This is a genomic window from Ectopseudomonas khazarica, from assembly GCF_004521985.1.
Classification (GTDB): Bacteria; Pseudomonadota; Gammaproteobacteria; order Pseudomonadales; family Pseudomonadaceae; genus Aquipseudomonas; species Aquipseudomonas khazarica.
Window position 1 is genome coordinate 57,311 of the sequence record NZ_SBHZ01000016.1, and the last position, 55,430, is coordinate 112,740.

General features: G+C 66.9%; 56 protein-coding genes (2 of these 56 running past the window's edge). 37 read left to right on the forward strand and 19 right to left on the reverse strand.

The annotated features are described in order from the left end of the window. Positions 1-143 carry the final stretch of a lysophospholipid acyltransferase family protein gene (locus EPK82_RS19450; protein WP_134677725.1) on the forward strand. Its footprint begins 631 nt before the window's first position, so 143 of the gene's 774 nt are visible here — the last part of the coding sequence; its start codon lies off the left edge, out of view; it ends in the stop codon at positions 141-143. Positions 144-153: 10 nt separating this feature from the next. On the opposite strand, the gene EPK82_RS19455 is transcribed toward EPK82_RS19450, so the two are convergent. Then, positions 154-1,002, reverse strand: a complete 849-nt coding sequence (locus EPK82_RS19455; protein WP_037046986.1) for a universal stress protein — start codon at positions 1,000-1,002, stop codon at positions 154-156. 157 nt (positions 1,003-1,159) lie between these two features. On the opposite strand from EPK82_RS19455, the gene EPK82_RS19460 reads away from it, so the two are divergent. After that, complete coding sequence (locus EPK82_RS19460; protein WP_134677726.1) at positions 1,160-3,877, forward strand: cation-transporting P-type ATPase; 2,718 nt, start codon at positions 1,160-1,162, stop codon at positions 3,875-3,877. Between the two features lie 61 nt (positions 3,878-3,938). Here the strand turns inward: EPK82_RS19460 and EPK82_RS19465 are convergent, their stop codons facing one another. Then, positions 3,939-4,523, reverse strand: coding sequence for an acyl carrier protein phosphodiesterase (locus tag EPK82_RS19465; protein WP_037046980.1), 585 nt, complete (start codon positions 4,521-4,523; stop codon positions 3,939-3,941). Positions 4,524-4,649: 126 nt separating this feature from the next. Here EPK82_RS19465 and EPK82_RS19470 point away from each other — a divergent pair, with 126 nt between their 5' ends. Next, on the forward strand, positions 4,650-4,952 hold the full coding sequence (locus EPK82_RS19470) for an ArsR/SmtB family transcription factor (protein ID WP_037047412.1): 303 nt from the start codon (positions 4,650-4,652) through the stop codon (positions 4,950-4,952). A gap of 16 nt (positions 4,953-4,968) precedes the next feature. Continuing rightward, the gene (locus EPK82_RS19475; RefSeq protein WP_134677728.1) at positions 4,969-6,018 is read left to right on the forward strand and encodes an alkene reductase; all 1,050 of its coding nucleotides are present in this window, start codon (positions 4,969-4,971) and stop codon (positions 6,016-6,018) included. A gap of 105 nt (positions 6,019-6,123) precedes the next feature. Here the strand turns inward: EPK82_RS19475 and EPK82_RS19480 are convergent, their stop codons facing one another. Further along, positions 6,124-6,972, reverse strand: a complete 849-nt coding sequence (locus tag EPK82_RS19480) for an ATPase (RefSeq protein ID WP_134677729.1) — start codon at positions 6,970-6,972, stop codon at positions 6,124-6,126. A gap of 502 nt (positions 6,973-7,474) precedes the next feature. On the opposite strand from EPK82_RS19480, the gene EPK82_RS19485 reads away from it, so the two are divergent. Continuing rightward, the gene (locus EPK82_RS19485; protein WP_037046969.1) at positions 7,475-7,762 is read left to right on the forward strand and encodes a hypothetical protein; all 288 of its coding nucleotides are present in this window, start codon (positions 7,475-7,477) and stop codon (positions 7,760-7,762) included. Here EPK82_RS19485 and EPK82_RS19490 read toward each other — a convergent pair. Both EPK82_RS19490 and EPK82_RS19495 read right to left on the reverse strand, forming a co-directional pair. Beyond that, positions 7,753-8,751 carry an NAD-dependent epimerase/dehydratase family protein gene (locus tag EPK82_RS19490; protein ID WP_134677730.1) on the reverse strand — a complete coding sequence of 333 codons (999 nt, stop codon included), beginning with the start codon at positions 8,749-8,751 and terminating at the stop codon, positions 7,753-7,755. The genes EPK82_RS19485 and EPK82_RS19490 overlap by 10 nt on opposite strands. Positions 8,752-8,856: 105 nt before the next feature. Beyond that, entirely contained in the window at positions 8,857-9,756 is a 900-nt protein-coding gene (locus EPK82_RS19495) for a LysR family transcriptional regulator ArgP (RefSeq protein ID WP_134677731.1), read from the reverse strand. Between the two features lie 93 nt (positions 9,757-9,849). Here EPK82_RS19495 and EPK82_RS19500 point away from each other — a divergent pair, with 93 nt between their 5' ends. The 11 genes from EPK82_RS19500 to EPK82_RS19550 all read left to right on the forward strand — a co-directional run bounded on the left by EPK82_RS19500 (position 9,850) and on the right by EPK82_RS19550 (position 22,408). Next, complete coding sequence (locus EPK82_RS19500) at positions 9,850-10,263, forward strand: ACT domain-containing protein (RefSeq protein WP_047587431.1); 414 nt, start codon at positions 9,850-9,852, stop codon at positions 10,261-10,263. Further along, positions 10,263-10,865: a LysE/ArgO family amino acid transporter gene (locus EPK82_RS19505; RefSeq protein ID WP_134677732.1), complete on the forward strand. Its 603-nt coding sequence runs from the start codon at positions 10,263-10,265 to the stop codon at positions 10,863-10,865. The genes EPK82_RS19500 and EPK82_RS19505 overlap by 1 nt, the downstream gene beginning before the upstream one ends. Positions 10,866-10,905: 40 nt before the next feature. Next, positions 10,906-11,862, forward strand: a complete 957-nt coding sequence (locus EPK82_RS19510; protein ID WP_134677733.1) for a LysR family transcriptional regulator — start codon at positions 10,906-10,908, stop codon at positions 11,860-11,862. A gap of 89 nt (positions 11,863-11,951) precedes the next feature. Continuing rightward, complete coding sequence (locus EPK82_RS19515; RefSeq protein WP_134677734.1) at positions 11,952-12,137, forward strand: hypothetical protein; 186 nt, start codon at positions 11,952-11,954, stop codon at positions 12,135-12,137. 110 nt (positions 12,138-12,247) lie between these two features. After that, on the forward strand, positions 12,248-12,475 hold the full coding sequence (locus EPK82_RS19520; protein WP_047588005.1) for a DUF2790 domain-containing protein: 228 nt from the start codon (positions 12,248-12,250) through the stop codon (positions 12,473-12,475). A 399-nt stretch (positions 12,476-12,874) separates the two neighbouring features. Next, positions 12,875-16,810: a trifunctional transcriptional regulator/proline dehydrogenase/L-glutamate gamma-semialdehyde dehydrogenase gene (putA, locus tag EPK82_RS19525; protein ID WP_134677735.1), complete on the forward strand. Its 3,936-nt coding sequence runs from the start codon at positions 12,875-12,877 to the stop codon at positions 16,808-16,810. 435 nt (positions 16,811-17,245) lie between these two features. Next, positions 17,246-18,673: an arginine-ornithine antiporter gene (gene arcD / locus EPK82_RS19530; protein ID WP_134677736.1), complete on the forward strand. Its 1,428-nt coding sequence runs from the start codon at positions 17,246-17,248 to the stop codon at positions 18,671-18,673. Positions 18,674-18,689: 16 nt separating this feature from the next. Continuing rightward, positions 18,690-19,940 (forward strand): arginine deiminase, encoded by a 1,251-nt coding sequence (gene arcA, locus EPK82_RS19535; RefSeq protein WP_134677737.1) that lies wholly within the window; start codon positions 18,690-18,692, stop codon positions 19,938-19,940. Positions 19,941-20,003: 63 nt separating this feature from the next. Beyond that, positions 20,004-21,014, forward strand: coding sequence for an ornithine carbamoyltransferase (locus EPK82_RS19540; protein WP_037046943.1), 1,011 nt, complete (start codon positions 20,004-20,006; stop codon positions 21,012-21,014). A gap of 87 nt (positions 21,015-21,101) precedes the next feature. Further along, entirely contained in the window at positions 21,102-22,028 is a 927-nt protein-coding gene (gene arcC, locus EPK82_RS19545; protein WP_134677738.1) for a carbamate kinase, read from the forward strand. A 14-nt stretch (positions 22,029-22,042) separates the two neighbouring features. Continuing rightward, the gene (locus EPK82_RS19550) at positions 22,043-22,408 is read left to right on the forward strand and encodes a DUF5064 family protein (RefSeq protein WP_037046939.1); all 366 of its coding nucleotides are present in this window, start codon (positions 22,043-22,045) and stop codon (positions 22,406-22,408) included. Positions 22,409-22,465: 57 nt separating this feature from the next. Here the strand turns inward: EPK82_RS19550 and lpdA are convergent, their stop codons facing one another. Further along, positions 22,466-23,866 (reverse strand): dihydrolipoyl dehydrogenase, encoded by a 1,401-nt coding sequence (gene lpdA / locus EPK82_RS19555; RefSeq protein ID WP_134677739.1) that lies wholly within the window; start codon positions 23,864-23,866, stop codon positions 22,466-22,468. Positions 23,867-23,881: 15 nt separating this feature from the next. Then, positions 23,882-25,081, reverse strand: a complete 1,200-nt coding sequence (locus EPK82_RS19560; RefSeq protein WP_134677740.1) for an MFS transporter — start codon at positions 25,079-25,081, stop codon at positions 23,882-23,884. A 95-nt stretch (positions 25,082-25,176) separates the two neighbouring features. Here EPK82_RS19560 and EPK82_RS19565 point away from each other — a divergent pair, with 95 nt between their 5' ends. Together EPK82_RS19565 and EPK82_RS19570 are read left to right on the forward strand one after the other, a co-directional pair. After that, the gene (locus tag EPK82_RS19565) at positions 25,177-25,746 is read left to right on the forward strand and encodes a PaaI family thioesterase (protein ID WP_037046936.1); all 570 of its coding nucleotides are present in this window, start codon (positions 25,177-25,179) and stop codon (positions 25,744-25,746) included. 29 nt (positions 25,747-25,775) lie between these two features. Then, the gene (locus EPK82_RS19570; protein ID WP_134677741.1) at positions 25,776-26,348 is read left to right on the forward strand and encodes a TetR/AcrR family transcriptional regulator; all 573 of its coding nucleotides are present in this window, start codon (positions 25,776-25,778) and stop codon (positions 26,346-26,348) included. A 38-nt stretch (positions 26,349-26,386) separates the two neighbouring features. Here EPK82_RS19570 and EPK82_RS19575 read toward each other — a convergent pair whose 3' ends face one another. Continuing rightward, a complete protein-coding gene (locus tag EPK82_RS19575; protein WP_134677742.1) occupies positions 26,387-27,181 on the reverse strand; it encodes an SDR family NAD(P)-dependent oxidoreductase in 795 nt (264 codons plus the stop codon). A gap of 432 nt (positions 27,182-27,613) precedes the next feature. Here EPK82_RS19575 and EPK82_RS19580 point away from each other — a divergent pair, with 432 nt between their 5' ends. From EPK82_RS19580 to EPK82_RS19590, 3 genes are all read left to right on the forward strand, one after another. Beyond that, on the forward strand, positions 27,614-28,420 hold the full coding sequence (locus tag EPK82_RS19580; protein ID WP_047588025.1) for an outer membrane protein OmpK: 807 nt from the start codon (positions 27,614-27,616) through the stop codon (positions 28,418-28,420). A gap of 121 nt (positions 28,421-28,541) precedes the next feature. Continuing rightward, positions 28,542-29,387, forward strand: a complete 846-nt coding sequence (locus EPK82_RS19585) for an EamA family transporter (protein ID WP_134677743.1) — start codon at positions 28,542-28,544, stop codon at positions 29,385-29,387. Between the two features lie 55 nt (positions 29,388-29,442). Next, complete coding sequence (locus tag EPK82_RS19590) at positions 29,443-29,916, forward strand: LEA type 2 family protein (RefSeq protein ID WP_037046928.1); 474 nt, start codon at positions 29,443-29,445, stop codon at positions 29,914-29,916. Positions 29,917-29,937: 21 nt separating this feature from the next. Here the strand turns inward: EPK82_RS19590 and EPK82_RS19595 are convergent, their stop codons facing one another. Beyond that, a complete protein-coding gene (locus tag EPK82_RS19595) occupies positions 29,938-30,732 on the reverse strand; it encodes a gamma-glutamyl-gamma-aminobutyrate hydrolase family protein (protein ID WP_047592383.1) in 795 nt (264 codons plus the stop codon). A 467-nt stretch (positions 30,733-31,199) separates the two neighbouring features. Between EPK82_RS19595 and EPK82_RS19600 the strand changes: the two genes are divergently transcribed. Continuing rightward, positions 31,200-31,541, forward strand: coding sequence for a zinc ribbon domain-containing protein YjdM (locus EPK82_RS19600; RefSeq protein ID WP_037046925.1), 342 nt, complete (start codon positions 31,200-31,202; stop codon positions 31,539-31,541). Between the two features lie 63 nt (positions 31,542-31,604). Beyond that, positions 31,605-32,327, forward strand: a complete 723-nt coding sequence (locus tag EPK82_RS19605) for a substrate-binding periplasmic protein (RefSeq protein WP_037046922.1) — start codon at positions 31,605-31,607, stop codon at positions 32,325-32,327. Between the two features lie 4 nt (positions 32,328-32,331). On the opposite strand, the gene EPK82_RS19610 is transcribed toward EPK82_RS19605, so the two are convergent. The 4 genes from EPK82_RS19610 to EPK82_RS19625 form a co-directional block, all read right to left on the reverse strand. Continuing rightward, positions 32,332-33,081 carry a hypothetical protein gene (locus EPK82_RS19610; RefSeq protein ID WP_244230055.1) on the reverse strand — a complete coding sequence of 250 codons (750 nt, stop codon included), beginning with the start codon at positions 33,079-33,081 and terminating at the stop codon, positions 32,332-32,334. Between the two features lie 142 nt (positions 33,082-33,223). Next, the gene (locus EPK82_RS19615; RefSeq protein WP_037046921.1) at positions 33,224-34,555 is read right to left on the reverse strand and encodes a spinster family MFS transporter; all 1,332 of its coding nucleotides are present in this window, start codon (positions 34,553-34,555) and stop codon (positions 33,224-33,226) included. Between the two features lie 196 nt (positions 34,556-34,751). Beyond that, entirely contained in the window at positions 34,752-35,774 is a 1,023-nt protein-coding gene (gene hemH, locus EPK82_RS19620) for a ferrochelatase (protein ID WP_134677744.1), read from the reverse strand. A 12-nt stretch (positions 35,775-35,786) separates the two neighbouring features. Continuing rightward, positions 35,787-36,689, reverse strand: a complete 903-nt coding sequence (locus tag EPK82_RS19625) for a TIGR01777 family oxidoreductase (protein WP_037047408.1) — start codon at positions 36,687-36,689, stop codon at positions 35,787-35,789. 191 nt (positions 36,690-36,880) lie between these two features. Here EPK82_RS19625 and EPK82_RS19630 point away from each other — a divergent pair, with 191 nt between their 5' ends. The 11 genes from EPK82_RS19630 (at position 36,881) to EPK82_RS19680 (ending at position 46,634) form a co-directional block, all read left to right on the forward strand. Continuing rightward, complete coding sequence (locus tag EPK82_RS19630; protein ID WP_134677745.1) at positions 36,881-37,867, forward strand: NAD(P)/FAD-dependent oxidoreductase; 987 nt, start codon at positions 36,881-36,883, stop codon at positions 37,865-37,867. Further along, entirely contained in the window at positions 37,864-38,094 is a 231-nt protein-coding gene (locus EPK82_RS19635; RefSeq protein WP_047592395.1) for a TIGR02450 family Trp-rich protein, read from the forward strand. The genes EPK82_RS19630 and EPK82_RS19635 overlap by 4 nt, the downstream gene beginning before the upstream one ends. Before the next feature lie 139 nt (positions 38,095-38,233). Further along, positions 38,234-39,184 carry a YbgA family protein gene (locus tag EPK82_RS19640; protein ID WP_134677746.1) on the forward strand — a complete coding sequence of 317 codons (951 nt, stop codon included), beginning with the start codon at positions 38,234-38,236 and terminating at the stop codon, positions 39,182-39,184. A 4-nt stretch (positions 39,185-39,188) separates the two neighbouring features. Further along, entirely contained in the window at positions 39,189-40,145 is a 957-nt protein-coding gene (locus tag EPK82_RS19645; protein ID WP_037046911.1) for a MerR family transcriptional regulator, read from the forward strand. Next, positions 40,133-41,569 carry a deoxyribodipyrimidine photo-lyase gene (gene phrB, locus EPK82_RS19650; RefSeq protein WP_134677747.1) on the forward strand — a complete coding sequence of 479 codons (1,437 nt, stop codon included), beginning with the start codon at positions 40,133-40,135 and terminating at the stop codon, positions 41,567-41,569. Before EPK82_RS19645 ends, phrB begins: the two co-directional genes overlap by 13 nt. Beyond that, positions 41,566-41,988, forward strand: coding sequence for a nuclear transport factor 2 family protein (locus EPK82_RS19655; RefSeq protein ID WP_037046908.1), 423 nt, complete (start codon positions 41,566-41,568; stop codon positions 41,986-41,988). The genes phrB and EPK82_RS19655 overlap by 4 nt, the downstream gene beginning before the upstream one ends. Beyond that, the gene (locus tag EPK82_RS19660; RefSeq protein ID WP_134677748.1) at positions 41,985-42,740 is read left to right on the forward strand and encodes an SDR family NAD(P)-dependent oxidoreductase; all 756 of its coding nucleotides are present in this window, start codon (positions 41,985-41,987) and stop codon (positions 42,738-42,740) included. Before EPK82_RS19655 ends, EPK82_RS19660 begins: the two co-directional genes overlap by 4 nt. Then, a complete protein-coding gene (locus tag EPK82_RS19665; RefSeq protein ID WP_134677749.1) occupies positions 42,737-43,984 on the forward strand; it encodes an NAD(P)/FAD-dependent oxidoreductase in 1,248 nt (415 codons plus the stop codon). Before EPK82_RS19660 ends, EPK82_RS19665 begins: the two co-directional genes overlap by 4 nt. Further along, positions 43,984-44,784 (forward strand): DUF1365 domain-containing protein, encoded by an 801-nt coding sequence (locus tag EPK82_RS19670; protein ID WP_037046901.1) that lies wholly within the window; start codon positions 43,984-43,986, stop codon positions 44,782-44,784. The genes EPK82_RS19665 and EPK82_RS19670 overlap by 1 nt, the downstream gene beginning before the upstream one ends. Further along, complete coding sequence (locus EPK82_RS19675; protein WP_134677750.1) at positions 44,771-46,051, forward strand: SAM-dependent methyltransferase; 1,281 nt, start codon at positions 44,771-44,773, stop codon at positions 46,049-46,051. The genes EPK82_RS19670 and EPK82_RS19675 overlap by 14 nt, the downstream gene beginning before the upstream one ends. Positions 46,052-46,103: 52 nt before the next feature. After that, a complete protein-coding gene (locus tag EPK82_RS19680; protein WP_134677751.1) occupies positions 46,104-46,634 on the forward strand; it encodes a DUF2878 domain-containing protein in 531 nt (176 codons plus the stop codon). Between the two features lie 61 nt (positions 46,635-46,695). Here the strand turns inward: EPK82_RS19680 and EPK82_RS19685 are convergent, their stop codons facing one another. The 6 genes from EPK82_RS19685 to hemA form a co-directional block, all read right to left on the reverse strand. Beyond that, complete coding sequence (locus tag EPK82_RS19685; RefSeq protein ID WP_134677752.1) at positions 46,696-47,211, reverse strand: acyloxyacyl hydrolase; 516 nt, start codon at positions 47,209-47,211, stop codon at positions 46,696-46,698. Between the two features lie 100 nt (positions 47,212-47,311). Then, entirely contained in the window at positions 47,312-48,100 is a 789-nt protein-coding gene (gene murI / locus EPK82_RS19690; RefSeq protein ID WP_134677753.1) for a glutamate racemase, read from the reverse strand. Then, on the reverse strand, positions 48,090-48,842 hold the full coding sequence (locus tag EPK82_RS19695; protein ID WP_134677775.1) for a molybdopterin-synthase adenylyltransferase MoeB: 753 nt from the start codon (positions 48,840-48,842) through the stop codon (positions 48,090-48,092). The genes murI and EPK82_RS19695 overlap by 11 nt, the downstream gene beginning before the upstream one ends. Before the next feature lie 4 nt (positions 48,843-48,846). Then, complete coding sequence (gene prmC, locus EPK82_RS19700; RefSeq protein WP_134677754.1) at positions 48,847-49,680, reverse strand: peptide chain release factor N(5)-glutamine methyltransferase; 834 nt, start codon at positions 49,678-49,680, stop codon at positions 48,847-48,849. A 224-nt stretch (positions 49,681-49,904) separates the two neighbouring features. Further along, positions 49,905-50,987 (reverse strand): peptide chain release factor 1, encoded by a 1,083-nt coding sequence (gene prfA, locus EPK82_RS19705; RefSeq protein WP_134677755.1) that lies wholly within the window; start codon positions 50,985-50,987, stop codon positions 49,905-49,907. Further along, on the reverse strand, positions 50,984-52,264 hold the full coding sequence (gene hemA, locus EPK82_RS19710) for a glutamyl-tRNA reductase (protein WP_037046886.1): 1,281 nt from the start codon (positions 52,262-52,264) through the stop codon (positions 50,984-50,986). Before hemA ends, prfA begins: the two co-directional genes overlap by 4 nt. 391 nt (positions 52,265-52,655) lie before the next feature. On the opposite strand from hemA, the gene EPK82_RS19715 reads away from it, so the two are divergent. The 3 genes from EPK82_RS19715 to ispE all read left to right on the forward strand — a co-directional run. Then, positions 52,656-54,383, forward strand: a complete 1,728-nt coding sequence (locus EPK82_RS19715; protein ID WP_134677756.1) for a tetratricopeptide repeat protein — start codon at positions 52,656-52,658, stop codon at positions 54,381-54,383. Continuing rightward, positions 54,380-54,997 (forward strand): lipoprotein insertase outer membrane protein LolB, encoded by a 618-nt coding sequence (lolB, locus tag EPK82_RS19720; protein ID WP_134677757.1) that lies wholly within the window; start codon positions 54,380-54,382, stop codon positions 54,995-54,997. Before EPK82_RS19715 ends, lolB begins: the two co-directional genes overlap by 4 nt. A 204-nt stretch (positions 54,998-55,201) precedes the next feature. Further along, positions 55,202-55,430, forward strand: the start of a protein-coding gene (gene ispE, locus EPK82_RS19725) for a 4-(cytidine 5'-diphospho)-2-C-methyl-D-erythritol kinase (RefSeq protein ID WP_134677758.1). Its footprint extends 641 nt past the window's final position; 229 of the gene's 870 nt are visible here — the first part of the coding sequence; the start codon lies at positions 55,202-55,204; its stop codon lies off the right edge, out of view.

A 55,430-nucleotide genomic window follows, 5' to 3' on the forward strand; every position in this document is an offset into this window, starting at 1 on the left:
CGGCGGGCGAAGTCGAGATCCGTCTCCTCGAGCCGATCCCCAGTGCCGCGCGCAGCCGCAACGAACTGGCGCGCCACAGCCAGGCGATCATCGCCAGCGCCCTGCAGGCGGACCTGCCACTGGGTCAGGCCGAAGCGGCCTGACCGGACACCCTCAGGCGGCTGGCGGAACGATCAGCGCGTCGCTGTCGATCGTCGCCAGCAGGCGGTTGGCCACGCTGCCCAGGAAGAAACGCGAAACGCCCTCGCGCGCATGCGTGCCGAGCACCAGCAGATCGCCGCCGGACTGGCGCAGGGCGTCGCCGACCACGCCCTCGGGCGAACCGATCTGTACCAGCAGGCGTTCGTGATCGAGGTTCACCCCGACTTCGGCCAGCCGCTCGCTCACCTGCTGACGCTGCACGTCCCGCTGGTCCTCCAGCACCTCGGCGCTGATCCCGACCTCCATCACCGCACCGGCGGCCACCGGCTCGACCGCGCTGGCGACATGCAGCTGCTCAGGCACCAGCAGGCCCAGCTCACGCGCGCGCACCAGGGCCTGTTGCGCGGTCCGCGAGTGGTCCATCGCCAGCACCGCATGGCGGTATGCATGCGTCACCGGGCCGTTGACCCGCAGCACCGGCAGATGGCTGCTGCGCACCACCCGCTCGAGCGTGGTGCCGGAGAAGAAATCACGCAGCGGTGATTTGCGGTGCGCCCCCACCACCAGCAGGTCGGCGCCCATGCCCTGGGCACTCTCGACGATGACCACGTCCGGCTCGCCGGTGCCGACCAGCACCTGCGGGCGGCAACCCGCCTGCTCGGCCAGTCGCTGCGCCTGGCTCTGCAACAGGGTCTCGGCCTGCTGCACCTGGCGCTGGACGATCTCGACCGGCGCGTCGTCATCGATCACATGCAGCAGGCACCACTCGCCACCGCCCTGCTGACGGATCAGTTGCACGGCACGCTGCACCGCATGCGCCGAGCGCTCGGACAGGTCGGTCGCTACCAGAATCTTGATCATCTCGTTTCCTCCATGCGTTTAACACCGAGTTACATTCAAGCCTCTCCTGACCCGCCACTCGTTGATGCAAGTCAGGTCGGGGGCGGTAAAGCCAACTAGGGTATCCCTGACGATTCGCTCGGCCGACGGATACGGCCCACCGCAGGAGACACGCCCCATGGGCAACCGCCCCTCTGAACATAGTGACCGCGCCTGGCACGAATTGACTGCACAGCAGGCCCTCGATGCGCTGCACAGCGCGCCGGGCGGGCTCGACAGCGAGCAGGCCCGGGCGCGCCTGCAGCAGCACGGCGCCAACCGCCTGCCGCCCCCGCAGAAGCGCGGTCCGCTGCTGCGCCTGCTCTACCAGTTCCACAACGTGCTGCTGTACCTGATGCTGGGCGCCGCGCTGATTGCCGCCCTGCTCGGCCACTGGGTCGACACGGCGGTGATCCTGGCGGCGGTGCTGATCAACGTGGTCATCGGCTTCATCCAGGAGGGCAAGGCCGAGAATGCCCTGAACGCCATCCGCGACATGCTCTCGCCGCACGCCATGGTGCGCCGGGACGGCGAGCGCCACGAGATCGATGCCGAGCAGCTGGTTCCCGGCGATGTGGTGCTGCTGGTCTCCGGCGACAAGGTGCCGGCCGACCTGCGCCTGCTCAGCGTGAAGAACCTGCTGGTGGAAGAAGCGGCGCTGACCGGCGAATCGGTACCGGTGGAAAAGTCCGTGGCGCACTGCCGCCAGGACGCCGCCCTGGGTGATCGCCGCTGCATGGCCTACTCCGGCACCCTGGTCAGCAGCGGCCAGGCCAGCGGGCTGGTGGTCGCCACCGGCGCGGACACCGAGCTGGGCCGCATCGGCGCCATGCTGCAGCAGGTACAGGCGCTGTCCACCCCGCTGCTGCGGCAGATCGAGCAGTTCAGCCGCTGGCTGGCGGTGATCATCCTGGTCCTCGCCCTGGCCACCTTCATCCTCGGCACGTTCTGGCACGGGCAGAACCCCGGTGACATGTTCATGATGGTGGTGGCGCTGACCGCCTCGGCGATCCCCGAGGGCCTGCCGGCCATCATGACGGTGATCCTCGCGCTCGGCGTCCAGCGCATGGCCGGGCAGAACGCCATCGTGCGGCGCCTGCCGGCCGTGGAGACCCTGGGCTCGGTGACAGTGATCTGCTCGGACAAGACCGGCACCCTGACCCGCAACGAGATGACCGTACAACGCGTGGTCAGTGCCGAGCGTGTCCTCGACGTCAGCGGCGTCGGCTATGCGCCTGAGGGCGCCTTCCATCTGGACGGCCAGCTGCAGGAACCCGACCACGCCCTGCTGGAAACGGCGCGTGCGGCACAGCTGTGCAACGACGCCCACCTGCAGCAGGACGCGCATGGCCACTGGCGGCTGCACGGCGACCCCACCGAAGGCGCGTTGCTGACCCTGGCGCTCAAAAGCGGCCTCGACATCCAGGCGCTGCAGGCGCAACTGCCACGCAGCGATGCGATTCCGTTCGAGTCCGAGCATCGCTTCATGGCCACCCTGCATCACGACCATGCCGGCCAGGGCCTGGTCTACCTCAAGGGCGCCCCCGAGCGCCTGCTGGACATGTGCGCCAGCCAGCGCCTGGCCGATGGCAGCGATGCCCCGCTGGACGCCGACTACTGGCGACGCCAGGCCACCGATCTGGCCGCCCGTGGCCTGCGCCTGCTGGCCCTGGCCAGCAAACCGGCGGCGGCCAGCCAGCGCACCCTGAACTTCAGCGACGTGGAGACGAGCCTGACCCTGCTGGCGCTGGTCGGCATCATCGACCCGCCGCGAGAGGAAGCCATCGCCGCCGTCGCCGAATGCCAGCAGGCCGGCATCCGGGTGAAGATGATCACCGGCGACCACGCCGAAACCGCGCGCGCCATCGGCGCCCAGCTGGGCATCGGCATCGGCCTGCCGGCGATGACCGGCGCCGAGCTGGAGCTGCTCGACGACCGCCGCCTGCGCGAGGTGCTACCTGGCGTGGAAGTCTTCGCCCGGGCCAGCCCCGAGCACAAGCTGCGCCTGGTACAGGCCATGCAGGACAGCGGTGAGGTGGTGGCGATGACCGGTGACGGCGTCAACGATGCCCCGGCGCTGAAACGCGCCGACGTCGGCGTCGCCATGGGCCACAAGGGTACGGAGGCGGCCAAGGAGGCCGCCGAGGTGGTGCTCGCCGACGACAACTTCGCCACCATCGCCGGCGCCGTGCGCGAAGGCCGGGCGATCTACGACAACCTGAAGAAATTCATCCTCTTCGCCCTGCCGACCAACGGCGGCCAGGCGCTGATCGTGATCTTCGCCATCCTGTTCCAGGCCGTGCTGCCGCTGACCCCGGCCCAGGTGCTGTGGATCAACATGGTCACCTCCTGCACCCTGGGGCTGGCCCTGGCCTTCGAGCCCAGCGAGCGCGGGCTGATGCAGCGCGCCCCGCGCGCCCCCGACGAGCCGCTGCTGTCGGCCTTCTTCGTCTGGCGCGTGCTGATGGTCTCGGTGCTCATCGCCAGCGCCGGCATCGGCCTGTTCCTCTGGGAGCTGGAACTCGGCAACAGCGTGGAAAGTGCCCGCACCATCGCGGTCAACGCCGTGGTGATGTGCGAAATCTTCTACCTGTTCAACAGCCGCAGTCTGCTTGGCCCGGTGCTCAGCCGCGAGGGGCTGCTGGGCAACCCGGCCGTGCCGCTGACCATCGCCCTCTGCCTGGTGCTGCAACTGCTGTTCACCTACGCGCCGCCGCTGCAGGGCGTGTTCGGCTCCGAGAGCATGAGTGCCGACGAATGGCTGCGGGTGCTGCTCGCCGGGGTGACGCTGTTCGTCGTCGCGGAACTGGAGAAATGCCTGGTGCGGCGCTGTGGCCTGCATGCCCGGGCGACCTGAGCAGGCGGATGCGTCGCCAGGCGCTGCGCCTGGCCGCCTGGGAGGCACTTGCGCGGCGACGCTAGCGCACAGCGTTCAGCTCGGCCTCGGCGAAGGCCATCAGCTCGGGGTAGAAGGCACGAAAGTCGTCGCTGAGCGGCACGTACAGCCGCTCGAGCTCGACCAGGCTGCCGTCGAGCAACTGCGGTCGTGAAAGACGCCGCTGCATGCCGGCAATCACCTGCTCGAGCACGGCGAACTCGCGATAGCTGCCGAGCCAGTCCTGCGCCGCCATGCGCGGCGCCATCAGCGCCAGACGTCCCGGCAGCGCCGGCTCGGCGGCCAGTACCCGGTACACCTGCCCGGTGAACTGCTGCAGCGGCTGTTCGGCGTAGTCCTGCCAGTCGCGCGCCAGGCAGTGGTCGAAGAACAGGTCCAGCAGCATGCCCGCCATGCGCCGTCGCTCGAGCGGGAAGCGTGCCCGTGCGCGCGCCTGCAGCGGATGGCTGTCGGTGAACGCATCGATACGCCGATGCAGGCGGATGGCGGCCTCGATATCGGCGGGCCACTGGCCGTTCAGCGGCCCTTTGACGAAGTCGCCATACAGGCTGCCGAGCAGTTGCGCTCGCGTGTCGCCACCCAGGTGCAGATGAGCCAGATAGTTCATGCCACGAGCTTAGCGCCAGACGCCGGACAATCGAAGCCGTCGATGGCGACTATCGGGACAATCGATCTGTATATCGACTCGAAGCGATATAAGGTTCGCCACATGACGATACACACCGACAGCGCCATGGACATCGACCTCGACGCCATCATCAAGGCCCTCGCCCACCCCGTACGCCGCGACATTCTCGACTGGCTGAAGGAACCCGAGCGCCACTTCCCCGAGCAGGAGCACCCGCTGGAAATCGGCGTGTGCGCCGGCAAGATCTTCCTGCGCACGGGGCTGTCGCAATCCACCGTCTCCGCCCATCTGACCACCCTGCAACGCGCCGGTCTGGTGACCAGCCGCAAGGTCGGCCAATGGCACTTCTTCAAACGCAACGACGAGCTGATCCAGGCCTTCGTCGAGCGTCTCGGCCAACAACTCTGAACCCGGAGGTAACACCATGCCCACTCTGTTCGACCCTATCCAGATCGGTGATCTGCAACTGGCCAACCGCATCATCATGGCCCCCCTGACCCGCTGCCGCGCCGACGAAGGCCGCGTCCCCAATGCGCTGATGGCCGAGTACTACGTGCAGCGTGCCTCGGCCGGCCTGATCATCAGCGAAGCCACTGCCGTCACGCCGATGGGCGTCGGCTACCCGAACACCCCCGGCATCTGGTCCGACGAGCAGATCCGTGGCTGGAGCAACATCACCCACGCCGTGCACGCCAACGGCGGCAAGATCGTGCTGCAGCTGTGGCATGTGGGTCGTATCTCCGACCCGATCTACCTCGACGGCGAGCTGCCGGTAGCGCCGAGCGCCATCCAGCCGGCGGGCCACGTCAGCCTGGTGCGTCCGATGAAGAACTTCGTCACCCCGCGTGCCCTGGAAACCGAAGAGATCGCCGATATCGTCGAGGCCTACCGCCAGGGTGCCGAGAACGCCATGGCCGCCGGCTTCGACGGCGTGGAAATCCACGGCGCCAATGGTTATCTGCTCGACCAGTTCCTGCAGAGCAGCACCAACCAGCGTACCGACCGCTATGGCGGCAGCCTGGAAAACCGTGCCCGTCTGCTGCTGGAAGTGACCGACGCCGCCATCTCCGTATGGGGCGCAGGCCGCGTCGGCGTGCACCTGGCGCCGCGTGCCGACGCCCACGACATGGGCGACGCGAACCGCGCCGAGACCTTCGGTTATGTCGCCCGTGAGCTGGGCAAGCGCGGTATCGCCTTCATCTGCGCCCGCGAGAAGGAAGACGACGACAGCCTGACGCCGCAACTGAAGCAGGCATTCGGCGGCGTGTTCATCGCCAACGAGCGCTTCACCAAGGACCAGGCCAACGCCTGGCTGGCCGACGGCAAGGCCGACGCGGTGGCCTTCGGTGTGCCGTTCATCGCCAACCCGGACCTGCCGGCACGCCTGGAGCAGGATGCCGCCCTCAACGAGCCGCACCCGGACACCTTCTACGGCTCCGGCCCGGTCGGCTACATCGACTACCCGCGCCTGTAATCGCCAGCCAGGCCCCTCCCACGGCGTGACACCTGTGGCAGGGGCCTGGCCCGCGACCAAGAAAAACGCCCCGCAATGCGGGGCGTTCGTTCATCCGGCGTAGCCTCAGCGCCGATCGATCTGCTGCTGCAGGTTGACCACCTGGCTTTGCAGCGTATTGATGTTGCGCGTCATCTGCGCGCGGAAGGCATCGAACTCGGCGGTGTTCGGGCCGGCGCTGGCAGCCGGACGATTGTCCAGCTCGCTGCGCAGTACCAGCAGGTCCTGCTCCAGGCTGCGAATGGCCTGGCTCGGGTCGCCCTGCTTCTGCAGCGTCTGGACATCGCCAGCGAGGCTCTTGATACGGCTGTCGAGCTTGTCCAGCGCCGCCTGCGTCGCCTTGGCATCGCCCTGCGCCGCCTTCAGTGCCGTCTGCTCGCTGGCCAGCGCCTGCACCCGCTTGTCGAGCTCGGCACTGGCGCCAACGCCGCTCTTCAGCTCGCTGCCCAGTTGCTCGACGCGCTTGTCCAGCGCGGCCTGTGCGGTCGCGCCCTGCTGTTGTTGCTTGGCCAGTTCGGCCAGGCGGTTTTCCAGTTGCTTGACCTGCAACTTGAGCGCCTCGCTGCCGCTGGTGACGCTGGACTCGGTGGCCACCACCTTGCCGGAAATGTCCTGGATGCGTCCGGCAGCTTCCTCGCTGATGCGCGCGAAGCTTTCCTGGGTCGCCACCAGGCGCTGCTCCATCAGGCCGATCTGCTGCAGGCTCCACCAGCCCAGCCCGGCCAGGGCGAAGCTCAGCGCACCGACCAGCGCCCACAGCGGCCCGGTGCTGGCGCCCTTCACCACCGGCGCCTTGGCGCTGCTGGCGCGGGGGCTGCGCGGTGCGGGTTCGTCATGCAGGTCGGCGTAATCCTCGCGGCGCTCGGGGGTCAGGCTGGGCAGGTTGTCGAGCTCGTCGTTGGCGTCGTTGCGCATGGTCAAACCTATGGGGGAAAGGGGTGAACGAAACTGCCGCGCAGTATACCGATTCGCCACTGGCGCATCAGCGCCGCGCCAGGGAGGTGCGCGGCGCACCGACGAAGGGCGCGACAGGGCCATCGACCCGGCCACGGCCCAGCAGTTCCGCGAAATTTGAACTGGTACGCACTTTGCTTTTCCAGTTGTCGTGGGCACGCCGACCCGGTGTCGCTCACAAGCCAGCAGGCGGCCTGAAAGTTCTGCAAAGCACGAAAAGGAGTCGGTTCCAGGTTCTGGCGAGCCAGAGCGATGCAAGGCGCAGACAGATGAGCTGGCGCCGTTCACCAACAGTGACGGCAGCCTGACGTTCCAGCCTGTTTGCAACGCGGCAACGCCCACGCTCGATCGACCGCGAACGGACTCGAAGCAGTGTCCCAGCCAGAGGACGAGGGCTGGCGCGATCACGGATGGCGACGGACGCCGCAGACCGTGATCCTTCAACCAACCGGGGGAAGTGGCAATGGAACTGAACAAAGAAGTACTGGACTGCATGAAGACACTGCGTCGCCGTCTGCGCGACGAGCTGGCGGTCGACATCCGCCTGAGCCAGAGCGATGTCATCAGCGCCATGCTCGACGGCAGCCTGCAGTCCAACGACGAGGAAACCCGCCGCCTGGGCCAGCGCCTGGCCGAGCTGTCCGATCAGCCACGGCGGGCCACCGTCACCCCGCTGGCCACCGTCGAAGTGCCGGTCGGCGAAGCGACCGGCTCCGTGCGCATCTACCGCGGCCAGCGCATCTACGCCTGATCGCCACACTGCACCTGCCACCAGGTGCAGAACTCATCCAGCGCATCCCACAGGCTCGCCGTCGGCTGGTAGTCGAGGAACTCACGTGCGCGATCGATGTTCAGCGAGAAGTCCCTGGCCATCACCGCCACGCCGAGACGAAACAGGCCCGGCTCGGGCCGTCCCGGCAGCATCCGGCAGATGCCCTCGTTGAGCGAGGCGGCGGCATGGGCCAGGGCGAACGGCATGTGCCGCGTGACCGGCGGCAGTTCCAGCCGGCGCAGCACGTAGTTGACCACGTCCCACAGCGGCACCGGCGTACCGTTGCTGATGTTGTAGACCTGCCCCAGCGCCGGGCCGCCGACCTGCAGCGCGCTGAGCAAGGCCGCGTTGAGGTTGTGCACACTGGTGAAGTCGACCTTGTTCAGGCCATTGCCGATGATCGCCAGACGGCCCTTGCGCTGCATGCCGATCAGTCGCGGGAAGATGCTGGTGTCGCCCGCGCCGGTGACGAAGCGCGGGCGCAGGGCGATCACCTCCAGGCCGAATTCCTGGGCGCCGAACACCTGCTGCTCGGCCAGGTACTTGGTCTTGCCGTAATGATCGGAAAAACGCTTGGGTACCTGCTCTTCGCGGATATCGACGTGGGCGCGCCCGTCGAAGTAGATCGACGGTGAGGACAGGTGCACCAGGCGCCGTACCTTCTGCTTGAGGCAGGCCTCGATGACGTTCTCGGTCACCGTCACGTTGGCCTGGTGAAAATGCGCGTAGTCGCCCCAGACGCCCACCGCGCCCGCACAGTGCACCACCGCCTCGACATCCCGACACAACGTCCTCGCCAGCTCGGCATCGCCCAGGTCGCCCTGGACGAACTCGGCGCCACGCTTGATCAGGTGCTGCACGCCATCCGCACGCCGGCCGTTGACCCGCACCGTCAGGCCCTGCTCGAGCGCGAAACGAGCGAAACGCCCACCGATGAAACCGCTCGCGCCGGTGACCAGAATCCTCATCGCATCCCCCTGTCGTTCTTGTGTTTGCCGCACTCTAGCAGCGCCAACCCGGCGTCGCCCTGTCGCAGGCGGCCAGAACAGCGACCTGCCAGGCCGCGCACGGAGTCAACGCCCGGCCGGCGTCACCAGCACGGTGGCCGCCGCACGCTGCAGCTGTTGCGTCAGCCCGGCCAGGAGCTCGCCACCGTTGCGCCAGTGATGCCAGTACAGCGGCACATCGATGCAGCGCTCGGGCAACAGGTCCACCAGCCTGCCGCTGGCCAGTTCCTCGCGTACCTGCAACTGCGGCACCAGGCCCCAGCCCAGGCCGGCCTCGGCCATGCGCACGAACCCCTCCGAGGACGGACACAGGTGATAGGCGAACGCACCGCTGACGCCCAGCTCGGCCAGGTAGCGGTGCTGCAACTGGTCGTCCGGCCCATAGACGATAGCCGGTGCGCGGGCCAGCGCAGCTGGGCTGACGCCCGAGGAGAAATGCCGGGCGATGAACGCCGGGCTGGCCAGGGCGCGGTAGCGCATCGCCCCGAGGGCCAGGCTGCGCGCCCCGGCCACGGGACGTTCGGCGGCGCACACGCAACCGGCCACCTCGCCGGCACGCATGCGCTTGAGCCCGACGTCCTGGTCCTCCACCACCAGGTCCATCAGCACCCGCTGGCTGGCGCAGAACTCGGTGGTGGCTGCCGCCCACCAGGTGGCCAGGCTGTCGGCGTTGATGGCGATCCGCAGGCGCTCGGGAGCGCTCTGCTCGTCCAGCCCAGGGACCTGGCCCTGCAGGTCGCGTTCGAGCAGGCGCACCTGCTGCACGTGGTTGAGCAGACGGCGGCCGATCTCGGTGGGCGCAGGCGGCAGCGCGCGCACCAGCACCGGTTGGCCGACCCGCGCCTCGAGCAGCTTGATGCGCTGCGACACGGCCGACTGCGACAGCCCCAGCACCTGCGCGGCGCGCTCGAAACCGGCCTGCTCCACCACCGCGGCCAGGGCCGCCAGAAGTTTGTAGTCGAACAATCGATTTTCCTAATGAGTGATCAGCAATATTTGTTTCTCTTATACATCCAGGCTCAGCAGAATCGCCAGCATTCACTCGATCAGGAGCCCGCCATGTCCGGCGAAACCAACCTCGCGCGACTGCTGCAGAGCATGACGCCGCACCTCAACCCCGGTCAGTACGTATTCTGCTGCGTCGCCGCCGATCACGACTGCAGCGCCCTGCGCCCGCTGGCCAGCGTGCAGGAAGCCGAAGGCCTGACCCTGGTGCTGCCACGGGAAAGCGCCGATGCCCACGGCCTGAGCTACGACTACGTCGCGGCCTGGATCACCCTGCAAGTGCATTCGTCGCTGGCGGCGGTGGGCCTGACCGCATCCTTCTCCGCCGCCCTGGCGCAGGCCGGCATCAGTTGCAACGTGGTCGCCGGCTTTCACCACGACCACCTCTTCGTGCCCAGCGAACGCGCCGAACGGGCACTGTCCACCCTGCGCGCCCTGGCGGCGTCCTCCCTGCCGGAATCCGCCTGATGTGGCAGAGCTATAGCAACGGCCTGCTGGTCGCCATCGGTCTGATCATGGCCATCGGCGCGCAGAACGCCTTCGTCCTGGCGCAGAGCCTGCGCCGCGAGCATCACCTGCCGGTGGCGGCCCTGTGCATCCTCTGCGATGCGCTGCTGGTCGCGGCCGGGGTCTTCGGCCTGGCCACCCTGCTGGCACAGAGCCCGACGCTGCTGGCCATCGCCCGCTGGGGCGGTGCGGCCTTCCTGATCTGGTACGCCAGCCAGGCGCTGCTGCGCGCCGTACGCCCCCAGGCGCTGCAGGCCAGCGGCAGCGAGCCGCGCTCGTTGCGCGCGGTGATGCTCGCGGCGCTGGCGGTCACCCTGCTCAACCCGCACGTCTACCTCGACACGGTGCTGCTGATCGGTTCGCTGGGCGCCCAGCAGCCCCAGCCTGGCGCCTATGCAGCCGGCGCCGCCAGTGCCTCGCTGCTGTGGTTCAGCGCCCTGGCGCTCGGCGCGGCGTGGCTCGCCCCCTGGCTGGCCCGCCCGCTGACCTGGCGCCTGATCGACCTGGGGGTCGCGGCGATGATGTTCGCGGTGGCGGCACAACTGATCCTCGGCGCGCTGTAATCGCGCATAATGCCCCTGGCTCATTACGCCAGGAGCAACAATGGATACCTTGCATGGCATGCGCGTGTTCGTTCAGGTGGTCGAGCGCGGCAGCTTCACCGCCGCGGCGCAGGCGCTCGACCTGTCCACGGCACAGGTGTCACGGCTGATCGCCGACCTGGAGCAGCACCTGCAGGCGCGCCTGCTGCAGCGCACCACGCGGCGCCTGGCCCTGACCGAAACCGGCGAACGCTACCTGGAGCGCTGCCGGCAGATCCTCGAGCAGGTCGACGAGGCCGACGCCGAAGCCCGCGGCGCTCACCAGACCCCCAGCGGTCGCCTGCGCGTGCACACCATGACCGGCCTCGGCCTGCAGCACGTCACCCCGCTGATCGCCCGCTACGCCGAGCACCACCCCCAGGTCGTGGTGGAGCTGACCCTGGCCCAGCGCACCCCCGACCTGCTCGAAGACGGCCACGACGTGACCATCGCCTTCGCCCGTGACCTGCCGGACTCGCAACTGGTCGCGCAGCACCTCGGGGCGATCCACAGCGTGATCTGCGCAGCCCCCAGCTACCTGGCCCGGTACGGCATCCCCACGCAGCCGCAGGACCTGCAACGGCACCGTCACCTGCGCCTGACCGACCCGCTGTATCGCGGCCAGTGGGATTTCGGTGACGAACAACTTGAGGCCCTGCCGAGCGAATGCTTTCAGGTCAACGTCGCCGAGGCACTGGTCAAGGCCGCCCAGGCCGGCATGGGTTTCTGCCTGCTGCCGTCCTTCGTGGCCAGCCAGCCGCTGCGCGAGGGACGCCTGCTGCGCATCCTCCCGCAACACCGCCTGCGCGCGCTGAACATCTACGCGATCTATCCGTCGCGGCGCTTCCTGGATGCCAAGACCCGCACCTGGGTCGAATTCCTCAAGGCCGAACTGCCGCCTCTGCTGCAGGGCGACGAGGCCATACTGGACGATCCGCAGCACTGGGCGACGGCGGAGAAATTGTTGCGCAAGGGGTAAGGGTCATTCACCCGGAACGCGCTTTTTCGCCTGTGCACGCCTCATTAGGATGGCTTCGAACCCACGAAGAATCCCACGAGGATCACCCCATGAAAAACCTTATGACTGCCGCCGCCCTCTCCCTCAGCACCCTGCTCGCCGCTCAGGCCTGCCTGGCCGAAGAGTCGCCCGCCTTCATCGCTCACCAACAGGCGCAGCTGCAACAGCAGCACGAGACGAATGCCGAGCGCCACGCGCAATCGACCCACGCGCAGCAGGCCGACCAGCAGGGCTGAAGTTCCCGCTCCACCCGGCGCTGGCCTCCTCCCCTGCTCCTGGCCAGCGCCCCTCGGGCCGGCACGCCGGCCCTCTTTAGCACCACCTTCAGTACCCTATCGAGGTCATCATGAAAGCGATCGCCTGCCTGCTGGCGCTGGGTTGCAGCATCGACCTGGCCCAGGCCGAAACGGCCGAGCACTATCACTACGGCATGCAACTGGATATCGCCCGGATCGTCAGCCAGACCCTGCCCCAGGGCTGCGACGTCGGCGAAGCCCGCCTGGTCTACCTGGACTCCCAGGGCGAGCGACACACGCTGATCTATCAGCGCATCGGTGAAAACTGCAACGGCTGACCCTCCCTCCCGCAACGGGCACACGCAGCCCGTCACCCCGCCCCGGCAAACTCATCCGCGCGGTCTACCCTGAAAGAACGGCAGCCCTGCCGAACGGGTACAACCCTGGTTGCACCTGAAGCAGGCCGACCCGCGCTCGCCCGGCTGCCAGGCCGCGACCCAGGCCGCGTCGCTGCGTGCACCCTTGAGGTGCAAGAGCAGCGGCCCTGACGTTCGTCGCCGCGGAGCATTTATTGGTTGCACCTGGTTGCACCTTGCATATTCTCAGGTTTAATCTCCCGCAGCTTTTCTGTTGCCCGCCATCCCTGGCAGCAACCCTTCGGGCCGTCGCAGGCGACGTCAAAGATTGCCCAGGCAATTTTTCTACCGTGCATAACCTGATAACAAGTAGGACTCCTCATGGCTACCACCACCCTTGGCGTAAAACTCGACGATGCCACCCGCGAGCGCTTGAAGAAGGCCGCCCAGCAGATCGACCGCACTCCGCACTGGATGATCAAGCAGGCAATCTTCAACTACCTGGAGCAGGTCGAGAGTGGTCTGACGCCCGCCGAGCATGCCGGCCTGGCCGCAGCCGCCGGTGAGGAAGCCCTGGAGTCGCTGAGCGAACAAGGCCTGCAGGTGTTCCTCGACTTCGCCGAGAGCATCCTGCCGCAGTCGGTGCTGCGCGCCGCTATCACCAGCGCCTATCGCCGCCCGGAAACCGAAGTGGTGCCCATGCTGCTGGAGCAGGCGCGCCTGACCAGGGAGCAGGCCGAGGCCTCGCAGAAGCTGGCCCTCGGCATCGCCGAGAAGCTGCGCAAGCAGAAGAACGCCAGCGGCCGCCAGGGCCTGGTGCAGGGCCTGCTGCAGGAGTTCTCGCTGTCGTCGCAGGAAGGCGTGGCGCTGATGTGCCTGGCCGAAGCGCTGCTGCGCATCCCGGACAAGGCCACCCGTGACGCCCTGATCCGCGACAAGATCGCCAACGGCAACTGGAGCCAGCACCTGGGCCAGAGCCCGTCGATGTTCGTCAACGCGGCGAGCTGGGGCCTGCTGATCACCGGCAAGCTGGTCTCCACCCATAACGAAGCGGGCATGACCTCGGCGCTCAACCGCATCATCGGCAAGAGCGGCGAGCCGGTGATCCGCAAGGGCGTGGACATGGCCATGCGCCTGATGGGCGAGCAGTTCGTCACCGGCGAGACCATCGCCGAAGCCCTGGCCAACGCCGCCACCCTGGAAAGCAAGGGCTTCCGCTACTCCTACGACATGCTCGGCGAAGCCGCGCTGACCGAAGAAGACGCCAAGCGCTACCTGGCCTCCTACGAGCAGGCCATCCATGCCATCGGCAAGGCCTCGCATGGCCGTGGCATCTACGAAGGCCCGGGCATCTCGATCAAGCTCTCGGCCCTGCACCCGCGCTACAGCCGCGCCCAGTACGAGCGCGTGATGGAGGAGCTGTACCCGACTCTGCTGAGCCTGACCCAGCTGGCCAAGCAGTACGACATCGGCATCAACATCGACGCCGAGGAAGCCGACCGCCTGGAGCTGTCGCTGGACCTGCTCGAGCGCCTCTGCTTCGAGCCGAGCCTCGCCGGCTGGAACGGCATCGGTTTCGTCATCCAGGCCTACCAGAAGCGCTGCCCGTACGTGATCGACTACGTCGTCGACCTGGCCAAGCGCAGCCGCCACCGCCTGATGATCCGCCTGGTCAAGGGCGCCTACTGGGACAGCGAGATCAAGCTGGCCCAGGTCAACGGCCTGGAAGGCTACCCGGTGTACACCCGCAAGCCGTACACCGACGTGTCCTACATCGCCTGCGCACGCAAGCTGCTGGCCGCGCCGGAAGCCATCTACCCGCAGTTCGCCACGCACAACGCCCACTCGCTGTCGGCCATCTACAACCTGGCCGGGCAGAACTACTACCCGGGCCAGTACGAGTTCCAGTGCCTGCACGGCATGGGCGAGCCGCTGTACGAGCAGGTGGTCGGCAAGCTTGCCGATGGCAAGCTGAACCGCCCGTGCCGCATCTACGCGCCGGTGGGCAGCCACGAGACCCTGCTCGCCTACCTGGTACGCCGCCTGCTGGAAAACGGCGCCAACACCAGCTTCGTCAACCGTATCGCCGACCACAGCATCTCGCTGAAAGACCTGGTGCTGGACCCGGTGGTCCAGGTCGAGCAGATGGCCGCCCAGGAAGGCACCATCGGCCTGCCGCACCCGCGCATCCCCATGCCGCGTGACCTGTACGGCCAGCAGCGCCTCAACTCCGCCGGCCTCGACCTGGCCAACGAACACCGCCTCGGCTCGCTGTCCTCGGCACTGCTGTCGACCGTCAACCACAGCTACCTGGCCGAGCCGATGCTGGGCTGCGATGGCGCAGCCCCGGGCGAGCCGGAGCCGGTACGCAACCCGGCCGACCACCGCGACCTGGTCGGCCACGTGCGCGAAGCCAGCATCGCCGACGTCGACAGCGCCATCCTCTGCGCCATGGCCAGCGGGCAGATCTGGCAGTCCACCCTGCCGGCCGAGCGCGCCGCCGTGCTGGAACGCGCCGCCGACCTGATGGAAGCCGAGCTGCAGCAACTGATGGGCCTGCTGGTGCGCGAATCCGGCAAGACCTTCGCCAACGCCATCGCCGAAGTGCGCGAGGCCGTGGATTTCCTGCGCTACTACGCGATCCAGGCGCGCAGCTTCGGCAACGACAGCCACCGCCCGCTGGGCCCGGTGGTGTGCATCAGCCCGTGGAACTTCCCCCTGGCCATTTTCAGCGGCCAGGTCGCTGCGGCGCTGGCCGCCGGCAACACCGTGCTGGCCAAGCCGGCCGAGCAGACCCCGCTGGTCGCTGCCCAGGCCGTGCGCATCCTCCTCGAGGCCGGCGTGCCTGCAGGTGCCGTGCAGCTGCTGCCGGGCCGTGGCGAAACCGTCGGTGCGCGCCTGGTGGGTGACGAGCGCGTGCGTGGCGTGATGTTCACCGGCTCCACCGAAGTCGCCGGCATCCTCCAGCGCAACATCGCCGGCCGCCTGGATGCCCAGGGCCGTACCATTCCGCTGATCGCCGAGACCGGCGGCCTCAACGCCATGATCGTCGACTCCTCGGCACTGACCGAGCAAGTGGTGATGGACGTGGTGGCCTCCGCCTTCGACAGCGCTGGCCAGCGCTGCTCGGCCCTGCGCGTGCTGTGCGTGCAGGATGACGTCGCCGACCGCGTGCTGACCATGCTCAAGGGCGCCATGGCCGAGTACAGCCTGGGCAACCCGGAGCGCCTGAACACCGACATCGGCCCGGTGATCGACGCCGAAGCCAAGGCGGGCATCGAGACCCACATCCAGAAGCTGCGCGAGAAAGGCCGCAAGGTCACCCAGCTGGCGCGCGCCAACGGCGAAGAGATCAAGCGCGGCACCTTCGTCGTGCCGACCCTGATCGAGCTGGACAGCTTCGACGAAATGAAGCGCGAGATCTTCGGCCCGGTGCTGCACGTGGTGCGCTACCAGCGCGCCGACCTCGGCAAGCTGCTGCAGCAGATCAACGACAGCGGCTACGGCCTGACCCTCGGCGTGCACACGCGCATCGACGAGACCATCGCCCAGGTGGTGGGCACGGCCAAGGTCGGCAACCTGTACGTCAACCGCAACATGGTCGGCGCCGTGGTCGGCGTGCAGCCGTTCGGCGGCGAAGGCCTGTCCGGCACCGGCCCGAAAGCCGGCGGCCCGCTGTACCTGTACCGCCTGCTGTCGACCCGTCCGCAGGAAGCCGTCGCCCAGTACCTGCAACAGGCCGACGTGCAGACCCTGCCCGCGCCGAGCGAGCTGGACAAGCTGCGCGCCGCCTTCGCCGAGTGGGCAGGCCAGCAGGAGCCGGCCATCGCCGCCCTGTTCGAGCAGTACCGCAGCCTGTCGCAGAGCTACAGCAGCCACCTGCTGACCGGCCCGACCGGCGAGCGCAACAGCTACACCCTGCTGCCGCGCGAGCACGTACTCAACCTCGCCGACGAGCGCGGCGACCTGCTGGCCCAGCTGGCCGCCACCCTGGCAGTCGGCAGCCGGGCGATCTGGCTGGAAAGCCAGCGCGCGCTGTACAGCGAACTGCCGAAGGAGGTGCAGAAGCACATCCAGCTGGTGGCCGACTGGAACAGCATCGACGTGGAGCTGGATGCCATCCTGCACCATGGCGATTCCGACCAGCTGCGCGCGGTGAGCGAGCAGGCTGCGCAGCGCAAGGGCGCCATCATCGGCGTGCACGGCCTGAACAAGGGCGAGACCGACATCGCGCTGGAGCGCCTGCTGGTCGAACACGCCCTGAGCGTCAACACCGCGGCGGCGGGTGGCAACGCCAGCCTGATGACCATCGGCTGATCGCCGGCGTCATCACCGAGTCGCACCGTGGAAAGCCTGCTGAAAGCTTTCCACGGCATGCTGCAACCACGGCGCGACTGCCTGCAGGGGCTACCCGCCCGGCGCCGTGTTCCTTCCCGATAGGCCTCCGGGCCCGCGCACGCCTACCCGGCAAGCGCACCAGGCGGGGTCACCCACCCCGCCTGCCCTCCCCACGCATGCGAAAAGTTTTCATTTCGCCATCATTGCGCTGTCAAGAAAACTGACTAGTGTCTGATCAGGCTGACGCCTGCAAAGCGTCGCACCGAGCTGCAGTCCTGCCTCGTCGCACGTGCTCGACAACGCCTGAAACAGGGATGTGCGTTGACGAACCTGGTCCATTGATTCAAGTCAGGATGCTGTGCTCGTCAAACGCGCTCAATACCAATGTCCCCACGTGACATGGAGGTAATTGAGATGTCTGATTCGACGCAAAAACTCCGCCTCGGCGCCCTGATCGCGCTGGTGGTCGGCTCCATGGTCGGTGGCGGTATCTTTTCCCTGCCGCAGAACATCGCCGCCAGCGCCAGCGCCGGTGCCACCCTGATCGGCTGGCTGATCACCGGGGTCGGCATGCTCACCCTGGCATTCGTCTTCCAGACCCTGGCCAACCGCAAGCCCGAACTCGATGGCGGGGTGTACGCCTACGCCAAGGCCGGTTTCGGCGACTACATGGGTTTTTCCTCGGCCTGGGGCTACTGGATCAGTGCCTGGATCGGCAACGTCAGCTACATGGTGCTGCTGTTCTCCACCCTCGGCTACTTCTTCCCGGTATTCGGCGAGGGCAACACCCTGCCGGCGGTGATCTGCGCCTCGATCCTGCTGTGGCTGCTGCACTTCCTGGTGCTGCGTGGCATCAAGGAAGCGGCCTTCATCAACACCGTCACCACCATCGCCAAGATGCTGCCGCTGGCGCTGTTCATCATCATCGCCGCCATCGCCTTCAAGCTCGACGTGTTCACCAGTGACTTCTGGGGACGCGGCAACAGCGACCTGGGCAGCGTGATGGACCAGGTGCGCAACATGATGCTGGTCACCGTCTGGGTGTTCATCGGCATCGAGGGGGCGAGCATCTTCTCGGCCCGCGCCGAGAAGCGCAGCGACGTCGGCAAGGCCACGGTGATCGGCTTCGTCGGCGTGCTCCTGCTGCTGGTCCTGGTCAACATCCTGTCGCAGGGCATCATGGCCCAGGCCGAGCTGGCCGGGCTGAAAAATCCGTCGATGGCCGGCGTGCTGGAGCAGGTGGTCGGCCCCTGGGGTGCGCAGCTGATTTCCATCGGCCTGATCGTCTCCCTGGCCGGAGCGCTGCTGTCGTGGACACTGCTGTGCGCCGAGATCCTCTTCGCCAGCGCCCGCGACCACACCATGCCGGAGTTCCTGCGCAAGGAGAACGCCAACCACGTTCCGGCCAACGCGCTGTGGCTGTCCAACGGGCTGATCCAGCTGTTCCTGATCATCACCCTGTTCAACGCCTCCACCTACCTCAGCCTGCTGTACCTGGCCACCTCGATGATCCTGGTGCCCTACTTCTGGTCCAGCGCCTACGCGGTACTGCTGGCCGTGCGTGGCGAGACCTACGAGAACGCCGCCGGCGAGCGCAACAAGGACCTGCTGATCGCCCTGGTTTCCACCCTGTACGCGGTCTGGCTGCTGTACGCCGCCGGCGTGCAGTACCTGCTGCTCTCGGCCCTGCTCTACGCCCCAGGCGCGATTCTCTTCGCCAAGGCCAAGCACGAACTGGGACAACCCATTTTCACCGGCGTCGAGAAGCTGATCCTCGTCGCCGTACTGATCGGTGCCGCCATTGCAGCCTACGGGCTCTACGACGGTTTCCTGAGTCTCTAGGAGAAGGAGTTCTTTCATGAGCAAGAAACCCCTCGGCGTTCATTCCGAAGCCGGCAAACTGCACAAGGTAATGGTCTGCTCGCCGGGCCTGGCGCACCTGCGCCTGACCCCGGCCAACTGCGACGAACTGCTGTTCGACGACGTGATCTGGGTATCGCAGGCCAAGCGCGACCACTTCGATTTCATGACCAAGATGCGCGAACGGGGCGTCGACGTCGTGGAAATGCACAACCTGCTGGAAGAGACCATCGGCAACCCCGAAGCGCTGAAGTGGATTCTCGACCGCAAGATCACCGCCAACAGCGTCGGCCTCGGCCTGCTCAGCGAAGTGCGCGATTTCGTCGAAGGCCTGGAGCATCGGCGCATCGCCGAGTTCCTCATCGGTGGCGTCTCCGGCGCCGACCTGGCCAGGCACAAGAACTCCGAGGCGGCGAAGATGTTCAACGCCTACCTCGGCGAGTCCAGCTTCATCTTCCCGCCGCTGCCCAACACCCAGTTCACCCGCGACACCACCTGCTGGATCTACGGCGGCGTCACGCTCAACCCCATGCACTGGCCGGCACGCCGCCAGGAAACCCTGCTGGCCAGCGCCATCTACAAGTTCCACCCGGACTTCGCCGGCGAACAGTTCGACATCTGGTATGGCGACCCGGACAAGGATCACGGCTCGGCCACCCTGGAAGGCGGCGACGTCATGCCCATCGGCAACGGCACCGTGCTGATCGGCATGGGTGAGCGCACCTCGCACCAGGCCATCGGTCAGGTCGCCCGCGCGCTGTTCGCCAAGGGCGCGGCGGACAAGGTGGTGGTGGCCGGGCTCGGCAAGTCCCGCGCCGCCATGCACCTGGACACCGTGTTCAGCTTCTGCGACCGCGACCTGGTGACCATCTTCCCGGAAGTGGCCAACTCGATCGTGCCCTTCACCCTGCGTCCGGACGAGAGCCGCCCTGGCGGAGTCGACGTGCGCCGCGAGGAAAAATCCTTCCTCGACGTGGTCGCCGAATCGCTCGGCCTCAAGCAACTGCGCGTGGTGGAGACCGGTGGCGACGCCTATGAAGCCGAACGCGAGCAATGGGACGACGGCAACAACGTGGTCTGCCTGGAGCCCGGCGTGGTCATCGGCTACGACCGCAACACCTACACCAACACCCTGCTGCGCAAGGCCGGGGTCGAGGTCATCACCATCAGCGCCAGCGAGCTCGGGCGTGGCCGTGGCGGCGGCCACTGCATGACCTGCCCGATCATCCGCGACCCCATCGATTACTGATCGAGCCGGCCCCGGCGGCCATCCGCCACCGGGGCGTTCGACCGCCCACAAGGAGAGAGAACCATGGCTTTCAACATGCACAACCGCAACCTGCTCAGCCTGATGCACCACAGCACCCGGGAGCTGCGCTACCTGCTCGACCTCTCGCGCGATCTCAAGCGCGCCAAGTACACCGGCACCGAGCAGCGACACCTGCAACGCAAGAACATCGCGCTGATCTTCGAGAAAACCTCCACCCGCACCCGCTGCGCCTTCGAGGTGGCCGCCTACGACCAGGGCGCCAACGTCACCTACATCGACCCCAACTCCTCGCAGATCGGTCACAAGGAAAGCATGAAGGACACCGCCCGCGTGCTCGGGCGCATGTACGACGCCATCGAGTACCGCGGCTTCCACCAGGAGATCGTCGAGGAGCTGGCGCAGCATGCCGGCGTGCCGGTGTTCAACGGCCTCACCGACGAATACCACCCGACGCAGATGCTCGCCGACGTGCTGACCATGCGCGAGCACAGCGACAAGCCGCTGCATGACATCGCCTACGCCTACCTGGGCGATGCACGCAACAACATGGGCAACTCGCTGCTGCTGATCGGCGCCAAGCTCGGCATGGACGTGCGCATCGCCGCTCCCAAGGCCCTGTGGCCGAGCGACGAGCACGTCGCCGCCTGCAAGCGCTTCGCGGAAGAGAGCGGCGCGCGCCTGCTGCTCACCGAAGACCCGAAGGAAGCGGTCAAGGGCGTGGACTTCGTGCACACCGACGTATGGGTGTCCATGGGTGAGCCGGTGGAGGCCTGGGGCGAGCGCATCGAGGAACTGCTGCCCTATCAGGTCAACGCCGAGATCATGAAGGCCGCGGGCAATCCACGGGTCAAGTTCATGCATTGCCTGCCGGCCTTCCACAACAGCGAGACCAAGGTCGGCAAGCAGATCGCCGAGCAGTATCCGCACCTGAAGAACGGCATCGAGGTCACCGAAGAGGTCTTCGAGTCGCCGTGGAACATCGCCTTCGAGCAGGCGGAAAACCGCATGCACACGATCAAGGCGATCCTGGTCGCGACCCTGGCGGATATCTGACAAATGGCACCTGCAGGATAGGGCTTGCCAGCAAGCCCGATCCTGCGCAAAGCCGGGCGCCCAGGCGCCTGGACCAAGGAGAACAGTATGCGACTCGTCATCGCTCTGGGCGGTAACGCCCTGCTTCGTCGCGGCGAAGCCATGACTGCGCAAAACCAGCGTGACAACGTGCGCGTTGCCTGCCAGCAGATCGCCAAGGTCGCTCCCGGCGTCGAGCTGGTGATCGCCCACGGCAACGGTCCGCAGGTTGGCCTGCTGGCCTTGCAAGGCAACGCCTTCGACGCCGCCAACCCGTACCCGCTGGACGTGCTCGGCGCCGAAACCGAGGGCATGATCGGCTACATGATCGAACAGGAGCTGGGCAACCTGCTGCCCTTCGAGGTGCCCTTCGCCACCATCCTCACCCAGGTCGAGGTGGACAGCGTCGACCCGGCGTTCAAGCACCCGACCAAGCCCATCGGCCCGGTCTATGCCCGGGAGGAGGCCGAGCGCCTGGCCGCCGAGAAAGGCTGGAGCATTGCCCCGGATGGCGACAAGTTCCGCCGCGTGGTGGCCAGCCCACGGCCGCAGCGCATCTTCGAGATCCGCCCGATCAAGTGGCTGCTGGAAAAGGGCAGCGTGGTGATCTGCGCCGGCGGCGGCGGCATCCCGACCATGTATGACGGCGACCAGCTGCGCGGCGTCGAGGCGGTGATCGACAAGGACCTGTGCTCGGCGCTGCTGGCCGAACAGCTGAATGCCGACCTGCTGGTGATCGCCACCGACGTGGACGGCGCCTACGTCGACTGGGGCAAGCCGAGCCAGAAGGCCATCGCCGAAGCCCATCCCGATGCGCTCGAAGACCTCGGTTTCGCCGCCGGCTCCATGGGGCCGAAAGTACAGGCCGCCTGCGAGTTCGCCCGCAACACCGGCTGCGTCGCGGTGATCGGCTCGCTGGAAAACATCGAAGCCATCGTCCAGGGCCGCTCCGGCACACGCATCAGCATGGCCTGCGACGGCATCGTCCATCGCTGAAGGAGGACCGCAGCATGTTCACCCCCGGCCACCTGCACCGTGACAACCTCGACCGCCCCGACGCCTTGCGCCACATCCCGCCGTTCTCGGTCGACTTCTACTACGAAGTACGCCAGGACCCGCAACAGGGACCGATGCTGCACATGCGCCTGGCCGGCAACGTACGCGGCAAGCCGTTCGAGGAGGAGTTCGAACTGCACCGCGACGTGGCCTTCAATTTCGCCAGCGTGGCCACCCGCGCCGCCGCCCGCCATGGCCTGCCCATCAACGCCAGCCCGGTGATGCGCGGCCATGACGAGTACGACAAGGTGTTCGCCGACATCCGCGCCAAGCTGCACACCCGGCCAGGCGAACCGGTCAACCTCGACCACGTGCTCTGACGCCCCCTCGGGCACCGGCGCGGCGTCCCTTGGGGGCAGTGCACTCGGCGATGGGCGTCACGCCTGCATCGTCCAGCCGTGCACGCCCATCGCGGCCTGGCGCCCGGCTTCCGAGCGGGTCGGGTGCGGGTGGCAGGTCAGGGCGATGTCCTCGGCCGAGGCGGAGAACTCCATGGCGACGCAGTACTCGCCGATCAGCTCGCCAACGCTCGGGCCGATCATGTGCACGCCGAGAATCTGGTCGGTGTCGGCATCGGCGATGATCTTCACGAAACCTTCGGTCTCGTGGTTGATCTTCGCCCGGCTGTTGGCACTGAAAGGGAACTTGCCGACCTTGTACGCACGCCCCTCGGCCTTCAGTTCCTCCTCGCCCTTGCCGACGCTGGCCACTTCCGGACGGGTGTAGATCACCCCGGGGATCACCCCGTAGTTGACCTCGGCCGCATGCCCGGCGATGCGCTCGATGCAGGCCACCGCCTCGTCCTCGGCCTTGTGCGCCAGCATCGGCCCGGAGGTGACATCACCGATCACCCAGACACCGGGCACAGCGCTGTGCTGCCTGTCGTTGCCGAGCATGCCGCGCTGGTCGGTAGCGAGCCCCACGCTCTCCAGCCCCAGGCCACGGGTGTAGGGGCGGCGACCGATGGCCACCAGCACGTAGTCGGCGTCCAGGGTCTCCTGCACCCCGCCGGCAGCCGGCTGCAGACTCAGGCTCACGCCGCGCTTGTCCGAACGGGCTGCCGTGACCTTGGTGCCGAGCTTGAAGCTCATGCCCTGCTTGCCCAGGGTGCGCTGCAGCGTCCTGGCGGTCTCGCCGTCCAGGCCGGGGCAGATGCGATCGAGGTATTCCACCACCGTGACCTGGCTGCCCAGGCGACGCCATACCGAGCCCAGCTCCAGGCCGATCACCCCGGCACCGATCACCACCAGGTGCCGGGGCACCTCGGGCAGCGACAAGGCGCCGGTGGAATCGAGGATGCGCTGGTTGTCGATCTCGACGCCCGGCAACGGCGTCGGCTCGGAACCGCTGGCGATGACGATGTTCGTCGTCTCGAGCAGGCGCTCGCCGCCCTCGTGCAACCTGACCTGTACCCGTCCGGGGCCGTCGATGCGCGCCCAGCCCTTGACCCATTCCACCTTGTTCTTGCGAAACAGGAATTCCACGCCCTTGGTCAGCGCTTCGACGCTGTCGGCCTTCTGTTTCATCATCTGCTTGAGGTTGAGCGTCGGCGTGACCTCCACGCCGAGGGCACTCAGTTCGCCGGCGGCCGCCGCTTCGTATAGCTCCGAGGCATGCAGCAGCGCCTTCGAAGGCATACAGCCGACATTCAGGCAGGTGCCTCCCAGGGTTTCGCGCCCCTCCACGCACGCCACCTTCAACCCCAGTTGCCCGGCACGGATGGCCGCGTTGTAGCCGCCAGGGCCGGCGCCGATGATGACTACGTCATAGCTGCTCATAGCTTTTTCCTCGGATCAGGGAAGTTTGCCGGCCAGCGCAGTCGTGACGACCGGACGTGCCCGCAAGAGATGGAAGAGTAGAAACGCCAGGCCAGCGAACAGTGCATTCAAGGCAACCATAGGCCAGGCCGAGCCATCCTGCAGGGCCCCCAGCAGCAACCCGGCCAGGGTCGCACCGGCCATCTGCGAAAAACCCATCAGCCCCGCCGCCAGCCCTGCGCGCTGCGGGTTGGGAATCACCGCCCCGGCCACGGCAGCGGGCAGCAGCATGCCGCCACCCAGCGTCACCAGCACCTGAGGCAGCGACAGCCCCAGCAGCGACAGACCGAACGCCAGGTAGATCAGCAGCGTCAGCAAGGCGCCCACCAGCACCAGGCCGACGCCGATGCCCACCACCCGCAGCGGCCCCAGGCGCTGCACGTTGCGCAGGGTGAACAGCGCGCCGCCGAGCAGGCCGGAAACGATCAGGGCGAAGGTCAGGCCGTACTGCGCGGCGCTCAGCCCGAGCAGACCGATGTAGACCGACGACGAGCCGGCCACCACGACGAACATCGCGCCGTAGGTACAGGCGATGGTCAGCGCCAGCGCGCGGCAACTCGGCAGCACCTGCAGGTAACTGGCCAGCAGGCCCCTGAGGCGGCCGGCCTGCGGGTCCCGCTGCAGATGGGTCTCGCGGTAGCTGAACAGGGTCGACAGCAACGCCAGGCCGCCCAGCCCCAGGGTGGCCAGCAGCGGTGCGCGCCACCCGCCGTACTGGGTCAGCAGGCCGCCGATCACCGGCGACAGGACGATGGCGGCGAACATCCCCAACACCGTCAGCGCCAGGGCCGGCCCCGCCTGCTCCTGCCACACGTCGCGGACGATGGCGCGTGCCAGCACCAGCGCCGCGCAGGCGCCCAGGCCCTGCAGTACGCGCATGCCGATCAGCACCTCGATGTCTGGCGCCAGCAGCATGCCCAGGGTCGCCAGCAGGTACAGGCTCAGCCCAGCGAGCAGCACCGGCCTGCGCCCCAGCCGGTCGGACAGTGGCCCCATCAGCAGCTGGCCCAGGCCGAAGGCCGCGACGAACAGCGAGAGCGCCAGCAGGCTGCTGCCGGGCTCGGCGTGCAAGCCACGCTCCAGCTCACCCAGCGCGGGGATCAGCAACTGCGTGGAGGTCTCCCCCAATGCCGTGAGCAGCATGAGGATGAGCAACAGAATGCGGGAAGACTGCATGGCAAGGCTCCGAGTGACAACGACTGGCGGCTATTTATATTTCGACCATAATATGAAACATTGAATGTCGTCCATCATATTTATCAGGAGTCGTCATGACCGCTTCATCCCGAGATGCCCGCCTCGCCACCTGGATCGCCGAAGAACAGGCGCTGCGCAGCCAGCTCGCCGCCCCTGGCACGCTGAGCCTGGCCGAAGTCGCCGCGATGGCGCCGATGGATTTCTTCGACGGCATCGGCCGTGGTGACCTGCCCTCGCCGCCGATCAACGCCGTGCTCGGCTTCACCCCCGTGCACTGGGCCAATGGCCTGTTCGTCTTCCAGGGCGCGCCCGACCCTAGCCACTACAACCCACTGGGCAGCGTGCATGGCGGCTACATCGCCACCCTGCTCGACTCCTGCATGGGTTGCGCCGTGCATACGCTGCTCAAGCCGGGCCAGGGCTACACCACCGCCGACCTGCGGGTGAGCTACATTCGCGCCTTGCGCAGCGAAGCCGGTCCGGTGCGCGCCGAAGGTCGCATCATCCATGTCGGCCGCTCCACCGCCCTGGCCGAAGGGCGCCTGTACGATGTCGACGAGCGCCTCTACGCCGTCGCGTCCACCACCTGCCTGATCCTCGACATGAACACGGCGCGCCAGAGCGACGACGCGCGTGTAAGATGACAGCCAGCATCTGAAACACGGGACAGCCCATGCGCTATTCGGAAGATCACAAGGCCAAGACCCATCAACGCATCATCGAGGAAGCCGCCCTGCGCTTTCGCCGTGACGGCGTGGGGGCAACCGGCCTGCAACCGCTGATGAAGGCGCTGGGCCTCACCCATGGCGGCTTCTACGCCCACTTCAAGTCCAAGGACGAGCTGGTGGAAACCGCTCTGCAGCACGCCGTGCAGACCCTGGCGAGCAGCCTGCAGCAGGCACCTGAGGAAAGCGGCTCGCCGCTGCGACGGCTCATCCAGCGCTACCTGTCCGATGCCCATCGCGCCAACCCGGGCGCCGGCTGCCCACTGCCGACCATGTCCGCGGAGCTGGGGCAACGCGGTGAGCCGAGCACGACCACCGACGCGATGGTGCTCAACCGCCTGGCGCTGATCGAGCAGGGTCTGGACGGTGACGACGCCGCAGACGAAAGCGTGCTGCTGCTCTCGGCCATGGTCGGCGCGCTGCTGCTGTCGCGCAGCGTCAAGGACCCGGAACTGTCCGACCGTCTGCTGCACACCACGCGCGCGAAGCTGCTGGAAAAGGCCGCCAGCCCGAGCGAATGAGGCTTGGCCGGGCGCCAGTCCGACACCCGGCCACCCCGTCACTTGTAGCGTGCAGCCGCCTGGTTGTGCGAAAGATTCGGCCCCAGCGCCGCGCGGGCGCCGACGAAGGCATCCCAGTCGGCCGCATCGGGCAGTGAAGGAATGGTCACCAGTTCCTGCTGATCGAAGCCGGCCAGTGCCGCATCGACCATCTCCCCCACCTCCATGATCATCGACGGCGGCAGTGCCGAGGCGTCGGTGCCACTGCGTTCCCAGATCTCGGTGCGGGTCACGCCCGGCATCACCGCCTGCAGCTGAACGCCAGCGCCGCGCAGCTCGCCCGCCAGGGTCTGCGTCAGGCTCAGCACATAGGCCTTGGTCGCGCTGTAGACGGCGTTGAACATCTCCGGCGCCAACGCCACCACAGAGCCGAGGTTGATGATGCCGCCGCGCCCGGCTGCGGAGAAATTGGCCGCAGCGGCGGCTGCCAGACGGGTCAGCGCGACCACGTTCAGCTGGATCATGGTTTCCGCCTGGTCCAGATCGGCGGCGGCCAGCGTACCGTTCATGGCCACCCCGGCGTTGTTCACCAGCAGCGTGATGCGCGAGTCCTCACGCAGGCGCTGCTCCACCGCAAGCACGTCGCTCTTGCGCGTCAGGTCGGCGGGCATGACCTCGACCGCAACCCCGTACTCGGCCCCCAGGCGCCTGGCCAGGTCACCGAGGCGCTGGGCGTCGCGCGCCACCAGCAGCAGGTCATGGCCGCGACACGCCAGGCGCTCGGCATAGGTGGCGCCGATGCCTGAAGAGGCGCCGGTAATCAGGGCGGTTCCGCGAGTGGCCGGGGTATTCATGGTGCATCTCCTGGGTGTGTGATGAGCGAGAGAAGAGCCTCTCACCTTTTAGATTATGGTCATAATTTAATATTTATATTAAGACCATAATCAAACTAATCAAGCACATCCCGGCCAACGCACCACAGCGTCCGCCAGACGGTCGCGCACCAAGTTATGGCCTTTTTTGTCTTCTCGGTCAGAAAACGGTGCAGAGAAAACCCTCGAACGCACCCGGAAACCACGTCTATCCGATTGATTTGAAAAGGGTATTGCCAGACACGAGAATTGGCGCCGTTTTTGCTCTGACAGCACCAGCCTGACCAGGCGGACAGGTTCACGAAGTACCGGGAGCGCCCCTTGATGTCGCGACAGGACGCCCCGTACACCGTCCGCTGGATCGGGCAGGCCAGAAAAAATCATAACGACACGTCTCAACCACCAGGAGCTTCCATGAATCGCACCCTTTCTTCGCTGCTCGTCGCGGGCGGCATGCTGGCCGGCGGCCAGGCCATCGCCGGTGACCTGCTGCAGTGGCAGAACAACAGCCTGACCTACCTCTACGGCCAGGACTTCAAGATCGACCCGGAGATCCAGCAGACCGTCACCTTCGAACACGCCAGCGGCTGGAGCTTCGGTGACCTGTTCCTGTTCGTCGACGTGATCAAGTACAACACCGATGCGACCAACGGCGCGGGTGATGGCCACACTTTCTACGGCGAATTCAGCCCGCGTTTTTCCCTGGGCAAGATCAGTGGCGCCGACCTCTCCTTCGGCCCGATCAAGGATGTGCTGATCTCCACCACCTACGAGTTCGGCGAGGATGATGTCGATGCCTATCTGATCGGCCCGGCCGTCGACCTCGACATTCCCGGCTTCGACTACTTCCAGCTCAACACCTACCTGCGCACCCCGGATGGCGATCGCGCCGGCAGCAACGTCTGGCAGATCACCCCGGTGTGGAGCTACACCATTGGCGTGGGCGAATCGGACATCGTCATCGATGGTTTCATGGACTGGGTGGTGGACAACGACAGCAACCGCCGCGGCGACTACCACGCCAACCTGCACTTCAACCCGCAGATCAAATACGACCTGGGCAAGGCGCTGAAGTGGGGCGAGAAGCAGCTGTACGTCGGCATCGAGTACGACTACTGGAAGAACAAGTACGGCATCAAGGATGGCGGCTACGTCAGCGACAACTTCGTCGGCCCGACCGACCAGAACACCGCCAGCCTGCTGGTCAAGGCGCACTTCTAGAGCGCACGCTCGTGCGAGCCTGGCCAAGGTCGCAGGGATTTGCGACCTTCCGCCAATGCACGCCACCGCCCTGACGTGCTTAGCTGCCTGACATCACCCGCCGTTGCGACAAGGATGGACGATGTCACCGCGCACCCTGCTGCTCACCTCTCTCGCCATGCTGGCGTTCGCCGGCAACTCGTTGCTGTGCCGCCTGGCCCTGCGCGAAACGGCCATCGACGCCGCCAGCTTCACTGCCGTCCGCCTGCTGGCCGGTGCATGCGCGCTGTGGCTGCTGCTGCAACTGCGCCAGAACCGGCAAGCCCCGGCTGGCAGCTGGGCCGGCGCCGTGGCGCTGTTCACCTATGCGGCTGCGTTCTCCTTCGCCTACCTGCAGCTGGACACCGGCGTCGGCGCCCTGCTGCTGTTCGGCGCAGTGCAGTTGAGCATGCTGTTGTGGGGGTTGCTGCGCGGCGAACGCCTGGGGCTTTGCGCCCGTCTCGGCACCGCCCTGGCCACGGCCGGCCTGCTCGCCCTGCTGCTGCCCGGTGCCAGCGCACCACCACTGCTGGCGGCCTTGCTGATGCTGCTGGCCGGGGTCGCCTGGGGCGCCTACTCGCTGCTCGGACGCGGCCAGGGCAACCCGCTGGCGGTGACGGCCGGCAATTTCCTGCGTGCCACGCCCCTGGCGTTGCTGCTGGCGCTGGCCGTGCTGCCGCAGCTGAACTGGGATGGGCCGGGGCTGTTCTACGCGCTGCTGTCCGGCGCCCTGACCTCCGGCGTCGGCTACGCCATCTGGTACAGCGCCTTGCCCGGCCTGCACGCCAGCCAGGCCGCCACCGTGCAACTCAGCGTGCCGATTCTCGCCGCCCTCGGCGGCAGCCTGTTGCTCGGCGAAGCGCTGACCCTGCGCCTGCTGCTCAGCGCCGTTGCCGTGCTGGGCGGTATCGCGCTGGTGCTGAGTGCGCGGCAACGCGCCGGGAGCTAATGCCGCGCCCGGTGGTCTTCTATCCTGAACGCATTCACGTCCAGAGAAGATCGCCATGCCCCGTCTGCTCCGCCTTTGCCTGATCACCCTGCTCGCCGCCGCCCTGGGCGCCTGCGCCAGCCTCGGCAATCATGATCCGCTACGGGTCGACCTGGTCGGCCTGGAACCGCTGCCAGGCCAGGGCCTGGAGGTCCGCTTCGCAGTCAAGCTGCGGGTGCAGAACCCCAATGACAGCGCCGTGAGCTTCAACGGCATGGCCCTGGATCTGGATGTGAACGGCCAGCCGCTGGCCAGCGGCGTCAGCGACCAGAGCGGCAGCGTGCCGCGCTTCGGTGAGACGGTACTGAGCGTACCGGTGAGCATTTCAGCGTTTTCGGTGATGCGCCAGGCCTGGGGGGCGGCCGGCTACCGCCCCGGCCAGGAAGTGCCTTACGTGCTGCGTGGCAAACTGGCCGACGGCCTGTTCGGTACCCGCCGCTTCAGTGACAGCGGGACCCTGAACTGGCCACAGCCGCCAGGCGCCTACTGAGGCAGGCGCCGAGGGGCTGGCTCAGGCAGCCTGGCGGCTGCTGCGTGCGGCGACGCGGCGCTGACAGGCTTCACCGAAGGCCTGGAAGATCTTCACCGAATCGGGGTTCTGCGCGGCCTGCCACTCCGGATGCCACTGCACCGCGAACAGGAACGGCGACAGGCTGGGCGCGTGGATCGCCTCGACCAGGCCGTCCTCGGCAGTCGCCAGCACCTCGACGCCCTTGCCCAGCTTGCGAATGGCCTGGCCGTGCAGGGAGTTGACCTGAATCTCGTCCTTGCCCATCAGCTCGGCGAACCAGCTGCCGGCGACCGGGCGCACGCCATGGCTCGGCGCGTACTGCACGTCGACCGGGTCGTCGGGATTCTCCCGGTGGTCGTTGAAACCGGGCTCGGCATAGACCTTCTGGTAGATGTCGCCGCCCAGCGCGACGTTGATTTCCTGCATGCCACGGCAGATGGCGAAGATCGGCAGGCCACGGGCGATGGCGGCATGAATCAGCGGCAGGTCGAACAGGTCGCGATCACGGTCCTGGGTCTTGTTCGGCGTCTCGTTTTCCTGGCCGTAGAGCGCCGGGTCGATATTGCTGCCGGCACCGGTCAGGTACACGCCGTCGGCCATGTCCAGATACTGTTCGAGATCATCGGTACCGCAGCAGGTGGGCACCAGTACCGGCACGCAACCGGAAAAGTCGACCAGCGGCTGGATGTATTTGTGAGTCATTACCTGGTAGTCGTGGCCCTTGCGCTCTTGAGTGCCCATGGACATCAACACGACGGGTTTGCGGGGGGTGTTGCGGATCTTGTTGTCGGACATACGTCACCTTGGGACAGGCCGGGCCTGTCGTTGCTGTGCAGACCGATACCAGCGGAACGTCTCCGCTGTCGTATCCATGGCCTGTTTGGCTAACCCCGTGCACCAAGGCTCGTCCTGAGTCTGAGTGCCGCCATCCGACGGCGGCTCGAACCGGGTCCACTCGCGCCTGAGCGGGGCGATGACACAACTACCCGTTACCCGGTTCGGCAGCGGAATCTGCTGCCAGTCTGCCCGAGCCGTAAAATATGTCAAACAAAAGTGAGCAAAATCATTCACCCCGGCAGTTATCCACCGGCCGCGAAGGGCCCTGAAGAAGCCGGATAACGGTGCACACAAGCTCGTGAGCCGCGAATCGAAAGTCCAATATTTTAAACACCCGCATCTCGACGGTTCAGCGCCCCAGAGCGGCGTTCGCGGACAAAACCCTATATAATCTGCGGTTTCTCCACACTCACCGAGGACCTCCCTTGACCGCCCTGCCACCCTGCCCCAAGTGCAACTCCGAATACACCTACGAAGACGGCGATCAACTGGTCTGCCCCGAATGCGCCCACGAGTGGAAAGCCGGCGAGAACGCCGACGCGGGCGATGACGTGCGCGTGATCAAGGACTCGGTGGGCAACCCGCTGCAGGATGGCGACAGCGTCACCGTGATCAAGGACCTCAAGGTCAAGGGCTCGTCGCTGGTGGTCAAGGTGGGCACCAAGGTGAAGAACATCCGCCTGGTCGACGGCGATCACGACATCGACTGCAAGATCGACGGCATTGGCGCGATGAAGCTCAAGTCCGAGTTCGTGCGCAAGGTCTGAGCGACTACCCTCCTCGCAGAAATTGGCTAGCCTGAATACAGGTCCGCCACGAGGAAACCCGCCATGCGCAATCTGCTGCTCACTCTCCTGGTGCTGGCTGCACCCGTGGTAGCGGAGCCATGGCGCGTGGTGGGCGACGAGCAGTTCGCCCCCTACAGCTTCGTCACCATCGACGATGAGACGCCCCGCGGGCTGGATGTCGAACTGGTCGATGCGGTGCTGCGCGAGGCGCAGGTGCCGTACGAAATCCGCCTGTACCCCTGGGAACGGGTCAAGCGCATGCTCGACCGTGGCGACGTGCAGATGGCCTTTCAGTTCGCCGGCACCCCGCAGCGGCAGCAGCAGTACCTGCTGGTCGGCCCGCTGCGCAGCGGCTCCACCGTGTTCATGACCACCGCCAAGACCGCCATCGAAGACTGGCAGGACCTCGACGATCTGTCGCCCTACGTGATCGGGCAGGTGCGCGGCTATGCCTACGAAGAGAAGTTCGACCGCGCGGCGCTGTCCCGCGACACCAGTGCGCAGAACCCGCGCCAGCTGGTGTCGATGCTACTGGCCGGACGCATCGACATCATCGTCGGCGATCATGCCCAGCTGCTGTATTTCGTGCGTGAGCAGCGCGCCCAGGAGCAGGTACGGGTCCTGCCGCGCGCGCTGATCCAGATGCCCCGCTTCGTCGCCTTCGCCAAGGGCGATACCGAACATGCGCGGCAGTTCTCCGAGGCGCTGGTGCGCCTGCGCGAAGCCGGCACACTGGAGCAGATCCAGCAACGCTGGATGCAGTGAAGCGCTACTGCACCGGCAGGAAATTCAGCAGGAACAGACTCTGCGCATAGTTGGCCCCCATGCGCCGATAGCGCTCCTCGAGCACATGGGTCAGCAGATCGAGGCGCGCCACCATCTTGCCGAACTCCACCGCGTAGCTGAGGTTGCTGCCCTGTTCCGATATCTCGTTGGACAGCAGCAGTGGTCGCCCGGCGGCATCTCGGCGGTTGCTCAGCATCCAGGCGGCCTTCTCGAGATTGCGCGCGGCGTTATGGATGAACTGCGCATCGAAACTGTCGGTCAGGTAGAACTCGGTGCGCCCGCCATGGGCAGTCACCAGCATGCTGCCGATGGCATAGGTGAAGGCCGCCACCCGATCCCCCTGGAACGCCGGACTGAGCGAGTAGTCCAGCGCGGCGACGTCGCGTCGCCCGCCCAGCGTCGGCCAGTCCTGGTTGTATTCGATGGCGTGCTGGATCGCGCGCTCGGCGGCGGCGGCATCAGGGAAGGCACTCTTGCGCCACTCTCGCGGGTTGCGCAGATAGAGCTTGTTCATCAGACGGTACAGGCTGTTGAGGTTGTTGCGCATGGCCAGGGTGGCCATGCGGTCGACATCGCTCTGCAACAGTTCGGCCGGTTTCAGCGGGCTGCGCTTGTAGACGATGGAATCGTTGTCCAGACGGCCGCTGCAACCACCCAGCAGCAACAGCAAAGCCAGCCCCGGTACACACCACCGTTGCCAATAGGCTGCACTGTTCGTTGGCCTCGTTCCCATCCTGAGTTTCCCTGGCTGGCCTGCGCCGGAGTAGCACGAGCATCACTCAGAACCTCAGTAAAGCGCAAAAATTCCGTCCAGCCTGTGCCTTGGCGCATAAAGCGTGCCGAAGCCCCCTCGGCACGCCCGAAAAAACAGCGCCTCAGGCGGGACTGGCTGCCCACTGCTCCAGGCGCACCACACTCTCGCGATAGGGTTTGAGGCTCTTGGCCAGCAGGGTGATCGACATCAGCACCGCCAGGGTGGTGACAATCAGCAGCGAGTAGCGCAACGCAGCGTCGTCGGCGAAGACGAAATCGGTCACCAGCGCCACGGCGGTGGGCCCCACACCCAGGCCGAACAGGGTGATGACGAACAGGTAGATGGCCGAGGCCTGGCCGCGCATCGAGTTCGGCATGATCTCCTGAATCGCCGCCGGGGCGACGCCGAACGGCATGCTCAGGCAGAACACCGTCGGCGCCATCAGCACACTGGCCCAGAAGGCACTGTCCATCAGCGGAAACAGCACCACCATCGGCAAGGCGCCCAGTGCGGCATAGAGACCGACGCGCATGTTGGCGTCACTGCGCCCGCGCTTGGCCATCCAGTCCGCCAGGCGTCCACCGAAGACGATCCCCAGGCAGCCGAACACCGCGACGATACTGCCGTAGACGATGCCGACCTGGCTGGCATCCCAGCCATAGGTGCGGATGTAGAACGTCGGCACCCAGGCCGCGCTGCCGTAGCCTGCGAACGCCAGGCCGGCAAAGCCGAAGTTGTGCAGCAACACGGTCCGCCGGTTGGCGCGAATGTAGCGCCCGACCTCGCTGAGCGGCACCGCCACGCCAGCGCCGGCACCGCGTCGTGCTGGCTCCTTGACCGCCATCATCAGCAGGGTGAAGGTCACCCCGGCAGCGCCGAGGATGAGAAAGATCAGCTGCCACGGACGCACTTCGCCCAGCAGCGGCAAGGTCACCTCGCCCTGTGCCGAGGCCAGCTGGATGACCAGGCCACCGACCAGGAAGGCCAGCCCCGAGCCCAGGTAGACCCCCATCGAATAGACGCTGATCGCCGTGGCGCGGCGCTCGGCGGGAAAGCTGTCGGCGATCAGCGAATAGGCGGCAGGCGACAGTGCCGCCTCGCCGACACCGACGCCGATGCGGCAGAGCAGGAACTGCCAGTACATCCTGGCCATGCCGCAGGCAGCCGTGGCCGCGCTCCAGAACAGGATGCCCACGGCGATCAGGCCACGGCGGCTGCGGGTGTCGGCCACACGCCCCAGCGGAATGCCGCAGACGGTATAGAACAGGGCGAAGGACAACCCCATCAGCAGGCTCATCTGCGTGTCGTTGATCGCCAGATCGCGGCGGATCGGCTCGACCAGCAGGTTGAGAATCTGCCGATCGACGAAGGACAGGACGTACGCCACCATCAGGATGGCGACAGTGACCCAGGCGCGGGTACTGGAGGGATAGCCGTTATTGTTGTTATGCACGGACGCTCTCCTCGGCACCGCGTGACGCGATGCGCGGCGGTTGAATAGAGGCGCCAGCTTAGGACGATATAAAGAGCGGTGAGTATCGCCCGAAGGTGTTATCAGGTCGGCGAATGCTTCATACCCGCCGAGGCGAATGGTCCGAGCGGGCAAGCCGCGTCTGCAGCCGACACGGCGTTGCCAGCTGAGCGGAGGCTCAGATCATCAGGGGCGCCCGTTCGCACAAGGTCTTCAGCGCCGCGACCCAATCCGGGTGGTCATTCAGGCAGGGCACCAGTTGCAGGCTCTCGCCGCCGGCCTCGACGAACTGCTCGCGGCCACGGTCGCCGATCTCTTCGAGGGTCTCGATGCAGTCGGCGACGAAGGCCGGGCACATCACCAGCAGCTTCTTAACGCCCTGCGCGGCCAGTTCGTCGAGCCGGGTCTCGGTATAGGGTTCGATCCATTTCGCCCGACCCAGGCGCGACTGGAAGCTCACCGACCACTGCTCCGGGCGCAGGCCCATGCGCTCGGCGAACAGCTCGGCACTGCGCAGGCACTGGGCGCGATAACAATGCGCGAGCACCTGCGGCGACGCCGTGCGGCAGCAGTCGTCACCTTTCAGGCAGTGACCACTCGGGTCGAGCTTGTGCAGGTGACGCTCGGGCAGACCGTGGAAACTCAGCAGCAGGTGATCGAAGCCCTGCTGCAGATGCGGCTTGGCGCTGGCGACCAGGGCATCGAGGTACTCGGGCTGGTCATAGAACGGCGGCAGGCTGGACAGGCGCAGGTCGAGACCGCGCTCGCGCACCACCCGCCGGACCTCTTCGATCACCGTGGTGGTGGTGCTGTCGGCGAACTGCGGGTACAGCGGCGCCAGGGTGACCTGGCGAATGCCCTGCGCAGCCAGGCGCTGCAGGGTCGACTCGATGGACGGCTGGCCATAACGCATGGCCAGTTCGACCGGGCCGTGCGTCCAGTGCGCCTTCATCGCTTCCTGCAGGCGACGGCTGAGCACGATCAGCGGCGAACCCTCATCCCACCAGATCGAGGCATAGGCATGCGCCGAGGCCGCCGGGCGCTTGATCAGGATCAGCGACACCAGCAGGCGACGCAGCGGCCAGGGCAGATCGACCACATAGGGGTCCATCAGGAACTGGTTCAGGTAGCGGCGGACATCGGCTACTTCGGTAGACGCGGGCGAACCCAGGTTAACCAGCAACAATGCGTGATCGGTCATGCGAAATCCTAGTCATTGATGGCTCAGCAGGTCGACCAGAGCCACATCCAGATGGGTGAAACGAAAACTGAAGCCCGCCTCGAGCAAGCGCCTCGGCAGTGCACGCTGGCCGCCAAGCAGCAGCTCGGACATCTCCCCGAGCGCGGCACGCAGGACGAACGCCGGCGCCGGCAACAGGGTCGGGCGGCTCAGTGCCTGGCCCAGCGCCCTGGTGAACTCGGCGTTGCGCGCCGGGATGGGCGCGCAGGCATTATAAGGACCGCGGGCGTCAGCATGCTGCAAGAGAAAATCGATCAGGGCGATTTGATCGGCGATATGGATCCAGGGCATCCATTGCCGGCCATCGCCAAGCCGGCCGCCGACGCCCAGGCGAAATGGCAGGAGCAGGCGCTTGAGCATGCCACCATCGGCACTCAGCACCAGACCGGTGCGCAGCAGCACCACGCGCATGCCCAGTGCCTCGGCACGCAGCGCGGTTTCCTCCCAGGCACCGCACAGCTGTGCAGCGAAGTCCTCGGTGACCGGCTGGGCGCTCTCGTCCAGCTCGCGCTCGCCGCCGTTGCCGTACCAGCCCACCGCCGAACCCGACAGCAGCACGGCGGGACGCTGCTCGCGAGCCTGCAGCCAGGCCAGCAGCTGTTCGCTGAGGCCGATACGGCTGGCCCACAGCAGCGCCTTGCGCTTGCTGCTCCAGGGACGGTCGGCGATCGGCGCGCCGGCCAGGTTGATCACCGCATCCAGGGGCTCCTCGCCCAGCTCCTCGAGGCGGGCGATGCCGCGGACATCCGCGCCGCAGAGCGCCGCGACCTTGCCCGGCTGGCGGCTCCAGACGGTGAGACGGTGACCCTGTTCAGTCCAGTGGGCGCACAACGCACGACCGATCAGGCCGGTACCGCCGGTCAGCAGGATATGCATGGCATCGTCCTCGCATGGCATTGGAAGAAACTTCGCCTTTAGTCTGGTTTATGACGCGCACAGGTGCCGCGTTTGTCCTAAACCTAAAGCAAGGGAGCAGCACTTTCGGCGACAGCTGTACATGAAAACATTCTTGTATAGCTTTTGTCCAAACCGTAGCCTGTAATGCATTCAGCGCTGACGAGGTAACCATGAACGCACCCATCGCCATCATCGGCACCGGTATCGCAGGGCTTTCCGCCGCCCAGGCCCTGCATGCCGCCGGGCTAGAGATCGAACTGTTCGACAAGAGCCGTGGCAGCGGTGGGCGCATGGCCAGCAAGCGCAGCGATGCCGGCAGCCTGGACCTCGGCGCCCAGTACTTCACCGCGCGTGACCGGCGCTTCGTCGAAGTGGTCCAGCAGTGGCAGGCCCGTGGCTGGGTCGCGGAATGGACCCCGGGCCTGTACAACGCCCGCGATGGCCTGCTCAGCGCCTCGCCGGACGAACAGCTGCGCTGGGTCGGCAGCCCGCGCATGAGCGCCATCACCCGCGCCCTGCTCGGCGCGCTGCCGGTGAAGTTCAGCTGCCGCATCACCGAAGTCTTTCGCGGTGATCGCTACTGGAGCCTGCAGGATGCCGAGGGCAACAGTCACGGCCCCTACAGCCACGTCATCATCGCCACGCCGGCGCCACAGGCCAGTGCCCTGCTGGCCGCGGCGCCGAAGCTCGCCGGGGCTGCCGCCAGCGTGATCATGGAGCCGACCTGGGCCGTGGCCCTGGGCTTCGACACGCCACTGGATACGCGCGTCGAAGGCTGCTTCGTGCAGGACAGTCCGCTCGACTGGCTGGCGCGCAACCGCAGCAAACCCGGTCGCGACAACCGCCTGGATACCTGGGTGCTGCACGCCAGCAGCGTCTGGAGCCGGCAGCACCTGGACCTGCCCAGGGAAGCCGTGATCGAGCAGCTGCACGGCGCCTTCGCCGAGCTGATCGGCTGCGCCGTACCGCCACCGAGCTTCACCCTCGCCCACCGCTGGCTCTACGCGCGCCCGGCGCAGACGCACCAGTGGGGGGCGCTGGCCGATGCCGACCTGGGCCTGTACGCCTGCGGCGACTGGTGCCTGTCCGGCCGGGTCGAAGGAGCCTGGCTCAGCGGCCAGGACGTCGCCCGGCGGCTGCTCGAACACCTGCAATGAGCCCAGCCGAAAAACGCCGGCTCAACCCACGCAAGCTGCTGCTGTCGAAATGGACGGCCGTGCAGCCGCGCAATCGCGAGCGCCATTTCCTGGTCACCGAACTGATTCGCGACGAAGACGACAACGTCCTCGCGGTCGAACTGCAGGCGGTGCTCACGCGCCGCAGCCAGCACCTCGACTGGCGGCAGCTGCAGGATACCGAGCGCTGGCTGCAAGGCTGGCGCTGATAGCTGTCAGCGCATCATCAGCCGCGACCAATAGCGATACAAAAGCTGTACAAAGAATTTGACTTGTACAACAGCACCTCTAAGATAAACAGAAATTGTACACGGACAGCCTTGTGTACAAGATCTTGGAGGTCTGGTCATGCACGCGAGCAAAGCCAAGCTGGGGATAAGCGCCTGCCTGCTGGGGGCCGAGGTCCGCTATAACGGCGGCCACAAGCTTTCACGCCTGTGCAGCCGCAGCCTGACCGAGCACTTCGATTTCATCCCGGTGTGCCCGGAGGTCGGCATCGGCATGCCGATTCCGCGCGAGCCGATCCGCCTGGTCGGCGATCCGCAGGCACCGCGTGCGGTCGGCACGGTCGAGCGTTCACGTGACGTCACCGACGCCCTGGCGGCCTACGCCGAGCGGATGGCCAGCGAACTGCAGGGCATCAGCGGTTACATCTTCATGCAGCAGTCGCCGTCCTGCGGCCTGGAGCGGGTCAAGGTGTACCAGGAGGGCGAGCGCCCCAGCGAACCGGGACGTGGCATCTTCGCCGCCGCGTTCTGTGCACGCCACCCGGACCTGCCGGTGGAGGAAGACGGGCGCCTCAACGACCCGGTGCTGCGCGAAAACTTCATCACCCGCGTCTACGCCCACGCCGAATGGCAGCGCCTGCTGCAACAGGGCCTGACACGGCGCGCCCTGATCGCCTTCCACTCGCGCTACAAATACCTGCTCATGGCCACCGACCCCATGCGCTACAAGTCGCTCGGCCGCCTGCTCGGCCGGCTCGCCGACTATGACCTCGCCGACCTGGCGCCGCAGTACTTCAGCGAGCTGATGAGCGCACTGAAGAAATGCGCCACCCGTGGCACCCACAGCAACGTCCTGCAGCACCTGAGCGGCTACCTCAAGCGCGCCCTGAGCGCCGACGAGAAGCAGGAAATGCAGCAGCTGATCGGCCAGTACCGCGACGGCATCGTGCCGCTGGTAGTGCCGCTGACGCTGCTCAAGCATCACTTCCGCCGCCATCCGGACCGCTACATCGCCGAGCAGGCCTACCTGCAGCCGCACCCCGAGCCACTCAGCCTGCGCAACGCGCTGTAGCACCATGAGCCACGAACGCAGCGCCGCTGCAGACAGCGGCCAGGACTATCGCCAGGCACTCGACGAGGGCTACCTGCCGATTCGCGAAGTGGCGCGCAGCACCGGCGTCAATGCCGTGACCCTGCGTGCCTGGGAGCGGCGCTACGGGCTGATCGTGCCCTACCGCACGCCCAAGGGTCATCGTCTCTACTCGCCGGCCAATCTCGAACGCATCCACGCCATCCTCGCCTGGCTGGCACGCGGCGTTGCAGTGGGCCAGGTCAAGGCCCTGCTCGACCATGGCCAGCAACCCCAGGCCGCCGGCAACGACAACTGGTCGCGCCAGCGCAGCGAGCTGCTGGGCTGCATCGCCGAGTTCAACGAACGGCGCCTGGACGAACGCTTCAACGCCGCGCTGGCGCTGTACCCGGTCAGCACCCTGGCAGGACAGCTGCTCTGGCCACTGCTCGGCGACCTGCGCCAGCGCTGGCAGGGCCAGTTCTGCGCCCGCGCCGAGCAGGTGTTCTTTCTCTCCTGGCTGCGCAGCAAGCTGGCCACCCGCATCTATCACAGCAACCGCCAGGTCGGCGGCGCCCCGCTGCTGCTGGTCAACCTGGGCGAGGCGCCCATGGAGCCGGGCCTGTGGCTGTGCGCCTGGCTGGCCAGCGCCAGCGACTGCCCGGTGGAAATCTTCGACTGGCCGCTGCCGTACAGCGAACTGCTCACCGCGCTCGAGCATATCGCCCCTCGCGCGCTGCTGCTGTACGCCGAGCAGGCCCTGGACGGTGTGCAGGTGCGCCGCCAGCTGCCACGCCTGGCCGAACAATGTCCGGTGCCGCTGCTGATCGCCGGCCCCGCCACTCACATCCATCGCGACGCCCTGAGCGAACTGCAGTCGGCCAGTGATCCGCTGGCCGCCCACGCCTGGCTGCTGCGCCACGGCCTGCTCGGCATGCACGAGGTAACCCCATGCAACGACTGATGTGGTTGCGCACTGACCTGCGCACCCAGGACAACACCGCTCTCAGCGAGGCCATGCTGAGTGGTCCGACCATCGCCCTGTACCTGATCACTCCGCAGCAGTGGCAGCGCCACGACGACGCGCCGTGCAAGGTGGACTTCTGGCTGCGCAACCTGGCCGAGCTGCAGCGCGCGCTGGCCAGGCTCAACGTGCCGCTGCTGATACGCCACTGCGCGGACTGGGGCGACGCCCCCACCCAGCTCGCCGAGGTCTGCCACCAGCACAACGTCTGCGCCGTCCACGTCAACGAGGAATACGGCGTCAACGAGAGCCTGCGCGACCAGCAGGTCGCCGCCTACCTCAGGCAGCAGGACATCGCCTGGCACAGCCACCTCGACCAGCTGTTCTTCCGGCCCGGCAGCGTGCTGACCCGCTCCGGCGGCTACTTCCAGGTCTACAGCCAGTTCCGCAAGGTCTGCTACGAGCGCCTGCACAGCGCCCTGCCCGCCTGCATCGCGCCACTCAGGCCGCAGGCGCCGCTGGCCATCGCCAGCGACCCGACTCCCGAGGCGGTCGCCGGTTTCACCACGCCCGGCGCCAGTCTGCGCGAGCTGTGGCCGGCCGGCGAAGACGCAGCCCAGCAACGCCTACAGCGCTTCGCCGATGAACAGGTGAGCGAATACGATCGCCAGCGCGACTTCCCGGCCCGCCCCGGTACCAGTCAGTTGTCGGCCTACCTGGCCGCCGGCGTGCTGTCGCCACGCCAGTGCCTGCATGCCGCCCTGTCCGCCAACCAGGGCGAGTTCGACAGCGGCAACCCCGGCGCCGTCACCTGGATCAACGAGCTGCTCTGGCGCGAGTTCTACAAGCACATCCTGGTCGGCTACCCGCGCGTCTCGCGCCATCGCGCCTTCCGCCTGGAAACCGAGGCCCTGCGCTGGCGTGATGCCCCGCAGGAGCTGGCCGCCTGGCAGGAAGGGCGCACCGGCCTGCCGCTCATCGATGCCGCCATGCGCCAGTTGCAGGCGACCGGCTGGATGCACAACCGCCTGCGCATGGTCGTGGCCATGTTCCTGACCAAGAACCTGCTGATCGACTGGCGCGAGGGCGAGCGCTTCTTCATGCGCCAGCTGATCGACGGCGACCTCGCCGCGAACAACGGCGGCTGGCAGTGGAGCGCCTCCACCGGAACCGACGCCGCGCCGTACTTCCGCATCTTCAACCCCATCAGCCAGTCGCAGAAGTTCGACCCCGACGGCCATTTCATTCGCCACTGGCTGCCGGAGCTGGCCTCGCTGAACAAGCGCGACATCCATGACCCGGCGGCACTCGGAGGTCTGTTCGCCCCCTCCGGCTACCCACGGCCGATCGTCGACCTGTCGCGCTCGCGTGAACGTGCGCTGAGCGCCTTCAAGGACCTCAATGCGCGGGAAGTTCCGGCATGAGCGAGTTCCTGCGTGGTTTCGCCGAGCGCTTCGCCGCGCTGGACAAGGACAGCCTCGACCAGCTGGACGAGCTGTACAGCGACGACGTGCGGTTCCAGGACCCGCTGCACGAGGTACAGGGCCTCGGCGCCGTGCGCCGCTACTTCGCCGAGCTGTATGCCAACGTCGACGCGCTGCACTTCGAGTTCCACGGTTTCGATCAGGTCGCCGACGGCGAGGGCTACCTGCGCTGGACCATGCGCTATCGCCACCCACGCCTGCGCGGCGGCGAGGAGATCGCGGTGGCGGGCTGCTCGCACCTGCTCTGGCGCGAACGCGTGTATCGGCACCGTGATTACTTCGATGCCGGCGCCCTGCTCTACGAACACCTGCCGCTGCTCGGTGGCGTGATCGCCTGGTTGAAACGGAGGCTGGCATGAAACGCATCTGGCTGACCGGGGCGAGCAGCGGCATCGGCGCCGCTCTGGCCGAGGAACTGTTGCGCGGCGGCCATCGCCTGGCGCTGAGTGCCCGCAGCCAGGCGCCGTTGCAGGCATTGGCCGCACGCTACGGCGAGCAGGTGCTGGTAGTTCCTGGCGATCTGACCGACGCCGGTCAGGTGCGCGCCATCGGCGCCGCCATCGCCCGGCACTGGGGCGCACTGGACTGCGCGATCCTCAATGCCGGCACCTGCGAGTACATCGACGCGCGCCAGTTCGAGGCGGCGATGATCGAACGCGTGGTCAGCGCCAACCTGTTCTCCGCCAGCCACTGCATCGAGGCGGCGCTGCCACTGCTGCGCCAGGGCCACCGCCCGCACCTGGTCGGCGTCGGCAGCTCGGTCACCTACCTGGCGCTGCCACGCTCGGAGGCCTATGGCGCATCCAAGGCGGCGCTGCGCTACCTGCTGCAGAGCCTGCGTGTCGATCTGGCAGCGGAAGGCATCGATGTCACCCTGGTCAGTCCGGGCTTCGTCGACACCCCGCTGACGCAGCAGAACGACTTCCCCATGCCCATGCGCTGGCCGGTCGAACGCGCCGCCCGGCACATCGCCGCGCGCCTGCCGCGACGTCCGCACGAAATCGCCTTTCCCACCCCCTTCATCACCGCACTGCGACTGCTCGGCAGCCTGCCCAGCAGCCTGCAGCTGGCCATCGGTCGCCGCCTGGCACGCAACGAGGACACCCCATGAAGATCGCCATCGTCGGCAGCGGCATCGCCGGGCTGACCTGTGCCTACCTGCTCAATCGCAAGCACGACATCCAGGTGTTCGAGGCCAGCGACTGGATCGGTGGCCACACCCACACCGTCGATGTGCAGGTGGAAGGTCGTCGCTATGCCATCGACACCGGCTTCATCGTCTTCAACGACTGGACCTACCCCAATTTCATTCGCCTGCTCGGGCAGGTCGGTGTGGCGTTCAAGCCTACCGAGATGAGCTTCTCGGTCAGCGACCCGAGCAGCGGCGTGGAATACAACGGTCACGACCTCAACAGCCTGTTCGCCCAGCGCAGCAACCTGTGGTCGCCGGCGTTCTGGGGCATGCTGCGCGACATCCTGCGTTTCAATCGACAGTCGCTGGACGACCTCGCCAGCGACCGTATCGACGCCGACACCACGCTCGGCCAGTACCTGCAACGCAACGGCTACGGGCGGCGCTTCATCGAGCACTACATCGTGCCCATGGGCTCGGCGATCTGGTCGATGTCGCTGGCCGACATGCTCGGTTTCCCGCTGCAGTTCTTCGTGCGTTTCTGCAAGAACCACGGCCTGCTCTCGGTCAGCGACCGCCCGACCTGGCAGGTGATCGAGGGTGGCTCGCGCAGCTACGTGGCGCCGTTGACCGCCAGCTTCGCCGAGCGCATCCGCCTCAACTGCCCGGTCAGCCGGGTGGTGCGCGACGACAACGGCGTGACCCTGCACAGCGCGGCCGGCGAGGAGCGCTTCGACAAGGTGGTGTTCGCCTGCCACAGCGACCAGGCCCTGGCCCTGCTCGACCAGGCCAGCACGGCGGAACGGGATATCCTCGGCGCCCTGCCCTACGCCAGCAACGACGTGGTCCTGCACACCGACACCCGCCTGCTGCCCGAGCGCGAACTGGCCTGGGCCAGCTGGAACTATCGCCTGGGCGGGCCGAGCGACCAGCCGGCCGCCGTGACCTACAACATGAACATCCTGCAGGGTATCGACAGCGCGACCACCTTCTGCGTCAGCCTCAACCAGAGCGCCGCCATCGATCCGGGCAAGATCCTCGCGCGCTTTCGCTATGCCCACCCGCAGTACAGCCTGGCCGGCACCGCCGCCCAGGCCCGCTGGCAGGAGCTGCAAGGCGCGCAGAACAGCTACTTCTGCGGCGCCTACTGGGCCAATGGCTTCCACGAGGACGGCGTGGTCAGCGCACTGCGCGTGGCCCGCGCCTTCGGAGAGACGCTGTGATGCACAGCGCCCTGTACAGTGGCTGGGTGCAGCATCGCCGCTTCGCCCCGCGCGCCCATGCGTTCCGCTACCGCATGGGCCTGCTGTACCTCGACCTGGACGAGCAGGCGCAGCTGTTCGCCCTCTCGCCGCTGGCCGGCTCGGGCCGCTGCGCGCCCTTCGCCTTCCGCGAGCGCGACTACCTGCCCGTGTTCACCCGCCAGGGCATGGCCCTGCACGAAGCGGTGCGCAACCTGGTGCAGGAGGCGCTGGGCGTTCGCCCGCAAGGGCGCATCTGCGTGCTGACGCAGCCGCGCAGCTGGGGCCTGGCCTTCAATCCGGTCAGCCTCTTCTACTGCCATGACGACGACGATCGTCTGCTGGCGATTCTCTGCGAGGTCAGCAACACCCCCTGGCGCGAGCGCTATCACTACGTGGTACCCGCCAGCGCCGACGGCCACCAGCGCATTCGCGTGGCCAAGGCCTTCCATGTCTCGCCCTTCCTGCCACGCGACCTGGAATACCGCATGAGCTTCAGCCCGGTCGGCGAACGCCTCGGCCTGCACATGGCCGACTGGCAAGGCGAGCGCAAGCTGTTCGACGCCAGCCTCAGCCTGCACCGCCAGGCCCTCGACCGCGCCGGCCTGCACCGCTACCTGCTGGGCTTCCCCTGGATGACCGGCAAGACCCTCGCCGCCATCTACTGGCAGGCGCTGCGCCTGTTGCTCAAGCGCATGCCGATTTTCGACCACACGCCTGCGGAAGGCCGCTTCCGCGTTGCCCGCCCACAAGTGAAGGACATGCCCCATGAAAAGCTCTAGCCTGATCGCCAGCAGAAGCCTGGTCCGCAGCGGCAACGGCATCGGTGCCGGTCTGCTGCGGCGTGCCGTACTGCGCCAGCTGGCCAACCTGCGACACGGCCTGCTGCTGGTTCATGAGGGCAGCGAGGTGCTGCACTTCGGCACGCCGCAGAGCAGCCAGCGAGCCGAGATCCGGGTCAACGATCCGGCAGTCTGGGGCCTGGTCGCCGGCAATGGCTCGATCGGCGCCGGCGAGGCCTACATCCATGGCTACTGGAGCACCCCGGACCTCACCGCGGTGGTGCGCATCTTCGTCGCCAACCTCGACGTCCTCGACGCCATGGAAAGCGGCCTGGCACGCCTGGGGCGACCGCTGATCCAGGGCCTGCACTGGCTCAATCGCAACACCCGGCAGGGCTCGCGGCGCAACATCGCGGCGCACTACGACCTGGGCAACGACCTGTTCGAGCAGTTTCTCGACCCGACCATGATGTACTCCGCAGCGATGTTCCTGCGCGGTGACGACAGCCTGCAACAGGCGCAGCTCAACAAGCTGCAGCGCATCTGCGAGAAGCTCGCGCTGCAACCGTCCGACCACCTGCTGGAGATCGGCACCGGCTGGGGCAGCATGGCCATCTACGCCGCCAGCCAATATGGCTGCAGGGTGACCACCACCACCCTGTCGCGCGAGCAGTACGCCTACACCGAACGACGCATCCGCGAGCAGGGCCTGGAGGATCGCGTCACCCTGCTGCTGGAGGACTACCGCGACCTCGAGGGCCAGTACGACAAGCTGGTCTCGATCGAAATGATCGAAGCCGTCGGCCATCGTTTCCTGCCCACCTACTTCGAGCAATGCGCGCGACTGCTCAAACCCGAGGGGCTGATGCTGCTGCAGGCCATCACCATTCGCGACCAGCGCTATGAGCAGGCCCGCCAGTCGGTGGACTTCATCCAGCGCTACATCTTCCCCGGCGGTGCCCTGCCGTCGATGCACAAGATGCTGGAAGTGATCAGCCGCCACACCGACCTCAACCTGCATCACATGGAGGACTTCGGCCTGCACTACGCGCGCACCCTGCGCCTGTGGCGCGAGAACCTGAGCCAGGCACGCCAGCGCCTGGAGCGACTGGGCTACGACGACTACTTCTACCGCCTGTGGGAGTTCTACCTGTGCTACTGCGAGGGCGGCTTCCTCGAGCGCACCATCGGCACCGCACAGCTGCTGCTGGCCAAGCCCGGCGCCCGGCCGCTGCCGCAGTACGTGCAGCCCTCGACGTTGGCCTGAGCAACCAAGTGACCTAGACTGCCCGGCCCCAACGCTCCTCAGGAACCTGCCGATGCCCCGCCTGCTTGCCAATGCCCTTCTGTTCCAGCTCGGCTGGCTGGTCTGCGTGTTCGCCGGCGACAGCCCCTGGCTGCTGGCCGTGGCCGCGATCATCGCGGTGCATCTGCTCTGGGTCAGCAGCTGGGCCGCCGAAGGCAAACTGCTGCTCAGCGTGTTCCTCGCAGGCAGTGCGCTGGACAGCTTCCTGCTCAACCTCGGCGTCTTCGATTTCGGCGAGCCACGCCAGTTGATTCCGCTGTGGCTGGCGCTGCTTTGGCTGTTGCTGGCCAGCACCCTCAACCACTGCCTGGCCTGGACCGCCCAGCCCTGGTGGCGCGGCAGCCTGCTCGGCGCGCTGGCCGCGCCCCTGTCGTACTACGCCGGCGCCCGGCTCGCAGGGGTCACGCTGCCGCTGGGCACCGGGCCGACGCTGGCCATCCTGGCGCTGACCTGGGCCGTCGTGATGCCGGTGCTGCATGGTTTCGCCCGACTGTATCGGGCGCAATACGAACAACAGCTGCGCAGCCGGCGCAGCGCACCCTAGCGGTTCCCCCTGACGCGAAAAGGCCGGGCAGATGCCCGGCCTTTTCGTCTGCAGCGCAGGCTCAGAAGCTCATGCGGTAATGCAGGGTGTAGGCTTCGGCACCATCGTTCGGCTGCTTGAGGCCGGCGTTGGAGTAGTGCAGCGCACGCAGGCCGATCTCCTGGCCGGAGAAACGCAGGCCGACACCGATGCGGTCCTCGAACTGGAAGGAGGAACCCAGCTCGTTGCCCTCCAGCTCGGTGCTGGAAAAGGCGGCCACGCCGATACCCGCTTCGATGTAGGGACGCACGCTCTGCCCGGCGAACTCATAGACGAATACCGGCGCGAAGGACAGGCTGTGGTTGCTCGCCGTGTCGTCGCCATCCCAGTAGGTATAACCCAGGTCCCAGTAGCCGGTCAGGCGGCCAACGCTGCTCTCGAACCAGCTCTTGTCCCAGTCCCACTGTGCACCCAGGCGGTACACCATGGTCGAATCCCCACTCTGGCCGATGGCGGCGGTGACATCCGCTGCTTGTGCAGCCCCCATCATTCCCAACGACAGCGCCGCGCTTGCAGCTAAGGCGTACAACTTCTTCATGAGTCATTCCTTTAAGTAGCGAGAGTTTTCATCAGGCTCGTTACAAAAATATAGAACTAATCGACATGAAGGGAGGCAAGAGGCGAAAAATTCACATTCACTACAAGGAGAGGATTTCGGCCGTTTCACCAAGCAAAATCGGCAAGACCCGGGAAAGTTGCGCGGTATCGCCACTGCTCCAGTAACGGTTCGGCTGCGCCGCCTCGGTCGCTGCCAGGTCATGCTGAAGCAGCAGCCGCTGCAGCTGGCGCGCCACCGCGGCCCCGGTATCGATCAGCGTCACCGCGGGCGGCAGCAGTGTCGTCAGCAGCGGCCGCAAGAAGGGGTAGTGGGTGCAGCCAAGGATCAGCGTGTCGCAGCCTTCGTCCAGCAGGGGCGTCACGTAACGCTGCAGCAGCTCGCGTGTGGCCGCTGCCTGCAACGCGCCCGCCTCGATGCATTCGACCAGCCCCGGACAGGGCTGCGTGACCACCCGCACATCGCCGGCAAAACGGTCGAGCAGCGCGGCGAACCTGGCGCTCTTCAGCGTACCGGTGGTCGCCAGCACGCCGACCACTCCGCTGCGGGTCGCCGCCGCGGCCGGCTTTACCGCAGGCTCCATGCCGACGATGGGCAACTGCGGATAACGCTCGCGCAGGTCAGCGGCGGCAGCGGCAGTGGCAGTGTTGCAGGCCAGCACCAGCGCCTTGGCGCCCTGCGCCAGCAGGTGCTCGGTGATCCGCACGCAGCGCTCGCGGATGTACTCCGGGCTCTTCTCGCCATAGGGCACATGGCCGCTGTCTGCGACGTACAGCAGCGACTCGTTCGGCAGTAGCTGGCGGATCTCGCGCAGCACGGACAGGCCGCCGACGCCCGAGTCGAATACCCCGATCGGCGCGTTACTGGGCATCGCCACAGACACCGCAGGCAGGATCGCGCTTGACCCGCAACTCACGAAAGCGCGTACCCAGCGCGTCGATCAACAACAGGCGCCCCACCAGCGGCTCGCCGAATCCCGCCAGCAGCTTGAGCGCCTCCAGCGCCTGCAGGCTGCCCACCAGCCCGACCAGCGGGCCCACCACCCCGGCCTCGCTGCAGGTCAGCTCGGCTTCGCTGCCATGCCCGTAGAGACAGTGGTAGCACGGGCTGGCCGCATTGCGCGGGTCGAACACCGACAGCTGGCCCTCCAGGCGAATCGCCGCGCCGGAGACCAGCGGCTTGCCCGCCGCCACGCAGGCGACGTTGACCGCCTCGCGGGTGGAGAAGTTGTCCGAGCAGTCCAGCACCAGGTCGACAGCCTGCACCGCAGCCGCCAGCGAATCGGCATCCAGCGCCTGACGGTGCGGCACCAGGCTGACCTGCGGGTTGATCGCCGCCAGCCGCGCCATGGCCGAATCCACCTTGGCCTGGCCGATGCTGGCGGTGTCGTGGGCGATCTGCCGCTGCAGGTTGGTCAGGTCCACCGTGTCGAAGTCGGCCAGGTGCAACTCGCCAACGCCGGCAGCAGCCAGGTACAGGGCCACGGGCGAGCCCAGCCCGCCCATGCCGACGATCAGCGCACGGCCCTGCTTGAGGCGCAGTTGCCCCTCCACGTCGATCTGTTTCAGCAGAATCTGCCGGCTGTAACGCAGCAGCTCATCATCGCTCAGCATCTGATCACTCATGGTCGAAACGTCCCAAACTGATGCGCTCGTGCCCGCCCAGGTCACGTCGGCTGTGTGCCTCGCTGAACCCCGCCGTGGCGAGCAGCTCACGCACGGCCTCGGCCTGGTCGAAGCCGTGCTCCAGCAGCAGCCAGCCGCCGGCCAGCAGGTACTGCGGCGCGGCCTGGATGATCGCACGAATATCGTCCAGCCCGTCGGCCCCGGCCACCAGCGCACTGCTCGGTTCGAAGCGCACGTCGCCCTGGTCCAGGTGGCGGTCGTCGGCGCGGATATAGGGTGGGTTGCTCAGGATCAGCCCGAAGCGCTGCCCGGCCAGGGCGGAGAACCAGTGGCTGTGCAGGAAGCGGACGTTGTCCAGTTGCAGACGCTGACGGTTGCGCTCGGCCAGGGCCACGGCGTCCTCGACGCGATCGACGCCGGTGACCTGCCAGCCCGGCCGCTCGCTGGCCAGGGCCAGGGCAATGGCGCCGGTGCCGGTGCCGAGATCCAGCGCCGCCAGTGGCGTGGCCGGCAGCAGCGCGAGCGCGCTCTCCACCAGCAGCTCGGTGTCCGGGCGCGGAATCAGGGTATGCGGCGCGACCTCCAGGTCCAGGCTCCAGAAGCCCTGATGGCCAAGGATGTAGGCTACCGGTTCACCCTGGCGACGGCGCTGCAGGTGACTCCGGAACAGGCCCAGCTGATCGGCGTCCAGCTCGCGCTCCGGCCAGGTACGCAGATAGCTGCGCGGCTTGCCCAGTGCGGCGGCCAGCAGCAGCTCGGCGTCCAGCCGTGGCGTGGGCGAGTCAGGCAGCTCGGCGGTGTTGAGCAGGGATTCGATGGTGGACATGCGTTAAGCCTCGAGCGGCAAGCTTCAGCGACAAGATGACCCGCACTCGGCGGCGGCGTGTGCCTTGCTGTTCTCTGCTGGATGGATCGGGGCGCCTGTCACGCCTGCTCGAGCCACCGCGTGGAAGGGTGGATGAAAAAGCCTCATCCAGCCCAGGGGTTCATCCATGCGTCCCGGATTGCATCCGGCGATCCGGCAGACTCAGCTCGCGGCTCGTCGCTGTCCTAGTCGCCCAGCGCCGCCAGCTGATCGGCCTGGTACTCGGCCAGCAACGGCTCGATCACCGCCTCCACGCTGCCGGCAATCACTTCGTTGAGCGAATACAGGGTCAGGTTGATGCGGTGGTCGGTAACCCGGCCCTGCGGGAAGTTGTAGGTGCGGATGCGCTCGGAGCGGTCGCCGGAGCCGACCAACAGCTTGCGCGTGTCGGACATTTCCTTGTGCGCGGCGGCGTCCTGCTGGTCCTGCAGCTTGGCCGCCAGCCAGGCCATGGCCTTGGCGCGGTTCTTGTGCTGCGAACGTTCTTCCTGGCACTCCACCACCGTGCCGGTGGGGATGTGGGTGATGCGGATCGCCGAGTCGGTGGTGTTGACGTGCTGACCACCGGCGCCGGAGCTGCGGTAGGTATCGACGCGCAGGTCGGCCGGGTTGATCTCGATGGCGGCCTGCTCATCCGGCTCCGGCAACACCGCCACGGTGCAGGCGGAGGTGTGGATACGGCCCTGGGATTCGGTCTCCGGCACGCGCTGCACGCGGTGCGCACCGGACTCGAACTTGAGCTTGGCGTAGACGTTGTCACCCTCGACGCGGGCGATCACTTCCTTGAAGCCGCCGTGCTCGCCCTCGTTGGCCGACAGCACCTCGACCCGCCAGCCCTGCTTCTCGGCATAACGCGAATACATGCGGAACAGGTCGCCGGAGAAGATCGCCGCCTCGTCGCCACCGGTGCCGGCGCGGATTTCCAGATAGACGTTGCGCCCGTCGTTGGGGTCCTTCGGCAGCAACATACGCTGCAGGCGGTCCTCCAGCTCGACCAGCGCCTCACGGGCCTGGGCGACTTCCTCCTCGGCCATCTCGCGCAGGTCCGGGTCGCTGTCCTTGAGCAGCGCCTGAGCACCTTCGAGGTCGGCCTGCACCTTGCGCAGCTCGCGGAAGGTGGCGATTACCGGCTCGATCTCGGCATATTCCTTGGAGTACGCCCGAAACTGGCTCTGCTTGGCGATCACCTCAGCGTCGCCGAGCAGCGCCGTGAGTTCCTCGAAGCGATCGCTGAGATTGTCCAGCTTGTTCAACAGTGAAGCTTTCATTGCAGACCTTTGTCCTGCGGCGCGCTCTCGTCGAGGGCGAACAATTCCTGGGCCAGGCTGAGCGCGTCGATGCGCCCCTCGGCGGTAAGTTTCTTCATGCGCACGCTGGGCGCGTGCAGCAGCTTGTTGGTCAGGCCGCGCGCCAGTTGCGCCAGCACGTCTTCGGGATTGCTGCCGTTGACCAGCATGCGCTGGGCCTTGGCCAGTTCCTCGTCACGCAGGCGCTCGGCCTGCTGGCGGTAGGCCTTGAGCACATCCACCGCGGCCAGCTCGCGCAGGCGCTGCATGAAGTCGTCGGTACCGGCGGCGACCAGCTCCTCGGCCGCCTGCGCCGCGCCCTGACGGCTCTTGAGGTTTTCCTCGATGACCTCGTGCAGGTCGTCGACGGTATAGAGGTAGACGTCATCCAGCTCGCCCACCTGCGGCTCGATATCGCGCGGCACGGCGATGTCGACCATGAAGATCGGCTTGTGCTTGCGCTTCTTCAGCGCACTCTCCACGGCGCCCTTGCCGAGGATCGGCAGCTGACTGGCCGTGGAACTGATGACGATGTCGCTGTGCGCCAGCTCATCGGGGATGTCCGAGAGCAGCACCGCATGGGCGCCGAACTGCTCGGCCAGCTGGCTGGCACGCTCCAGCGTGCGGTTGGCGACGACGATGCGCTTGATGCCCTGGTCGTACAGGTGCCGCGCCACCAGGCTGATGGTCTCGCCGGCACCGATCAGCAGCGCCTGGCTGCGGTGCAGGTCGGCGAAGATCTGCTTGGCCAGGCTGACCGCCGCGAAGGCCACGGAAACCGGGTTCTCGCCGATGGCGGTGTCGGTGCGCACGGTCTTGGCGGTGCTGAAGGTGGCCTGGAACAGACGCCCCAGCAACGGCCCGACGGTGCCGGCCTCGCGGGCCACGGCATAGGCGGACTTGAGCTGGCCGAGAATCTGCGGCTCACCGAGGACCATCGAGTCCAGCCCGCAGGCCACGCGCATCATGTGGCGCACGGCGGCGTCGTCACTGTGCACGTAGGCACAGGCTCGCAATTCGTCGATGCTCAGGCGGTGATAGCTGGCCAGCCATTGCAGCACTTCGTCGCTGCTCAGCTGATCCTGCTCCAGGTACAGCTCGCTGCGGTTGCAGGTCGAGAGGATCGCCGCCTCGCGGCTGGGCGTCAGCCGGCACAGCTGCTGCAATGCCTCGACCAGTTGCTCCGGGGTGAAAGCAACGCGCTCACGCACCTCTACCGAGGCGGTCTTGTGGTTGATACCGAGGGCGATGAAGGCCATGCAGAGTCGCTGAGGGGCAATACGGAAGCCGGCAATTGTCCTACTTCGCCCCCGAGAGAACAACTACCGCGACCTATTGTCCCAATAGACAGTTCGCCGCATCGTCCTGGCCAGTGGGCTTGCTCCAAGGCTTGTGTCATGATGCCGCGAACGTCGCAGGGCACGAGCCGGCATGGCCGTCGCCCCGGAATAACGCACGACAAGGTGCCTGGGTCCGTTCCTGTTTCATCGCGCGCCGCATTTGCCGCGCAACTCGAAGGGACGGGCAGGTTTTGCCGCGAGACTGCATTACTCGATGACTCATTTGGACGACCAAACTTCGCCTCTCGTGCCTTGCCTCGCGCCAGAACCAGCTCCGTCGCAGCCGCGAACGAAACGGAAACAAACCCTGATGACCAGACCCCTCGCGTTAGTCACTGCAATTGCCCTTCTCAGCGGCTGCCAAACCTTCGCCCCCAGCGAGCCTGACGGCACGCCGCCGGTGCAGGAAGCCGACCAGAGCACCCAGCTGAAGCCGGAAGAATACGGCTCGTTCAGCCAGGAAACCCTGTTCGCCCTGCTCACCGCCGAACTGGCGGGGCAGCGCAATCGCTTCGATATCGCCCTGGGCAACTACGTGCAGCAGGCCAACGCCACCGGCGACCCCGCGGTCGCCGAGCGCGCCTTCCGCATCGCCGAGTACCTCGGCGCCGAGCAGGCCGCACTGGACAGCGCACTGATCTGGGCGCAGAACGCGCCGCAGAACATCGACGCACAACGCGCGGCGGCCGTGCAGCTGGCTCGCGCCGGCCGCTATGACGAATCCATGACCTACATGGAGCAGGTGCTGCAGCGCCAGGGCGACACCCACTTCGATTTTCTCGCGCTGTCTGCCGCGGAAACCGACCCGGACACCCGCGCCGGCCTGCTGCAAGGCTTCGACCGGCTGCTGAGCAAGAACCCGGACAACAGCCAGCTGCTGTTCGGCAAGGCCATCCTCCTGCAACAGGACGGCCGCGCCGAAGAAGCCCTGGAGCTGCTCGAGGAACGCCCCGGCAGCGCCAAGGAAGTGTCCCCGCTGCTGCTGCGCGCCCGCCTGCTGCAGAGTCTGGGACGTGGCGAGGAAGCGCTGCCCCTGCTGCAGAAAGGCATCCGCGAGAACCCCGACGACAAGCGCCTGCGCCTGACCTATGCACGCCTGCTGGTCGAGCAGGACCGCCTCGACGACGCCAAGGGCGAGTTCTCCAAGCTGGTGCAGGAAAATCCCAACGACGACGACCTGCGCTTCTCCCTGGCGCTGGTGTGCCTGGAAGCCGAAGCCTGGGAAGAAGCCATCGTCTACCTGGAAGAGCTGGTCGAACGGCGCAGCCATGTCGACGCGGCGCACTACAACCTGGGCCGTGCCTACGAAGAGCTGGAGGACAGCGACAGCGCCCTGCAGGAGTACGGCATGGTCGGCCCCAGCAACGACTACCTGCCGGCCCAGCAACGCCAGGCCGAGCTGCTGTTCAACCAGCAGCGCAACGACGACGCCAGCCGTCGCCTGGCCGAAGCGCGCGAGGCGCAGCCCGACTACGCCATCCAGCTGTACCTGATCGAAGCCGAGGGGCTGAGCAACCATGACCAGGTCGACTCGGCCTGGCAGGTGATCAATCAGGGCCTCGAGCAGTTCCCCGACGACCTCAACCTGCTCTATACCCGTGCCATGCTGGCGGAGAAGCGCGACGACCTGGCCCAGCTGGAACACGACCTGCGCTACATCCTCGAGCGCGAGCCGGATCACGCCATGGCGCTCAACGCCCTCGGCTACACCCTGGCCGACCGCACCACGCGTTATCAGGAGGCCCACGACCTGATCGAGAAGGCCCACCAGCTCAACCCGGACGACCCGGCCATCCTCGACAGCCTCGGCTGGGTCAACTATCGCCTGGGTAACCTGGAGGAAGCCGAACGCTTCCTGCGCCTGGCGCTGAAGAAATTCCCCGACCACGAGGTTGCCGCCCACCTTGGCGAAGTGCTCTGGGCCCGGGGCAAGCAGCGCGAGGCCCGCAGCGTCTGGCGCGAGGCCCTGGCCGAGACACCTGACAGCCCCATCCTGCGCGACACCCTCTCGCGCCTGACCGGTTCCGAGACGCCCTGATGCTTCGTCACCTTCTTGTTTTCAGCCTCATCGCCCTGCTCGCCGGCTGCGCCGGCCTCACCTCGCACGAAGCGCTGGAAGGCCAGGGCGACCCGGCGCAGTGGAAAGCCCATAAACAGCAGATCAGCCAGCTCGACGGCTGGCAGATCAACGGCAAGATCGGCATTCGTGCGCCCAGCGACTCGGGCAGCGCCACGCTGTTCTGGCTGCAACGCCAGGACTACTACGATATCCGCCTGTCCGGCCCGCTCGGTGGCGGCGCCGCCCGTCTGACCGGCCGCCCGGGCGACATCCTGCTGGAAGTGTCCAACCGCGGCCGCTATCGCGCCGAATCGCCGGAAGCCCTGCTGCGTGAACAGCTGCACCTGGACCTGCCGGTCTCCAACCTGCTCTGGTGGATTCGCGGCCTGCCGGCCCCGGAAAGCCGCAGCCGCATCACCCTCGACGGCGAAAGCCACCTGGCCCGCCTGGAGCAGGACGGCTGGCGAGTGGAGTATCAGCGCTACACCGAACAGAACGGCTACGCCCTGCCCGAGCGCCTGAAGCTCTACGGCCAGGACCTGGAGGTCACCCTGGTGATCAAGGACTGGCAGCCGCGTCAGCTCGGCCAGTAAGCCCGCACTCCAACCTTGTGGGAGGGGCCTCAGCCGCGACAGCGTCGGCGATGGCTCAGCGTTTCGGCTGAGCATTTCGCGGCTAAGGCCGCTCCTACAGGGGCTGCGGTCTTTGTAGGAGCAGCTTTAGCCGCAATGCGCCTGCCAAGGCATTTCCCGCATACAATCGCCACCTATTCTCGCGACGACGCCCCTGCTCCGACCATGACCGCCATCCCCGCCCACGCCGAACTCACCCTGCCCGCTCCCGCCAAGCTCAACCTGATGCTGCATATCCTCGGCCGCCGCGCCGACGGCTACCACGAGCTGCAGACCCTGTTCCAGTTTCTCGAGCATGGCGACGAGCTTGGCTTCAGCCTGCGCCAGGATGGCGAGATTCGCCTGCACACCCCCATCGAAGGCGTTGCGCACGACAGCAACCTGATCGTGCGCG

What these genes read in the sequence shown, in the direction of transcription:
- EPK82_RS19455 (WP_037046986.1), bottom strand. Translation starts at nt 1,002, where the DNA reads ATGATCAAGATTCTGGTAGCGACCGACCTGTCCGAGCGCTCGGCGCAT.
- EPK82_RS19460 (WP_134677726.1), top strand. Translation starts at nt 1,160, where the DNA reads ATGGGCAACCGCCCCTCTGAACATAGTGACCGCGCCTGGCACGAATTG.
- EPK82_RS19465 (WP_037046980.1), bottom strand. Translation starts at nt 4,523, where the DNA reads ATGAACTATCTGGCTCATCTGCACCTGGGTGGCGACACGCGAGCGCAA.
- EPK82_RS19470 (WP_037047412.1), top strand. Translation starts at nt 4,650, where the DNA reads ATGGACATCGACCTCGACGCCATCATCAAGGCCCTCGCCCACCCCGTA.
- EPK82_RS19475 (WP_134677728.1), top strand. Translation starts at nt 4,969, where the DNA reads ATGCCCACTCTGTTCGACCCTATCCAGATCGGTGATCTGCAACTGGCC.
- EPK82_RS19480 (WP_134677729.1), bottom strand. Translation starts at nt 6,972, where the DNA reads ATGCGCAACGACGCCAACGACGAGCTCGACAACCTGCCCAGCCTGACC.
- EPK82_RS19485 (WP_037046969.1), top strand. Translation starts at nt 7,475, where the DNA reads ATGGAACTGAACAAAGAAGTACTGGACTGCATGAAGACACTGCGTCGC.
- EPK82_RS19490 (WP_134677730.1), bottom strand. Translation starts at nt 8,751, where the DNA reads ATGAGGATTCTGGTCACCGGCGCGAGCGGTTTCATCGGTGGGCGTTTC.
- EPK82_RS19500 (WP_047587431.1), top strand. Translation starts at nt 9,850, where the DNA reads ATGTCCGGCGAAACCAACCTCGCGCGACTGCTGCAGAGCATGACGCCG.
- EPK82_RS19505 (WP_134677732.1), top strand. Translation starts at nt 10,263, where the DNA reads ATGTGGCAGAGCTATAGCAACGGCCTGCTGGTCGCCATCGGTCTGATC.
- EPK82_RS19510 (WP_134677733.1), top strand. Translation starts at nt 10,906, where the DNA reads ATGGATACCTTGCATGGCATGCGCGTGTTCGTTCAGGTGGTCGAGCGC.
- EPK82_RS19515 (WP_134677734.1), top strand. Translation starts at nt 11,952, where the DNA reads ATGAAAAACCTTATGACTGCCGCCGCCCTCTCCCTCAGCACCCTGCTC.
- EPK82_RS19520 (WP_047588005.1), top strand. Translation starts at nt 12,248, where the DNA reads ATGAAAGCGATCGCCTGCCTGCTGGCGCTGGGTTGCAGCATCGACCTG.
- putA (WP_134677735.1), top strand. Translation starts at nt 12,875, where the DNA reads ATGGCTACCACCACCCTTGGCGTAAAACTCGACGATGCCACCCGCGAG.
- arcD (WP_134677736.1), top strand. Translation starts at nt 17,246, where the DNA reads ATGTCTGATTCGACGCAAAAACTCCGCCTCGGCGCCCTGATCGCGCTG.
- arcA (WP_134677737.1), top strand. Translation starts at nt 18,690, where the DNA reads ATGAGCAAGAAACCCCTCGGCGTTCATTCCGAAGCCGGCAAACTGCAC.
- EPK82_RS19540 (WP_037046943.1), top strand. Translation starts at nt 20,004, where the DNA reads ATGGCTTTCAACATGCACAACCGCAACCTGCTCAGCCTGATGCACCAC.
- arcC (WP_134677738.1), top strand. Translation starts at nt 21,102, where the DNA reads ATGCGACTCGTCATCGCTCTGGGCGGTAACGCCCTGCTTCGTCGCGGC.
- EPK82_RS19550 (WP_037046939.1), top strand. Translation starts at nt 22,043, where the DNA reads ATGTTCACCCCCGGCCACCTGCACCGTGACAACCTCGACCGCCCCGAC.
- lpdA (WP_134677739.1), bottom strand. Translation starts at nt 23,866, where the DNA reads ATGAGCAGCTATGACGTAGTCATCATCGGCGCCGGCCCTGGCGGCTAC.
- EPK82_RS19560 (WP_134677740.1), bottom strand. Translation starts at nt 25,081, where the DNA reads ATGCAGTCTTCCCGCATTCTGTTGCTCATCCTCATGCTGCTCACGGCA.
- EPK82_RS19565 (WP_037046936.1), top strand. Translation starts at nt 25,177, where the DNA reads ATGACCGCTTCATCCCGAGATGCCCGCCTCGCCACCTGGATCGCCGAA.
- EPK82_RS19570 (WP_134677741.1), top strand. Translation starts at nt 25,776, where the DNA reads ATGCGCTATTCGGAAGATCACAAGGCCAAGACCCATCAACGCATCATC.
- EPK82_RS19575 (WP_134677742.1), bottom strand. Translation starts at nt 27,181, where the DNA reads ATGAATACCCCGGCCACTCGCGGAACCGCCCTGATTACCGGCGCCTCT.
- EPK82_RS19580 (WP_047588025.1), top strand. Translation starts at nt 27,614, where the DNA reads ATGAATCGCACCCTTTCTTCGCTGCTCGTCGCGGGCGGCATGCTGGCC.
- EPK82_RS19585 (WP_134677743.1), top strand. Translation starts at nt 28,542, where the DNA reads ATGTCACCGCGCACCCTGCTGCTCACCTCTCTCGCCATGCTGGCGTTC.
- EPK82_RS19590 (WP_037046928.1), top strand. Translation starts at nt 29,443, where the DNA reads ATGCCCCGTCTGCTCCGCCTTTGCCTGATCACCCTGCTCGCCGCCGCC.
- EPK82_RS19595 (WP_047592383.1), bottom strand. Translation starts at nt 30,732, where the DNA reads ATGTCCGACAACAAGATCCGCAACACCCCCCGCAAACCCGTCGTGTTG.
- EPK82_RS19605 (WP_037046922.1), top strand. Translation starts at nt 31,605, where the DNA reads ATGCGCAATCTGCTGCTCACTCTCCTGGTGCTGGCTGCACCCGTGGTA.
- EPK82_RS19610 (WP_244230055.1), bottom strand. Translation starts at nt 33,081, where the DNA reads ATGGGAACGAGGCCAACGAACAGTGCAGCCTATTGGCAACGGTGGTGT.
- hemH (WP_134677744.1), bottom strand. Translation starts at nt 35,774, where the DNA reads ATGACCGATCACGCATTGTTGCTGGTTAACCTGGGTTCGCCCGCGTCT.
- EPK82_RS19625 (WP_037047408.1), bottom strand. Translation starts at nt 36,689, where the DNA reads ATGCATATCCTGCTGACCGGCGGTACCGGCCTGATCGGTCGTGCGTTG.
- EPK82_RS19630 (WP_134677745.1), top strand. Translation starts at nt 36,881, where the DNA reads ATGAACGCACCCATCGCCATCATCGGCACCGGTATCGCAGGGCTTTCC.
- EPK82_RS19635 (WP_047592395.1), top strand. Translation starts at nt 37,864, where the DNA reads ATGAGCCCAGCCGAAAAACGCCGGCTCAACCCACGCAAGCTGCTGCTG.
- EPK82_RS19640 (WP_134677746.1), top strand. Translation starts at nt 38,234, where the DNA reads ATGCACGCGAGCAAAGCCAAGCTGGGGATAAGCGCCTGCCTGCTGGGG.
- EPK82_RS19645 (WP_037046911.1), top strand. Translation starts at nt 39,189, where the DNA reads ATGAGCCACGAACGCAGCGCCGCTGCAGACAGCGGCCAGGACTATCGC.
- phrB (WP_134677747.1), top strand. Translation starts at nt 40,133, where the DNA reads ATGCAACGACTGATGTGGTTGCGCACTGACCTGCGCACCCAGGACAAC.
- EPK82_RS19655 (WP_037046908.1), top strand. Translation starts at nt 41,566, where the DNA reads ATGAGCGAGTTCCTGCGTGGTTTCGCCGAGCGCTTCGCCGCGCTGGAC.
- EPK82_RS19660 (WP_134677748.1), top strand. Translation starts at nt 41,985, where the DNA reads ATGAAACGCATCTGGCTGACCGGGGCGAGCAGCGGCATCGGCGCCGCT.
- EPK82_RS19665 (WP_134677749.1), top strand. Translation starts at nt 42,737, where the DNA reads ATGAAGATCGCCATCGTCGGCAGCGGCATCGCCGGGCTGACCTGTGCC.
- EPK82_RS19670 (WP_037046901.1), top strand. Translation starts at nt 43,984, where the DNA reads ATGCACAGCGCCCTGTACAGTGGCTGGGTGCAGCATCGCCGCTTCGCC.
- EPK82_RS19675 (WP_134677750.1), top strand. Translation starts at nt 44,771, where the DNA reads ATGAAAAGCTCTAGCCTGATCGCCAGCAGAAGCCTGGTCCGCAGCGGC.
- EPK82_RS19680 (WP_134677751.1), top strand. Translation starts at nt 46,104, where the DNA reads ATGCCCCGCCTGCTTGCCAATGCCCTTCTGTTCCAGCTCGGCTGGCTG.
- EPK82_RS19685 (WP_134677752.1), bottom strand. Translation starts at nt 47,211, where the DNA reads ATGAAGAAGTTGTACGCCTTAGCTGCAAGCGCGGCGCTGTCGTTGGGA.
- murI (WP_134677753.1), bottom strand. Translation starts at nt 48,100, where the DNA reads ATGCCCAGTAACGCGCCGATCGGGGTATTCGACTCGGGCGTCGGCGGC.
- EPK82_RS19695 (WP_134677775.1), bottom strand. Translation starts at nt 48,842, where the DNA reads ATGCTGAGCGATGATGAGCTGCTGCGTTACAGCCGGCAGATTCTGCTG.
- prmC (WP_134677754.1), bottom strand. Translation starts at nt 49,680, where the DNA reads ATGTCCACCATCGAATCCCTGCTCAACACCGCCGAGCTGCCTGACTCG.
- prfA (WP_134677755.1), bottom strand. Translation starts at nt 50,987, where the DNA reads ATGAAAGCTTCACTGTTGAACAAGCTGGACAATCTCAGCGATCGCTTC.
- hemA (WP_037046886.1), bottom strand. Translation starts at nt 52,264, where the DNA reads ATGGCCTTCATCGCCCTCGGTATCAACCACAAGACCGCCTCGGTAGAG.
- EPK82_RS19715 (WP_134677756.1), top strand. Translation starts at nt 52,656, where the DNA reads ATGACCAGACCCCTCGCGTTAGTCACTGCAATTGCCCTTCTCAGCGGC.